The 56,998-nt window shown below is 72.4% G+C and carries 54 protein-coding genes, 2 rRNA genes and 1 pseudogene (1 of these 57 cut by a window edge); 18 read left to right on the top strand and 39 right to left on the bottom strand.

Annotated elements, in window-relative coordinates:
- The 8 genes from gmk to pyrR form a co-directional block, all read right to left on the bottom strand.
- Positions 1-12 carry the start of a guanylate kinase gene (gene gmk / locus K313_RS0103435; protein WP_029210446.1) on the bottom strand. Its footprint begins 579 nt before the window's first position, so the window shows 12 of its 591 coding nt (coding positions 1-12); its start codon is at positions 10-12; its stop codon lies off the left edge, out of view.
- A 5-nt stretch (positions 13-17) separates the two neighbouring features.
- Positions 18-332, bottom strand: coding sequence for an integration host factor, actinobacterial type (mihF, locus tag K313_RS0103430; protein ID WP_019286116.1), 315 nt, complete (start codon positions 330-332; stop codon positions 18-20).
- A gap of 188 nt (positions 333-520) precedes the next feature.
- A complete protein-coding gene (gene pyrF / locus K313_RS0103425; protein ID WP_029210445.1) occupies positions 521-1,381 on the bottom strand; it encodes an orotidine-5'-phosphate decarboxylase in 861 nt (286 codons plus the stop codon).
- Positions 1,382-1,436: 55 nt separating this feature from the next.
- Positions 1,437-4,748, bottom strand: a complete 3,312-nt coding sequence (gene carB / locus K313_RS0103420; RefSeq protein WP_029210444.1) for a carbamoyl-phosphate synthase large subunit — start codon at positions 4,746-4,748, stop codon at positions 1,437-1,439.
- Complete coding sequence (gene carA / locus K313_RS0103415; protein ID WP_029210443.1) at positions 4,748-5,914, bottom strand: glutamine-hydrolyzing carbamoyl-phosphate synthase small subunit; 1,167 nt, start codon at positions 5,912-5,914, stop codon at positions 4,748-4,750. Before carA ends, carB begins: the two co-directional genes overlap by 1 nt.
- Before the next feature lie 31 nt (positions 5,915-5,945).
- On the bottom strand, positions 5,946-7,250 hold the full coding sequence (locus K313_RS0103410; RefSeq protein WP_029210442.1) for a dihydroorotase: 1,305 nt from the start codon (positions 7,248-7,250) through the stop codon (positions 5,946-5,948).
- Positions 7,250-8,185, bottom strand: a complete 936-nt coding sequence (locus K313_RS0103405) for an aspartate carbamoyltransferase catalytic subunit (RefSeq protein ID WP_029210441.1) — start codon at positions 8,183-8,185, stop codon at positions 7,250-7,252. Before K313_RS0103405 ends, K313_RS0103410 begins: the two co-directional genes overlap by 1 nt.
- A complete protein-coding gene (pyrR, locus tag K313_RS0103400; protein ID WP_029210440.1) occupies positions 8,182-8,769 on the bottom strand; it encodes a bifunctional pyr operon transcriptional regulator/uracil phosphoribosyltransferase PyrR in 588 nt (195 codons plus the stop codon). Before pyrR ends, K313_RS0103405 begins: the two co-directional genes overlap by 4 nt.
- A gap of 344 nt (positions 8,770-9,113) precedes the next feature.
- Here pyrR and bldD point away from each other — a divergent pair, with 344 nt between their 5' ends.
- Positions 9,114-9,608 carry a transcriptional regulator BldD gene (gene bldD / locus K313_RS0103395; protein WP_019286124.1) on the top strand — a complete coding sequence of 165 codons (495 nt, stop codon included), beginning with the start codon at positions 9,114-9,116 and terminating at the stop codon, positions 9,606-9,608.
- Positions 9,609-9,731: 123 nt separating this feature from the next.
- On the opposite strand, the gene nusB is transcribed toward bldD, so the two are convergent.
- Together nusB and efp are read right to left on the bottom strand one after the other, a co-directional pair.
- Positions 9,732-10,157: a transcription antitermination factor NusB gene (gene nusB, locus K313_RS0103390; protein ID WP_029210439.1), complete on the bottom strand. Its 426-nt coding sequence runs from the start codon at positions 10,155-10,157 to the stop codon at positions 9,732-9,734.
- A 1-nt stretch (position 10,158) separates the two neighbouring features.
- Positions 10,159-10,719, bottom strand: coding sequence for an elongation factor P (gene efp, locus K313_RS0103385; RefSeq protein ID WP_029210438.1), 561 nt, complete (start codon positions 10,717-10,719; stop codon positions 10,159-10,161).
- A gap of 142 nt (positions 10,720-10,861) precedes the next feature.
- Here efp and K313_RS0103380 point away from each other — a divergent pair, with 142 nt between their 5' ends.
- The 3 genes and pseudogenes from K313_RS0103380 (at position 10,862) to K313_RS0103370 (ending at position 13,761) form a co-directional block, all read left to right on the top strand.
- Positions 10,862-12,430: an FMN-binding glutamate synthase family protein gene (locus K313_RS0103380; protein ID WP_029210437.1), complete on the top strand. Its 1,569-nt coding sequence runs from the start codon at positions 10,862-10,864 to the stop codon at positions 12,428-12,430.
- A gap of 247 nt (positions 12,431-12,677) precedes the next feature.
- A pseudogene (locus K313_RS24385) lies at positions 12,678-13,441 on the top strand (YeeE/YedE family protein).
- Positions 13,442-13,533: 92 nt separating this feature from the next.
- Positions 13,534-13,761 (top strand): sulfurtransferase TusA family protein, encoded by a 228-nt coding sequence (locus K313_RS0103370; RefSeq protein WP_019286129.1) that lies wholly within the window; start codon positions 13,534-13,536, stop codon positions 13,759-13,761.
- 111 nt (positions 13,762-13,872) lie between these two features.
- Here the strand turns inward: K313_RS0103370 and K313_RS0103365 are convergent, their stop codons facing one another.
- Together K313_RS0103365 and K313_RS0103360 are read right to left on the bottom strand one after the other, a co-directional pair.
- Positions 13,873-14,688 carry a hypothetical protein gene (locus K313_RS0103365; protein ID WP_029210436.1) on the bottom strand — a complete coding sequence of 272 codons (816 nt, stop codon included), beginning with the start codon at positions 14,686-14,688 and terminating at the stop codon, positions 13,873-13,875.
- Complete coding sequence (locus tag K313_RS0103360; RefSeq protein WP_205621800.1) at positions 14,685-15,596, bottom strand: ABC transporter ATP-binding protein; 912 nt, start codon at positions 15,594-15,596, stop codon at positions 14,685-14,687. Before K313_RS0103360 ends, K313_RS0103365 begins: the two co-directional genes overlap by 4 nt.
- A 131-nt stretch (positions 15,597-15,727) precedes the next feature.
- Here K313_RS0103360 and K313_RS0103355 point away from each other — a divergent pair, with 131 nt between their 5' ends.
- From K313_RS0103355 to K313_RS0103345, 3 genes are all read left to right on the top strand, one after another.
- The gene (locus K313_RS0103355) at positions 15,728-16,930 is read left to right on the top strand and encodes a sensor histidine kinase (RefSeq protein WP_029210434.1); all 1,203 of its coding nucleotides are present in this window, start codon (positions 15,728-15,730) and stop codon (positions 16,928-16,930) included.
- On the top strand, positions 16,927-17,586 hold the full coding sequence (locus K313_RS0103350) for a response regulator (protein ID WP_029210433.1): 660 nt from the start codon (positions 16,927-16,929) through the stop codon (positions 17,584-17,586). Before K313_RS0103355 ends, K313_RS0103350 begins: the two co-directional genes overlap by 4 nt.
- 293 nt (positions 17,587-17,879) lie before the next feature.
- Positions 17,880-18,599, top strand: coding sequence for a helix-turn-helix transcriptional regulator (locus tag K313_RS0103345; RefSeq protein WP_029210432.1), 720 nt, complete (start codon positions 17,880-17,882; stop codon positions 18,597-18,599).
- Here the strand turns inward: K313_RS0103345 and aroB are convergent.
- The 8 genes from aroB to K313_RS0103305 form a co-directional block, all read right to left on the bottom strand.
- Positions 18,568-19,671 carry a 3-dehydroquinate synthase gene (gene aroB, locus K313_RS0103340; protein ID WP_029210431.1) on the bottom strand — a complete coding sequence of 368 codons (1,104 nt, stop codon included), beginning with the start codon at positions 19,669-19,671 and terminating at the stop codon, positions 18,568-18,570. The genes K313_RS0103345 and aroB overlap by 32 nt on opposite strands.
- Positions 19,668-20,666: a shikimate kinase gene (locus K313_RS22875; RefSeq protein ID WP_029210430.1), complete on the bottom strand. Its 999-nt coding sequence runs from the start codon at positions 20,664-20,666 to the stop codon at positions 19,668-19,670. The genes aroB and K313_RS22875 overlap by 4 nt, the downstream gene beginning before the upstream one ends.
- Positions 20,666-21,886, bottom strand: a complete 1,221-nt coding sequence (gene aroC, locus K313_RS0103330; RefSeq protein ID WP_029210429.1) for a chorismate synthase — start codon at positions 21,884-21,886, stop codon at positions 20,666-20,668. The genes K313_RS22875 and aroC overlap by 1 nt, the downstream gene beginning before the upstream one ends.
- Positions 21,887-21,918: 32 nt before the next feature.
- On the bottom strand, positions 21,919-22,740 hold the full coding sequence (locus K313_RS0103325) for a shikimate dehydrogenase (protein ID WP_240483925.1): 822 nt from the start codon (positions 22,738-22,740) through the stop codon (positions 21,919-21,921).
- On the bottom strand, positions 22,734-23,894 hold the full coding sequence (gene mltG / locus K313_RS0103320) for an endolytic transglycosylase MltG (RefSeq protein ID WP_029210427.1): 1,161 nt from the start codon (positions 23,892-23,894) through the stop codon (positions 22,734-22,736). Before mltG ends, K313_RS0103325 begins: the two co-directional genes overlap by 7 nt.
- A complete protein-coding gene (ruvX, locus tag K313_RS19870) occupies positions 23,891-24,517 on the bottom strand; it encodes a Holliday junction resolvase RuvX (protein ID WP_029210426.1) in 627 nt (208 codons plus the stop codon). Before ruvX ends, mltG begins: the two co-directional genes overlap by 4 nt.
- 3 nt (positions 24,518-24,520) lie before the next feature.
- Positions 24,521-27,223 (bottom strand): alanine--tRNA ligase, encoded by a 2,703-nt coding sequence (gene alaS, locus K313_RS0103310; RefSeq protein ID WP_029210425.1) that lies wholly within the window; start codon positions 27,221-27,223, stop codon positions 24,521-24,523.
- Between the two features lie 284 nt (positions 27,224-27,507).
- Positions 27,508-28,875 carry a replication-associated recombination protein A gene (locus K313_RS0103305; protein ID WP_029210424.1) on the bottom strand — a complete coding sequence of 456 codons (1,368 nt, stop codon included), beginning with the start codon at positions 28,873-28,875 and terminating at the stop codon, positions 27,508-27,510.
- 273 nt (positions 28,876-29,148) lie between these two features.
- On the opposite strand from K313_RS0103305, the gene K313_RS0103300 reads away from it, so the two are divergent.
- From K313_RS0103300 to K313_RS22015, 6 genes are all read left to right on the top strand, one after another.
- On the top strand, positions 29,149-30,786 hold the full coding sequence (locus K313_RS0103300; protein ID WP_029210423.1) for a peptide ABC transporter substrate-binding protein: 1,638 nt from the start codon (positions 29,149-29,151) through the stop codon (positions 30,784-30,786).
- Positions 30,787-31,149: 363 nt separating this feature from the next.
- Positions 31,150-32,076, top strand: coding sequence for an ABC transporter permease (locus K313_RS0103295; RefSeq protein ID WP_029210422.1), 927 nt, complete (start codon positions 31,150-31,152; stop codon positions 32,074-32,076).
- Positions 32,069-33,007 (top strand): ABC transporter permease, encoded by a 939-nt coding sequence (locus K313_RS0103290; protein WP_029210421.1) that lies wholly within the window; start codon positions 32,069-32,071, stop codon positions 33,005-33,007. Before K313_RS0103295 ends, K313_RS0103290 begins: the two co-directional genes overlap by 8 nt.
- Before the next feature lie 15 nt (positions 33,008-33,022).
- On the top strand, positions 33,023-34,072 hold the full coding sequence (locus K313_RS0103285) for an ABC transporter ATP-binding protein (RefSeq protein ID WP_029210420.1): 1,050 nt from the start codon (positions 33,023-33,025) through the stop codon (positions 34,070-34,072).
- Positions 34,065-35,312, top strand: a complete 1,248-nt coding sequence (locus K313_RS19865; protein WP_029210419.1) for an ABC transporter ATP-binding protein — start codon at positions 34,065-34,067, stop codon at positions 35,310-35,312. The genes K313_RS0103285 and K313_RS19865 overlap by 8 nt, the downstream gene beginning before the upstream one ends.
- 144 nt (positions 35,313-35,456) lie before the next feature.
- Positions 35,457-36,266: a GNAT family N-acetyltransferase gene (locus K313_RS22015; protein ID WP_029210418.1), complete on the top strand. Its 810-nt coding sequence runs from the start codon at positions 35,457-35,459 to the stop codon at positions 36,264-36,266.
- A gap of 80 nt (positions 36,267-36,346) precedes the next feature.
- Here K313_RS22015 and K313_RS0103270 read toward each other — a convergent pair whose 3' ends face one another.
- Both K313_RS0103270 and aspS read right to left on the bottom strand, forming a co-directional pair.
- Positions 36,347-36,955, bottom strand: coding sequence for an HAD family hydrolase (locus K313_RS0103270; RefSeq protein ID WP_029210417.1), 609 nt, complete (start codon positions 36,953-36,955; stop codon positions 36,347-36,349).
- A 5-nt stretch (positions 36,956-36,960) separates the two neighbouring features.
- Positions 36,961-38,835, bottom strand: a complete 1,875-nt coding sequence (gene aspS / locus K313_RS0103265; protein ID WP_029210416.1) for an aspartate--tRNA ligase — start codon at positions 38,833-38,835, stop codon at positions 36,961-36,963.
- Between the two features lie 125 nt (positions 38,836-38,960).
- Here aspS and K313_RS0103260 point away from each other — a divergent pair, with 125 nt between their 5' ends.
- Entirely contained in the window at positions 38,961-39,584 is a 624-nt protein-coding gene (locus K313_RS0103260; RefSeq protein ID WP_029210415.1) for a cation efflux transmembrane domain-containing protein, read from the top strand.
- 3 nt (positions 39,585-39,587) lie between these two features.
- Here K313_RS0103260 and K313_RS0103255 read toward each other — a convergent pair whose 3' ends face one another.
- Positions 39,588-40,232, bottom strand: a complete 645-nt coding sequence (locus K313_RS0103255) for a TetR/AcrR family transcriptional regulator (protein ID WP_029210414.1) — start codon at positions 40,230-40,232, stop codon at positions 39,588-39,590.
- Between the two features lie 28 nt (positions 40,233-40,260).
- On the opposite strand from K313_RS0103255, the gene K313_RS0103250 reads away from it, so the two are divergent.
- The 3 genes from K313_RS0103250 (at position 40,261) to K313_RS24110 (ending at position 41,594) form a co-directional block, all read left to right on the top strand.
- Positions 40,261-40,833 (top strand): hypothetical protein, encoded by a 573-nt coding sequence (locus K313_RS0103250; protein WP_029210413.1) that lies wholly within the window; start codon positions 40,261-40,263, stop codon positions 40,831-40,833.
- Positions 40,830-41,162: a hypothetical protein gene (locus K313_RS19855; RefSeq protein ID WP_029210412.1), complete on the top strand. Its 333-nt coding sequence runs from the start codon at positions 40,830-40,832 to the stop codon at positions 41,160-41,162. The genes K313_RS0103250 and K313_RS19855 overlap by 4 nt, the downstream gene beginning before the upstream one ends.
- A 75-nt stretch (positions 41,163-41,237) precedes the next feature.
- Positions 41,238-41,594, top strand: coding sequence for a VOC family protein (locus K313_RS24110; protein WP_338021322.1), 357 nt, complete (start codon positions 41,238-41,240; stop codon positions 41,592-41,594).
- A 28-nt stretch (positions 41,595-41,622) separates the two neighbouring features.
- On the opposite strand, the gene K313_RS0103235 is transcribed toward K313_RS24110, so the two are convergent.
- The 14 genes from K313_RS0103235 to K313_RS0103170 all read right to left on the bottom strand — a co-directional run bounded on the left by K313_RS0103235 (position 41,623) and on the right by K313_RS0103170 (position 56,137).
- The gene (locus K313_RS0103235) at positions 41,623-42,021 is read right to left on the bottom strand and encodes a YchJ family protein (RefSeq protein ID WP_029210411.1); all 399 of its coding nucleotides are present in this window, start codon (positions 42,019-42,021) and stop codon (positions 41,623-41,625) included.
- Entirely contained in the window at positions 42,018-42,686 is a 669-nt protein-coding gene (locus K313_RS0103230; RefSeq protein WP_029210410.1) for an NUDIX domain-containing protein, read from the bottom strand. Before K313_RS0103230 ends, K313_RS0103235 begins: the two co-directional genes overlap by 4 nt.
- A 6-nt stretch (positions 42,687-42,692) precedes the next feature.
- The gene (locus K313_RS0103225; protein ID WP_029210409.1) at positions 42,693-44,405 is read right to left on the bottom strand and encodes a CTP synthase; all 1,713 of its coding nucleotides are present in this window, start codon (positions 44,403-44,405) and stop codon (positions 42,693-42,695) included.
- Positions 44,406-44,472: 67 nt separating this feature from the next.
- Complete coding sequence (locus K313_RS0103220; RefSeq protein ID WP_240483924.1) at positions 44,473-45,543, bottom strand: glycosyltransferase; 1,071 nt, start codon at positions 45,541-45,543, stop codon at positions 44,473-44,475.
- Positions 45,544-45,586: 43 nt separating this feature from the next.
- Entirely contained in the window at positions 45,587-47,254 is a 1,668-nt protein-coding gene (gene murJ / locus K313_RS0103215; RefSeq protein ID WP_051273982.1) for a murein biosynthesis integral membrane protein MurJ, read from the bottom strand.
- On the bottom strand, positions 47,236-48,126 hold the full coding sequence (locus K313_RS0103210) for a hypothetical protein (RefSeq protein WP_029210406.1): 891 nt from the start codon (positions 48,124-48,126) through the stop codon (positions 47,236-47,238). Before K313_RS0103210 ends, murJ begins: the two co-directional genes overlap by 19 nt.
- A gap of 4 nt (positions 48,127-48,130) precedes the next feature.
- Positions 48,131-49,096, bottom strand: coding sequence for a copper transporter (locus K313_RS22010; RefSeq protein WP_029210405.1), 966 nt, complete (start codon positions 49,094-49,096; stop codon positions 48,131-48,133).
- A complete protein-coding gene (gene steA / locus K313_RS0103200; RefSeq protein WP_029210404.1) occupies positions 49,093-50,274 on the bottom strand; it encodes a putative cytokinetic ring protein SteA in 1,182 nt (393 codons plus the stop codon). Before steA ends, K313_RS22010 begins: the two co-directional genes overlap by 4 nt.
- A 37-nt stretch (positions 50,275-50,311) precedes the next feature.
- Positions 50,312-52,069, bottom strand: a complete 1,758-nt coding sequence (gene recN, locus K313_RS0103195) for a DNA repair protein RecN (protein ID WP_029210403.1) — start codon at positions 52,067-52,069, stop codon at positions 50,312-50,314.
- Between the two features lie 3 nt (positions 52,070-52,072).
- Positions 52,073-52,978, bottom strand: a complete 906-nt coding sequence (locus K313_RS0103190) for an NAD kinase (RefSeq protein WP_029210402.1) — start codon at positions 52,976-52,978, stop codon at positions 52,073-52,075.
- Positions 52,975-53,928 carry a TlyA family RNA methyltransferase gene (locus K313_RS19840; RefSeq protein WP_029210401.1) on the bottom strand — a complete coding sequence of 318 codons (954 nt, stop codon included), beginning with the start codon at positions 53,926-53,928 and terminating at the stop codon, positions 52,975-52,977. The genes K313_RS0103190 and K313_RS19840 overlap by 4 nt, the downstream gene beginning before the upstream one ends.
- Before the next feature lie 2 nt (positions 53,929-53,930).
- On the bottom strand, positions 53,931-54,251 hold the full coding sequence (locus K313_RS23365) for a hypothetical protein (RefSeq protein WP_156911124.1): 321 nt from the start codon (positions 54,249-54,251) through the stop codon (positions 53,931-53,933).
- Positions 54,252-54,321: 70 nt separating this feature from the next.
- Positions 54,322-55,428 (bottom strand): HAD-IIA family hydrolase, encoded by a 1,107-nt coding sequence (locus K313_RS0103175; protein ID WP_029210400.1) that lies wholly within the window; start codon positions 55,426-55,428, stop codon positions 54,322-54,324.
- The gene (locus K313_RS0103170) at positions 55,421-56,137 is read right to left on the bottom strand and encodes a tetratricopeptide repeat protein (RefSeq protein WP_029210399.1); all 717 of its coding nucleotides are present in this window, start codon (positions 56,135-56,137) and stop codon (positions 55,421-55,423) included. The genes K313_RS0103175 and K313_RS0103170 overlap by 8 nt, the downstream gene beginning before the upstream one ends.
- A gap of 6 nt (positions 56,138-56,143) precedes the next feature.
- On the opposite strand from K313_RS0103170, the gene K313_RS0103165 reads away from it, so the two are divergent.
- Positions 56,144-56,500 (top strand): hypothetical protein, encoded by a 357-nt coding sequence (locus K313_RS0103165; protein ID WP_029210398.1) that lies wholly within the window; start codon positions 56,144-56,146, stop codon positions 56,498-56,500.
- 216 nt (positions 56,501-56,716) lie between these two features.
- Here K313_RS0103165 and rrf read toward each other — a convergent pair.
- A 5S ribosomal RNA gene (gene rrf, locus K313_RS0103160) occupies positions 56,717-56,833 on the bottom strand.
- Between the two features lie 74 nt (positions 56,834-56,907).
- Positions 56,908-56,998: ribosomal RNA gene (locus K313_RS0103155) — 23S ribosomal RNA — on the bottom strand; the annotation flags it as partial.

Here is a 56,998-nt window from a genome sequence, read left to right as displayed (position 1 = left end):
GGCCTCGGTCATCGCGCTCAGTTCTCGAAGCGGGCGAGCAGCGCCGCGATCTGGTTGGCGCCGAGACCGCGCACGCGACGGGTGCGGGAGATCCCGACCTCCTCCATGATCTGGCGGGCTCGCACCTGACCCACGCCGGGGAGCGACTCGAGCAGCACGTAGACCTTCATCTTGCCGATGACGTCGTTGGACTTGCCCTCGGCGAGGACCGAGCGCAGCGAGCCCTGGCCGTACTTGAGCTGGTTCTTGACCGCAGCGCGCTCGCGTCGAGCGACGGCGGCCTTCTCCAGTGCCTCGGCTCGCTGCTCGGGGGTCAGGGTCGGCAAGGCCACAGGAGTCTCCTCGGTGGGTCTGGACCGGGCTGGCCAGCGCCGGTCGGTGATGCTTGTGGACAACGTACTGGCGGGGCCAGCGCAGCCGCAACGCGGGGCGGGGGCCCGAGCGGCGTGTGACGAGCCTAGCCCCCCGCCGGAGATCGCTGGGAACGAATCCGGACATTTGACGCGCACTTTCGCGTCGTTCAGTCAGACGGGGTCACCAGCGCGCGCATCTGCTGACCCGTCCGGTGGACGGCATCTCGCAGGGACCGCACGTCGGGGCCGGCCGACAGGACCTCGCGCGAGCTGGAGGGAAGCACCTGGGGCAGCGCGCCCCCGAAGACCTGGCGCAGGCTCTCGGCCGTGCCGCCCTGGGCTCCCACGCCCGGTGCGAGCAGCGGTCCGCCCATCGAGCGCAGGTCGAGGTCTCGGGCCGCGTCACCGATCGTCGCGCCCACGACGAGGCCGACGCTCCCGAGGTCGCCGGCCCGGCGCGCAGCGGCGTTGTCCTCGGCCGCCCCGGCCACGACCTCGCCCGCGACCGAGCGCCCGTCGGCGCCCCGCGCGTGCTGCACCGAGGCGCCCTCGGGGTTGGAGGTGAGGGCCAGCACGAAGACGCCGCGCCCCGTCGTCGCCGCCAGGTCGAGAGCCGGTCGCAGCGAGCCGTAGCCGAGATAGGGGCTCACGGTGATGGCGTCGACCGCGTCGGGGTTGTCCTGGCCGAGGAAGGCCTCGGCGTAGGCCGTCATCGTGGAGCCGATGTCGCCGCGCTTGACGTCGAGGATCGTGAGCGTGCCGGCCTCGCGCAGCCCCGCCTGGACGCGCTCGAGGAGGGCGACCCCGCGGGATCCGAAGACCTCGAAGAACGCGGACTGCGGCTTGACGCAGGCCACCTCTCCCCCGAACGCCTCCACGCAGGTCAGGGCGAAGCGTTCCACGCCCTGGAGGGAGTAGGGCAGCCCCCAGGACTCCACGAGCTGCTGGTGCGGGTCGATGCCGACGCACAGCGGCCCGTGGGCGTCCATGGCCGCGCGCAGCCGCACGCCGAAGGGGGTCTGGCTCACGGGGTCTCCTCGGGTCGCTCGGTGCTCACCCGGTCCGTCCGGGCCGGATGCCGTCTCACTCCGCCGCGTGCGCACCGTGCCGGGCGAGCCGCTCGGCGTGCTCCTGCAGCGACATCACCCGCACGACGTGGTCGCCGCGCGCCTCGATGCCCTGCACCGCCGCGGCCAGCTGCTGCACCGTGGTGATGATCGGCTTGTCCATCGACGTGGTCGCGGTCCGGATCGTGTAGCCGTCGGCCCGCGCCTCCTGGCTGGTGGGCGTGTTGACGACCATGTCGACCTCACCGGCCAGGATGAGGTCCACGATCGTGGGCTCCCCGTCCGGCCCGCGGCCCTCGCTGTGCTTGCGCACCGCCTCGGCCCGCACGCCGTTGCGGCGCAGGACGTCGGCCGTGCCCTCGGTCGCGAGGATCCGGAAGCCGAGGTCCGCCAGCCGCTTGCAGGGGAAGATCATGGCGCGCTTGTGCCGGTTGGCGACCGAGATGAAGACCGTGCCCTGCGTGGGCAGGCCGCCGAACGCCGCGAGCTGGCTCTTGGCGAAGGCGGTGCCGAAGTCGTCGGCCAGTCCCATCACCTCGCCGGTGGAGCGCATCTCGGGCCCGAGGATCGTGTCGACGAACTCGCCGTCCTGGGTGACGAAGCGCTTGAACGGCAGGACCGCCTCCTTGACCGCCGTGCCCGCCTCGATGGGCAGCGAGGCGCCGTCCCCCTGGACCGGCAGCAGACCCTCGGTCCGCAGCGAGGCGATGGTGGCGCCCATCATGATCCGCGCGGCGGCCTTGGCGACCTGGACGCCCGTGGCCTTGGCCACGAACGGCACGGTGCGCGAGGCGCGGGGGTTGGCCTCGAGGACGTAGAGGATGTCCTGGGCGAGGGCGAACTGGACGTTCATCAGGCCACGGACACCGATGCCCTGCGCGAGGCGGCGGGTGGACTCGCGGACCCGGTCGATCTCGGCGCGGCCCAGCGTGACGGGGGGCAGCACGCACGAGGAGTCGCCGGAGTGGATGCCGGCCTCCTCGATGTGCTCCATGATCGCGCCGACGTACATCTCCTCGCCGTCGTAGAGCACGTCGACGTCGATCTCGATCGCGTCGTCGAGGAAGCGGTCCACGAGGATCGGGTGCTCGGGGCTGGCCAGCGCCGCGCGCGTGACGTAGTCGGTGAGGGTCTGGTCGTCATACACGATCTGCATGCCGCGCCCGCCGAGGACGTAGGAGGGCCGCACGAGCACCGGGTAGCCGATCTCCCGGGCGACCTCGAGGGCCTCGGCGGCGGAGTAGGCCGTGCCGAACTTGGGTGCGGGCAGCTGGGCCTCGTGCATGACCCGACCGAAGGCGCCCCGGTCCTCGGCGAGGTGGATCGCCTCGGGCGAGGTGCCGACGACCGGCAGCCCCTCGTCCTTGAGCGCCTGGGCCAGCCCGAGCGGCGTCTGGCCGCCGAGCTGGACGATGACGCCCGCGATCGGTCCCGCGGCGCGCTCGGCGTGGTAGACCTCGAGCACGTCCTCGAGCGTCAGGGGCTCGAAGTAGAGCCGGCTGCTCGTGTCGTAGTCCGTCGAGACGGTCTCGGGGTTGCAGTTGATCATGACCGTGTCGTAGCCCTCGTCGCGCAGGGCGAAGCTGGCGTGCACGCAGGAGTAGTCGAACTCGACGCCCTGGCCGATGCGGTTGGGGCCGCTGCCGAGGATGAGGACGGCCGGCCTCTCGCGCGGCAGCACCTCGGTCTCCTCGTCGTACGACGAGTAGTAGTAGGGCGTCTGGGCGGCGAACTCGGCGGCGCACGTGTCGACCGTCTTGAACACCGGGCGCACGCCCAGGGCGTGCCGCACCCCGCGCACCACCGGCTCGGCCATGCCGGTCAGCTGCGAGACCTGCGCGTCGGAGAAGCCGTGGCGCTTGGCCAGCCGAAGCTGCGCGGGCGTGAGGGTCTCGGATCCCTTGATCGTGCGGGCGACCTCGTTGAGCAGCTCGATCTGGTCCAGGAACCACGGGTCGATGCGGGTCGCCTCGTGCACCTCCTCGACCGTCATGCCGGCCCGGAGCGCCTGCTGCACCAGCAGGATCCGGCCGTCCGTCGGGACCTTGGCCTGCTCCAGCCACTGCGCGCCCTGGTCGCGGCCGGGACGCTCGCCGCGCCAGTGGAAGGCCGCGTCCTTCTTCTCCAGCGAGCGCAGGGCCTTCTGCAGCGCCTCCGTGAAGTTGCGGCCGATCGCCATGGCCTCGCCCACGGACTTCATCGTGGTCGTGAGCGTCGGGTCGGCGGCCGGGAACTTCTCGAACGCGAACCGCGGCACCTTGACGACGACGTAGTCCAGGGTCGGCTCGAACGACGCCGGGGTCTCGCGGGTGATGTCGTTGGGCACCTCGTCGAGGGTGTAGCCGATGGCCATCTTGGCCGCGATCTTGGCGATCGGGAACCCCGTGGCCTTGGAGGCCAGGGCCGACGAGCGGGAGACGCGCGGGTTCATCTCGATGACGATGATCCGGCCGTCCTCGGGGTTGACGGCGAACTGGATGTTGCACCCGCCGGTGTCGACGCCGACCTCGCGGATGACGGCGATGCCGATGTCGCGCAGGTCCTGGTACTCCCGGTCCGTGAGCGTCAGGGCCGGCGCCACGGTGATGGAGTCGCCGGTGTGCACGCCCATCGGGTCGAGGTTCTCGATGGAGCAGACGACCACCACGTTGTCGGCGTGGTCGCGCATGACCTCGAGCTCGTACTCCTTCCACCCGAGGATGGACTCCTCGAGCAGCACCTCGGTGGTCGGCGAGGCGAACAGGCCGGCGCCGGCGATGCGGCGCAGGTCGGCCTCGTCGTAGGCGAAGCCCGACCCGAGACCACCCATGGTGAACGACGGCCGGACGACGAGCGGGTAGCCGAGATCGCCTGCTGCGTCGAGGCACTCGTCCATGGAGTGGCAGACGATCGAGCGGGCGGACTCGGCGCCGCAGCGCTCGACGACGCCCTTGAAGCGCTCGCGGTCCTCCCCCAGCTGGATCGCCTCGACGTTGGCGCCGATCAGCGGGCAGTCGTAGCGCTCGAGCACGCCCGCCTCGTGCAGCGCCATGGCGCAGTTGAGGGCGGTCTGGCCGCCGAGGGTGGCCAGGACCGCGTCGGGGCGCTCCTTGGCGATGATCGCCTCGACCACCTCGGGGGTGATGGGCTCGACGTAGGTCGCGTCGGCGAACTCCGGGTCGGTCATGATCGTGGCCGGGTTGGAGTTGACCAGGACGACCCGGATCCCCTCCTCGCGCAGCACGCGGCAGGCCTGGGTGCCGGAGTAGTCAAACTCGCAGGCCTGGCCGATGATGATCGGCCCGGAGCCGATGACCAGGACGCTCTTGATGTCGGGGTTGCGGGGCATCAGCGAGCGTCCTCCTCGGACGGGGCGGAGCCGGAGCGGGCGGACCCGATCAGGTCGACGAATCGGTCGAACAGGTAGGCGGCGTCGTGCGGGCCGGCCGCCGCCTCGGGGTGGTACTGCACGGAGAAGGCCGGGACGTCCAGGCACTCCAGGCCCTCGACGACCTGGTCGTTGAGGCCGACGTGGCTGACCCGGGCCCGCCCGAAGGGCGTGTCGAGGTCCTCGCCGATCGGCGCGTCGACGGCGAAGCCGTGGTTCTGCGCGGTGATCTCGACCTTGCGGGTCGACAGGTCCATGACCGGCTGGTTGATGCCGCGGTGGCCGTACTTGAGCTTGTAGGTGCCGAGCCCCAGGGCGCGCCCGAGGATCTGGTTGCCGAAGCAGATCCCGAAGAACGGGATCCGCGCGCCCAGCACCTCGCGCAGGACGCCCACCTCGTGCTCGGCGGCGGCCGGGTCCCCCGGCCCGTTGGACATGAACACCGCGTCCGGGGAGAGGGCCTGTATGTCGGAGAACGTCGAGGTCGCCGGCAGGACGTGGACCTCGATGCCCCGCTCCGCCAGCCGCTGAGGCGTCATCCCCTTGATGCCGAGGTCCAGCGCCGCCACCCGGTAGCGCGGCGTGCCCTCGGGGCGGACGACGTAGGGCTCGTCGGCGCTGACCTCGGCGGCCAGGGCCGAGCCCTCCATCGCCGGCTGGGAGACGACCCGGTCGATGAGCCGCTCCAGCGGCGTGTCGGCGACGTCGCCGGAGAAGATCCCGACCTTCATCGACCCCCGCTCGCGCAGGTGACGGGTGAGGGCGCGGGTGTCGATCTCGCAGATGCCGACGACGCCCTGGCGCTCGAGCTCGTCCTCCAGGGACCCCGTGCTGCGCCAGCTGCTGGGGCGCAGCGCGGGGTCGCGGACGACGAAGCCGGACACCCAGATGCGGTGCGACTCGTCGTCCTCGCCGTTGACGCCGGTGTTGCCGACGTGCGGCGCCGTCATGACGACGACCTGCCGGTGGTAGGACGGGTCGGTCAGGGTCTCCTGGTAGCCGGTCATGCCGGTGGAGAAGACCGCCTCGCCGACGGTGCTGCCGACGGCTCCGTAGGACCGGCCCGAGAAGGTCCGTCCGTCCTCGAGGATCAGCAGGGCCGGTTGGCGTTCGAGGCGCAGGGTCACGACATGCTCCGCTCAGGTGCGAGGAGGGGGTTCAGGCGAGCTGGCCGTCGCGGGCGGTGATGCGCCCACGCAGCATCGTCGCGCGGACGGCGCCGGTCAGGGTGCGCCCGTGCCACGGATTGTTGCGCGACAGCGACGCGCTCGCAGCGCGGTCCACGGTCAGAGACCGGCTCGGGTCGACGAGCACGAGGTTGGCGGGCTCGCCCTCGGCCAGCGGCCGGCCGTGACCCTCGAGGCGGGCGATCTCGGCGGGGCGCGTGGACATGACCCGGGCCACGTCGGCCCAGGACATCCGCCCGCTCTGCACCATCACGTCGCTGACGACGGCGAGCGCGGTCTCGAGCCCGAGCATGCCGAACGCCGCGTCCGCGAACGCGTGCTCCTTGTCGTGGACGACGTGGGGCGCGTGGTCGGTGGCGACGACGTCGATGGTGCCGTCGGCCAGGGCCGCGCGGAGCTCCTCGGCGTACTCGCTCGGGCGCAGGGGCGGGTTGACCTTGTAGACGGTGTCGTAGTCCTGCAGGAGGTCGGTGGTGAGCACCAGGTGGTGCGGGGTGACCTCCGCGGTGACCTGCACCCCCTTGGACTTCGCCCAGCGGATGACCTCGAGGGAGCCGGGGGTCGAGACGTGGGCGACGTGCACCCGGCCGCCGGTCTGCTTGGCCAGCATGACGTCGCGGGCGACGACGACCTCCTCGGCGGCGTCGGGCCACCCGGGCAGCCCCAGACGGCCGGACAGCTCGCCCTCGTGGCAGCAGGCGGTGCCGTCGGCGAGCTTGGGGTCCTGGGAGTGCTGGGAGATCACGCCGTCGAAGGCCGTGACGTACTCCAGCGCGCGGCGCATGAGCTGGCTGTCGTGCACGCAGCGCCCGTCGTCGGAGAACACCCGCACCCGGGCCCTGGAGCGCGCCATGAGGCCGATCTCGGACAGCTCCTCGCCCGCGAGCCCCTTGGTGACGGAGCCGACGGGCATGACGTCGACCAGACCCGCCTCGCGGCCGCGTCGCCAGATCTCCTCGGCCTTCTCCGGGGTGTCGGTGACGGGCTGGGTGTTGGCCATCGCGAAGACCGCCGAGTAGCCGCCCACCGCGGCGGCCGCGGACCCGGTGCGGATCGTCTCGGCGTCCTCGCGGCCCGGCTCGCGCAGGTGCGTGTGCAGGTCGACGAGGCCGGGCAGGGCGACCAGGCCGTCCGCGTCGATGGTCTCGTCGACCGAGCCCGAGCTCACGGACATGCTTGCGGCGGAGCCGATCTCGCGGACGACGCCGTCGACGACGAGGACGTCGGCGGTGCGCTCCCCGAGCAGGCTGGCGCCGGTGATCAAGGTGGTGGACATCAGGCGGTCTCTCCTTCGCCGGCGAGCAGGTGGTAGAGCACGGACATGCGGACGGCGACGCCGCCGGAGACCTGGTCGAGGATCACCGACCGGGCGCCGTCGGCGGCGTCGGAGGAGATCTCCAGGCCGCGGTTCATCGGGCCGGGGTGGCAGACGAGCGCGTCGTCGCGCATGAGCTCGAGCCTGCGCGGCGTGAGGCCGAAGCCCGCGATGTACTCGCGCGGCGTGGGGAAGAACCCGCCGCTCATCCGCTCCTTCTGCACGCGCAGCATCATGACGACGTCGGCCTTGGGGATCTCGGCGTCGAAGTCGTAGGACCAGGTGAACCCGTCGCGCTCGGCCCAGGTGCGGATGCCGTCCGGCATCAGCGTGGGCGGCGCCACGACGGTGACCGTCGCGCCGAGCTTGGCCAGGCACAGCACGTTGGAGCGGAAGACCCGGCTGTGGCGCAGGTCGCCGCAGATGACCACGTGGCGTCCGTCGAGGTCCCCCAGCTCGCGCCGCATGGTGTAGGCGTCGAGCAGGGCCTGGGTGGGGTGCTCGTGCGTGCCGTCGCCGGCGTTGATGACCACGCCGGAGACCCAGCTCGCGATCTGCTGCTGCGCCCCGGAGGCCATGTGGCGGATGACGAAGCCGTCCACGCCCATGGCCTGGAGGTTCATCACCGTGTCGCGCAGGGACTCGCCCTTGGACAGGGAGGACCCCTTGCCCGCCATGTTGAGCGAGTCGGCGGACAGCCACTTCTCGGCGAGCTCGAAGGACCCGCGCGTGCGGGTCGAGTCCTCGAAGAAGAAGTTGACGACGGTGCGGCCGCGCAGCGTGGGGAGCTTCTTGATGTCGCGGTGCTGCACCTCGTGCATCTGCACGGCGGTGTCGAGGATCTGGGTGATGTCCTCGCGGGTCAGGTCGTTGATGGACAGGAGGTGCTTGTTCACCGGTTCCCTCCGGAGATGCGGACCTCGTCGGTGCCGTCACGCTCGGCGAGCAGCACCGAGACCCGCTCGGTGGACGAGGTGGGGAGATTCTTGCCGACGTGGTCGGCGCGGACGGGCAGCTCGCGGTGGCCGCGGTCCACGAGGACGGCGAGCCGGACGGCCCGGGGGCGGCCCAGGTCGGCCAGCGCGTCGAGCGCGGCGCGGACGGTGCGGCCGGAGTAGAGCACGTCGTCGACGAGGACGACGATCTTGTCGTCGATGCCGACGGAGGGGATGTCGAGCTTCTCCGCGGGGCGGATCGGCTTGCGCCGCAGGTCGTCTCGATACATCGTGATGTCGATCGCGCCCACGGGGACGTCCGTGCCCTCGACCTCGGCCATGGTCGTGGCCAGGCGGCGGGCGAGCGGGACTCCTCGGGTGGGGATGCCGAGGACGACGAGGCCCTCCGCTCCCTTGTTGCGCTCGAGCACCTCGTGGGCCATGCGTCGCAGGGCCCGGGCGATCTCGTTGTCGCTCATGACGATCCGGGCATCGGTGCCGTCGTCGCCGGATGACTGGGGGGTGTGGTCTGGGGCAGGCGTCATCGCGTCTGACCTCCTTCTCGCCTCGCTGGACGTCGTTAAAGGATGTCGATCGGCATGATCCTAGCGGGCCCGGGCGGGTGGTCGTGACCCGCGTCCAGGGCCCCCTCGCCAGCGCCCCAACCGCCCGAACCCTCGCGGACGGTCACAATCGGAACAGGACGGGGCCAATCGGGCGGACACCCACCGACCTCAACCACTACTCAAACCGTCCATTCACTCGCTCAGCGTCAAAGATGTGCCCATACGAATGAATACCGATGGGCTTTCGGCGGTTGCGCTTGCCGCAAGGATCACAGTGAGTAACCATTTCACTGTTACAGACAGTTACGTGATCGGAGTCAGTCATGGCCAGCGACTACGCGAAGGCCCTCGGGTCCCGGCTGCGTTCCATCCGCACCCAGCAGGGCCTTTCCCTGCACGCGGTCGAGGAGCGCTCCCAGGGTCGCTGGAAGGCCGTCGTGGTGGGTTCCTACGAGCGTGGGGACCGCGCCGTGACCGTGCAGCGACTCTCCGAGCTCGCCGACTTCTACGGCGTGCCCGTCTCGGCCCTCATGCCCGACTCGGAGGTGGCGCCCGCCACCGAGGCCCCGGCCAAGCTGATCATCGACCTCGAGGCGCTGTCCCAGGTGTCCGCCGAGCGCGCCGGCCCCCTCGCCCGCTACGCCGCGACCATCCAGTCCCAGCGCGGCGACTACAACGGCAAGGTCCTGTCCATCCGCCAGGAGGACCTGCGCACCCTCGCCGTCATCTACGACACCTCCCCCGGCCAGCTGGCCGACGAGCTCGTCGGCTGGGGCGTCCTGGACCCCGCCGCCCGTCGCGGCATCCCGGAGTCCTGACCCTTCCCGAGTCCTGACCCTGCCGGGTCCGCGCAGGCGTCCCGTCCAGCTCGTATGCCGGAAGGCCCCGGCCCCTCGTGGGGTCGGGGCCTTCCGGCATACGAGCCGTGGTCGGGCCGAGGCTCAGACCAGGGTGGGCTTGACCTGCTGCAGCCGCCCGAGGAGCCCGTTGACGAAGGTCGGGGACTCGTCGGTGGACAGCTCACGGGCCAGGGCGACGGCCTCGGCGATCGCGACGCCCTCGGGCACCTCGTCGCCGTAGACCAGCTCGAACGCGCCGAGGCGCAGGATCGCGCGGTCCACGGCGGGCATCCGGTCGAGGGTCCAGCCCTGCGCGTAGGTCGTCAACGCCTCGTCGATCGACGCCCAGTGCCGGACGACGCCCTGGACCAGGGTCGAGGAGTACTCCGGCACGGGGTGGTCGTCCTGACCGGCCCGGACCGGCGACGCGAGCCGCTCGGCGAGCAGGTCGGAGGCGTTCATCCCCCGAGACTCGGCCTCGAAGAGGATGTCGAGCGCCCGCTTGCGGGCCTTGGATCGAGCCGACACGTCAGTTGACGCGACCGAGGTAGGAGCCGTCGCGGGTGTCGACCTTGACCTTGGTGCCGGTCTCGAGGAAGAGCGGGACGGCGATCTGCGCACCGGTCTCGAGGGTGGCCGGCTTGGTGCCGCCGGTGGAGCGGTCGCCCTGCAGGCCCGGCTCGGTGTAGGTGATCTCGAGGACCACGGAGGCCGGCAGCTCGACGTAGAGCGGGGCGCCCTCGTGGGTGGCGACGATCGCCTCCTGGTTCTCCAGCATGTAGTCCGCGACCGATCCCACGACCGTCTCGCTCACGTGGAGCTGGTCGTAGGTCTTGCCGTCCATGAAGACGAAGTCGGTGCCGTCCTTGTAGAGGTACTGCATCGTGCGCTTGTCGACGTTGGACGTCTCGACCTTGGTGCCGGCGTTGAAGGTCTTGTCCACCGTCTTGCCGGTCATGACCGACTTGAGCTTGGTGCGCACGAAGGCCGGGCCCTTGCCGGGCTTGACGTGCTGGAACTCCACCACGGACCAGAGCTGGCCCTCCAGGTTGAGCACCATGCCGTTCTTGAGGTCGTTGGTCGTTGCCACAGGGCCGTCCATCTCTGTCGTCGGGGGCGCGCTGCAGCGCCTCGGGTCACCAGGGTTTCCGCGCCAGTCTAGCCGGTATGCCGTCCGCGCCGGTTCACGCCGACACCCGGCGCAGGGCCGCGACAGGGCCCACACTCGGGGCATGAAGCTCACCACCGCCGCCCTCGGGGGACTCGCCGCCATCGCCGGCGTCGCCGCGCACGACCTCACCCAGCGTCGGCACTCGCTGCTGCGCACCTTCCCCGTGATCGGCCACGGCCGCTTCCTGGTCGAGGCGATCGGGCCCGAGCTGCGACAGTACGTCGTGGCCGCCAACGACGAGGAGCGCCCGTTCAGCCGGGACCAGCGGCGCTGGGTCTACGCCTCCGCCAAGAAGGAGAACAACTACTTCGGCTTCGGGTCCGACAACGACATGGAGCAGGCCGCCAACTACGCGGTCATCAAGCACCGCACCTTCGCGGACGTCGCCCCACCGTCGCACGACCACGCCGCGGAGCAGGTCGTGCTCCCGTCCGCGAAGGTCCTCGGGGGCCCGCGCGGGCGGCGCCACGCGTTCCGCCCGCAGTCCGTGGTGAACGTGTCGGCGATGAGCTTCGGCTCGCTGTCGCCCAACGCCATCAGCGCCATCAACGCCGGCGTGGGGATCGCCGGGGCCCTGCACAACACCGGCGAGGGCGGGTTGTCTCCCTACCACCGCCAGGGCGGCGACCTCATCTTCCAGATCGGGACGTCCTACTTCGGCTGCCGGGACGAGCAGGGCAGGTTCGACCTGGACCGGCTCGCCGCGCTGGTCGAGTCGGCGCCGGTCCGCGCCATCGAGATCAAGCTCTCCCAGGGCGCGAAGCCCGGGCTCGGCGGGGTGCTGCCTGCGGCCAAGGTCACCGAGGAGATCGCCGAGATCCGCGGCATCCCGGTCGGCCAGGACTGCATCTCCCCCTCGCGGCACGGCGAGTTCGACAGCGTCGACGGTCTGCTGGAGTGGGTCGAGACGATCGCCGAGCGCACGGGGCTGCCCGTGGGCATCAAGTCCGCCGTCGGCAACCTGGCCTTCTGGGAGGAGCTGGCGGAGCTGATGGCCGACCGCACGCGCGGGGTCGACTTCATCACCATCGACGGCGGGGAGGGTGGCACCGGAGCCGCTCCGCTGACCTTCTCCGACTCCGTGTCCCTGCCCTTCCGCCTGGGCTTCCCCCGGGTCTACTCGATCTTCGCCCGTCGCGGCCTGACCGACGACGTCACGTTCGTCGGGGCCGGCAAGCTGGGCCTGCCCGACAACGCGGTCGTGGCCTTCGCGATGGGGTGCGACATGGTCAACGTCGCCCGGGAGGCCATGCTGGCCATCGGATGCATCCAGGCGCAGAAGTGCCACACCGACACGTGCCCCGTGGGCGTGGCCACGCAGAATCCGTGGCTCGCCCGGGGCATCGATCCGGCCCTCAAGTCCGTGCGCCTGGCCAACTACCTCATGACCGTGCGGAGGGACCTGCTGAAGGTGGCCGAGGCCTGCGGCGTGCTCCACCCGGCCCTGATCACCGTGGACGACGTGGAGCTGCTGGACGGCGACGGAGGCGGGGTGTCCCTGCGCGAGCGGTACGCCTACGAGCCGGGCTGGGGCGAGCTCGGGCCCGCGCTCGCCGAGGAGATCTCGGCGATCATGCTCGGCACCGCTCCGCAGGGCGGCGAGGCACCCGAGAGCGCCGACGCCGAGTAGCCCCTGCCCGACCTGTGGGCGGGCTGGACGGGAACACATAAGCAGGGATTATGGTTAGCAACACTTGTTGACTCCCCCCCCCGCCCCCTGCCCCGGTGGTTCACGGCGTTCATGATCGTCGTCGCCGTCCAGAGCATCGGCGTCTTCGCGCTGCAGTCGCTCGGCGTCATCGAGCTGTCCACCAAGCGCCACCGGCACCTACTACCGCGCCGGCGAGGGCCTGGTCGGCTCGTGGATCGCCCTCGGGATGTACGCCCTGTTCTCCGCCGTCATGAAGTACGGCGCACTCAAGGACTTCAACACCGAGATGCGCTCGCACACCGTGCCGGGCACCACGATCCACGACTCCCTGGGCGTGTCGCCCTGGGTGCTGGTGCTCGTGCTCGTCGCCGCGGTCGGCTGGGCCACGGTCCGTCACCTCTCCCGCCAGTCCCTATGGCGAGCCTGCCCGCCCGCCGCTCCGGCCTGGCCCACCTCCTGCTCGAGAAGCCCTGGCACGCGTTCGCCACGGCCCTGGTGATCGGTCTCATCGCGATCGCGGCCTGGCCGCTCAGCTTCGCGGCCGGTCGTCCCGACGGGCTCGGCATCACGACCCCCTCGGCCAACCTCGTCCGCTGGCTCGTGACCGGCAACGGCGCATCCGTCGACTGGGGCGTGTTCCTCGTCCTCGGCCTGCTGGTCGGCTCCTTCGTCGCGGCCAAGGCGTCCGGCGAGTTCCGCGTCCGCGTCCCCGACGCCCGCCAGGCCACCCGCTCGGTCGTGGGCGGGGCGCTCATGGGCGTCGGCGCCTCCCTCGCCGGCGGCTGCACCATCGGCAACGCCATGGTCCAGACCGCGCAGTTCACCTACCAGGGCTGGGTCGCGCTCGTCTTCATGGTGCTCGGCACCGGCATCGGCGTGAAGTTCTTCGTCGGCACCCACCGCCGCGAGGGCGCGCTCACCGGGGCCGACGCGGTGGACGCCGCCGCGGCGCCCGCCGCCCCCACGCTCCGCCTCACGCCCACCCCGTGACCCCGGGCGGATCCAGTCACCCAGGCAACCCAAGGCAACCCGGCCCCTGCGGCCGCACCGTCATCCCACCCCCCCACGCTAGGAGAACGATCGTGAAGTACACGCTGGGGACCGAGGGCCAGGTCTGCCCCTTCCCCCTCGTCGAGGCCAAGCAGGCCATGGAGCAGATCGAGCTCGGTGACGAGCTGATCATCAACTTCGACTGCACCCAGGCCACCGACGCCCTCCCCCGCTGGGCCGCCGAGAACGGCTACCCGGTGACCAGCTTCGACCGCGCCGGTGACGCGGGCTGGACCATCACCGTGCAGAAGTCCGCCTAGCCCCTCCGCCGGCGTCGGCGCCGGGCACCACGACCGGGCCGGGCATCTCCCCCCTCGGAGATGACCGGCCCGGAGCCGTGTGCCGTCGGTGTGCCGTCGGCGACCGTTCGCCTACTTGATCTCTCGACGGGCCAGCAGCGCGCTGCCGACCACGAGCGGGAGCAGCACCCAGAGGCCGTAGGACGTGGCGAGGTGCTGCCAGTCCGTGCCGGTCATCTCGCCGCTCAGCAGCGGGGCGGTCGACCGGCTGGTGTCGATCCAGGGCGCCGCGTCGCGGAACCACGCGACGCTGGCGGTGAGGATCGTCAGCACCGTCGGCAGGATGAAGAACGCGGCGATGGCAGCCCCCGGCACCACGATGAGCAGCCCGAAGGCCACGCCCTGCAGCACGCTGAGGATCATCGCCAGCAGCACCCCGCCGATGGGAGCCCACTCGGTCGGCCAGGTGCCCGGCGCGTCCTTGATCGCCATGGCGAGGCCGTTGGCCGCGGCGGCGAGCGCGACCGCGAGCGCCACGGCGAGGACCGCGACGAGGCAGGCGGCGACCGCCTTGGCCGCCACCACCCGCAGCCGGCGCGGCTCCTGGGTGAAGCTGACCAGCCCGGTCCGCTGGGAGAACTCCGACGTGGCGGTGAGGATGCCCAGCACGGGCAGCAGCAGCATGAGCGGCGTCGACGTGGCCCCCAGGAAGGTCATGAAGGTCAGGCTCTCGCGCTCGGCGAACACGAGGACCAGCCCGATCGCGGCGGCCGTCACCAGGCCGATCGTGATGAGCAGCCACCGCCCGGACGCGGTGTCGACGAGCTTGCGCAGCTCGACGTGGAGCAGCCGCCCGAAGGGGATGCCGGGGCGACCGCCGGTGGTGGCCACGGTGCCGTGGCCGGCCCCACCGCCGTCGGTGCGTGCGTGGGTCGTCGCGGTGCTCATGCCGCGGCCTCCTGCCCGTTGGTGCCGCGCGCGTCGCCCGCGGTCAGCTCGAGGAACATCTGCTCCAGCCCGGCCCCCTGCGCCGGACGGAGTGCGGTGAGGACCACCTGGGCCTCGAGAGCGACGCGGCCCACGGTCTCGGCGTCGGCGTCGACGGTCAGCTCGCCGCCGGCTGCACCGGTGACGGCGTGACCGTCCCGGCGCAGCGCCTCGGCCAGCCGGGCCCCGTCGAGCGAGGCCACGACCGTGCCCTGGCCGGCCAGCAGCTCGCGGGTGGAGCCCTGGGCCACGATGCGCCCGCGGCCGATCATGATGATCTCGTCGGCCGTCTGCTCCACCTCGTGCAGCAGGTGCGAGGACAGCAGGACCGTGCGGCCCTGGTCGGCGAACCCGCGCAGCAGCCCGCGCATCCAGTGGATGCCCTGCGGGTCCAGGCCGTTGGCGGGCTCGTCGAGGATGAGGACCTGCGGGTCGCCGAGCAGCGCGCCGGCGATGCCGAGGCGCTGGCGCATCCCGAGGGAGTAGTTGCGCAGCCGGCGACGTGACTCGTCGGGCGTGAGACCGACGAGCGAGAGCATCTCGTCGACGCGGGAGCGGGGAGCGCCGATGGCAATCGCCGCGAGGGTCAGGGCCTCGCGCCCCGTGCGGCCCACGTGCTGGGCCGAGGCGTCGAGCAGGGTGCCGACCTGCGAGGCGGGGTTGGTCAGGTCGCGGTAGCGCGCCCCGAGGATCCGGGCCTCCCCCGAGGAGGCCGGCGTCAGGCCGCACATGACGCGCATGGCGGTGGACTTGCCCGCGCCGTTCGGCCCGAGGAAGCCGGTCACCACGCCCGGTCGGGCGGTGAAGGACACGTCGTCCACGGCGGTGAAGGCGCCGTACCTCTTGGTCAGGTGGTCGATCTCGATCATGGTGACCAGCCTGGCCCGTGTCCTGCGCCCCGCGCATCGGGCCTTCCGCCATACCGCCGTCGACCATCGGCCACGGTCGCGCCGACCTTGGGATGACGCGCCCACGCCCGTCCGGCTCCTAGGCTGCTGCCATGAGCAGCAGCCGTGCCCCAGATCGGTGGGAGCCGATCTCGGTCTGGGGGCACGTGTGGCGAGAGGTCGTGGCGCTCGCGCTCGGGCTCACGCTGTACGGGTTGATGCTCGACCCGCTGCTGGCCAACCCGGTGGCCGGCTGGGTGCGCACCGTCGACGTGTGCCTCGGCGTGGTCGCGCTGGCCCTGCTGCCCCTGCACCGCCGCTGGCCCCTGGCCGTCCCCCTCGCGCTGCAGCTCCTGTCGGCGTTCTCCGTGCTGGGGGCCGGCGCCGCCGGCATCGGGCTGATCTCCGTGGCGACCCGCCGGCGCTGGCAGCCGATCGCCCTGACGAGCGCCGCCACGGTGCTCGCGGCCGTCGTCAACGGTCGTATCTATCCCGCGGTCGACCCCCTGCCCCTCATGGTGGACGCCGGGATCGTGGTCGTCCTGATCGCCGCCCACGTCGCCTGGGGGCTCTACATCGGGGCCCGACGCGACCTGTTCGCGACCTGGCGATGGCGCGCCGAGACCGCGGAGCGCGAGCAGGCACAACGGGTCTCGTCCGCGCGCGAGGGCGAGCGCACCCGCATCGCGCGCGAGATGCACGACGTGCTGGCGCACCGGATCTCGTTGGTGTCCATGCACGCCGGCGCCCTCGCCTACCGGGAGGACCTGTCCCGCGAGCAGATCCGCGAGGAGGCCGCCATCATCCAGGGCACCTCCATGCAGGCCCTCGCCGAGCTCCGCCAGATCCTCGGCGTGCTGCGCAGCACCCCGGTCGGCGGCACGGAAGAGTCCGTCGAGGCGCCGCAGCCCACCTTCGCCGACATCGGCGCCCTCGTCGAGGAGGCTGGTGCCGCAGGGCTTCCCACGCACCTGACGATCGACGTCCCGGCCGGGGAGCAACCCCCGGTCGCCGTCGGACGCCACGCCTACCGCATGGTCCAGGAGGCCCTGACCAACGTCTGCAAGCACGCACCGGGCGCCGACACCCGGGTGCTCGTGCGTGGTGCGCCGGGGGCCGGCCTGCACCTCGAGGTGGTCAACGAGCCCATGCCCGTATGGCGCCCGCCGTCCGCCTCGATCGGGGGCGCCGGGCTCGGGCTGGTGGGGCTCGCGGAGCGCGCGACCATCGTCGGCGGCACGCTCACGCACGGGCCGGCCCCCGAGGGCGGCTATCGTGTCAGCGCGGACCTGCCCTGGCCCCCGGAGGACTCATGACCGACCCCGTGCGCGTGCTGCTCGTGGACGACGACGCGCTGGTGCGAGCCGGCCTGCGGCTCATCCTCGGTGGTGACGCCTCCATCGAGATCGTCGGCGAGGCCGGGGACGGCCTCGAGGCCGAGCGCCTGGTCACCGAGCTGCGTCCGGCGGTGGTGCTCATGGACATCCGCATGCCCCGCCAGGACGGGCTCACGACCACCGAGCACCTGGTGGCGCGCGCCGGTCACCCGGAGGTCATCGTGCTGACGACCTTCGACGCCGACGACCTCGTGCTGCGGGCCCTGCGCGCCGGCGCGAGCGGGTTCCTCCTCAAGGACACTCCCCCGGCGCACATCGTGGAGGCGATCCATCGCGTGCGTGCCGGCGAGCCCATGCTGTCGCCGACCGTGACCCAGCAGCTCATCCACGCCGTGTCCACCCGCACCAGCGACACGCGCGAGCGCCGCGCCGCCACCCTCGTCTCGGGCCTGACGGACCGCGAGCGGCAGATCGCGCTGGCCATCGGCGAGGGCCGCACCAACGCCGACATCGCGGCCTTGCTCTACCTCTCCGTGGCCACCGTCAAGTCCCACGTCACGCACCTGCTGACCAAGCTCGAGGCGGACAACCGCGTGCAGATCGCCATCCGCATGCACGACGCCGGCCTGCTCTGACCCACCCTGTCCCGGGGGCCGCGCCGGGGGTCGGGGTGGTGCGATCTCTGCGCTTGCCACATATGACACGTGCTGTCTCATGACACCCGCACCGTCATCTGTGGCAAGTCCGCCTGTCGACCACCACCCAGCCCCGCGGACCGCCCACCCTTGTCCTCCCCCGCTCCCTCAGTCCACCGCGCCCGTAGTCCACCGTGCGGGTTGTCCACAGGTCTGCGGCCGTCCCATCGCGACCCAGACCGGGCTGTGGAGGACCATCCTCTGCTCCGACCGCGAGATCGCACACTCGACGGGTGACCACCGACGACACGCCCGACCGGATCACCCGGATCGTTCGCCTGCTCTCGATGCTCCAGCGCGGGCCGGGGCGGCCGAGCGCCGGGCTGGCCGAGCAGCTCGGCACCAGCCGCAGGACGATCCTGCGCGAGGTCGAGGCCTTGCGCGGCGCGGGGGTGGGCCTCACCACCTCGCAGGACCGGTGGGGGAGCATCCTGCTGGAGGGCCCCTCCCCCGCGGCGGACACGCTGCTGGCGCTGGACGAGGACGAGGCCCTGTCGGTGGCCATGGGGTCGGCGCTGATCATGACCGACGCCCCTGACCTGGGTGGCGGCACCGCCGCTGAGTGTTTCGTCCGGACGGCACGGCTGCTCGGCCCCGGTGGCAGGGCACGCCTACGCACCAGGCTGGTGGAGGGCGGCCTGCTCCCGGACGTCCTGGCCGGTGTGCGGGACCCACGGAGCGACCGGGTGCTGCACGAGTCGCTGCTGACCAAGGTCTGGGCCATCGCCGGCGCCCGTCAGGACGGCCAGCGGGTGACCTTCCGCGAGACGGTGGGTGGCCCGTGGCGGACCTGCGACCCGCAGACGCTGATCGTCACCGATCGGGCCTGGCACCTCGGGTGGACGGGACCGTGGGGTGAGGACCTCACGGCCCGGGTGCACCACCTGCACGACGTCCACCGCGTCCGGTGGACCCACGCGGTCACGGGCGCGTGGCACCACGACCTCGGCTGACGGCGTCGTACGCCGCCTCGAGCCACTCCTCGCGCGGTGCCTCAAGACGCGTGGGCGACCCGACGTCCGTCAGGGCGACGAAGCGCAGGGTGGCCCCGCGTGACTTCTTGTCCCGGGCCATGGCGGTGAGCAGGTCGGTCCAGCGGCCGTCGGCATACGAGGTCGGCAGGCCCACGGCGGCAAGGACGCGACGGTGCCGGTCGACCACCGATCGGTCGAGCAGCCCTGCGGCGCAAGCGAGCTCGGCGGCAAAGACGAGGCCGACCGCGACCGCGTCACCGTGCCGCCAGCGATAGGACTCGACCTGCTCGACGGCGTGGCCGAAGGTGTGGCCGTAGTTGAGGATCTCGCGCAGCGAGGACTCGCGCAGGTCCGCCGCGACGACGGACGCCTTGACCCGGATCTTGCGCTCGACGAGCTCGCGGAGCACCGGCCCGTGGACGTCGAGGGCGGCCTCGGGCGAGGCCTCGACGAGCTCGAGGATGCGGGGGTCGGCGATGAAGCCGCCCTTGATCACCTCGGCCAGGCCGGCGGCGAGGTCGGCGCGCGGGAGGGTCGCCAGGGTGGTGAGGTCGCACACGACGCCGCGCGGCTCGTGGAAGGCGCCGACGAGGTTCTTGCCCTCGGGGGTGTTGATGCCGGTCTTGCCGCCGACGGCCGCGTCGACCATGGCGAGCAGCGTCGTGGGCACGTGCACGACGTCGACGCCCCGCAGCCAGGTGGCGGCGACGAAGCCGCCGAGGTCGGTGACCGTCCCTCCGCCCACGCACACGACCGCGTCGGACCGGGTGAAGCCCGCCTGGCCGAGCTGCGACCACAGCCTCACCAGCACGTCGGCCGACTTGGCGCTCTCGGCGTCGGGCACCTCGGCCCGGTGGACCTGCAAGCCGTGTGCCGACAGGGCCCCGGCGACCCGCGAGGCGCAGGTCTCGACGGCGGGAGAGGACACGACGAGCACCCGCAGCACGCCGTCCCGCAGCAGGCCGGGGACGCGGTCGAGCACATCGTGCCCCACCACGACGTCGTAGGCGTCGCCGACCGGGATCGTCGTGCCTGCGACGGCGTTGCTCATGCGCTGCCGCCCTGGAGGAGCTCGACGACCTGGTCCGCGACGTCCTGGACGCTGCGGCCGGCGGTGTCGACCGTCCAGGTGGCGACCTCGGCGTAGAGCGGCCGCCGGGTCTCCATGTGCCTGATCCAGGAGCGTCGGGGCAGCAGGGCCACCATCGACGAGCTCTGGTCGAAGCCGATGCGCCTGGCCGCGTCGGCGATGCCGACGTCGAGGAAGACGACGGTGTGGTCGCGCAGGGCCTCGCGCACGGTGGGGTCGGTGATGGCGCCCCCACCGATCTCGACGACGCCGTCGCGGGTCAGCACCTGCATCGTCGCCTCGCGCTCGAGCTCGCGGAAGCGCGGCTCCCCCAGGTCGACGAAGACCTCGGACACCGGTGTGCCCGCGAGGCGCTCGACCTCGCGGTCGGTCTCGGTGCAGCCCGCCCCCAGCAGCTCGGCCAGGGCGTGGCCGACGGCGGACTTGCCCGAGCCGGGTGGCCCGACCAGCACGACCTGCGGCCGCGAGCGCCGCGGGAGGGCATGGATGATCGACTCGGTGACCTCACCGGCGTCTCGGCCGGTGGTGTCGACCGCGACGTCCGCGGCGTTCTCGTAGACGGGGCGCCGCGACGCGTACAGCTGCGGCACGTCGTGGCGGCGCAGCATCGGTCGCCCCGCCGGGTCACCGGCTCGCGTCAGGGCCTCGTCGAGGTCGACGTCGAGGTGCACGACCTGATGCGACGCGAGGGCCGCCACGACCTCCGCGGACCCGAGAGCCCCTCCGCCGAGGGCGAGCACGCACGGCTCCTGCGTGGCCAGCAGGTCGAGGACGGTGCGGCGCTCGGCGTCACGGAAGGCCGTCTCGCCGTGCTCGGTGAAGTAGTCCGGGATGGGCATCCCGAGGCGCTCGACCAGCGCGGCGTCGCTGTCGACGAAGGGCAGGCCGGTGCGCGCCGCCAGCTGGCGCCCGACGGTGGACTTGCCGGCGCCCATGAAGCCGACGAGGACGATCATCAGCGCATCGCCTCGGGGATGGCGTCGAGGTAGGCGCGGTGGTTGCGCGCCGTCTCGGCGACGCTGTCGCCCCCGAACTTCTCCAGGCAGGCCTCGGCGAGGACCAGGGCCACCATCGCCTCCGCCACGACCCCGGCCGCCGGGACGGCGCAGACGTCGGAGCGCTGGTGGATCGCGGTGGCCTCGGCATCCGGGTCGAGGACGTCGACGGTGTCCAGCGCCCGGGGGACGGTGGAGATGGGCTTCATGGCGGCGCGGACGCGCAGGGTGTCGCCGTTGGACATGCCGCCCTCCGTGCCGCCGGCGCGGTTGCTGCGCCGCACGATCCGGCCCTCGCCGTCACGCTCGAGCTCGTCGTGCGCGGCGCTCCCCCGCCGCCGGGCGGTGCGGAAGCCGTCGCCGACCTCCACGCCCTTGATGGCCTGGATGCCCATGAGGGCCGCCGCGAGACGCGCGTCGAGGCGTCGGTCCCAGTGGACGTGCGAGCCGAGGCCTGGCGGCAGACCGACGGCCACGACCTCGACGACGCCCCCGAGGGTGTCACCGTCCTTGTGGGCCGCGTCGATCTCGGCGACCATCGCGGCGCTCCCCGCCGGGTCGAACGCCCGCACCGGGTCTGCGTCGAGGGCGGCGACGTCGTCGGGACCGGGCACCGCCGCGTCGTCGGACACGCCAGCCTCCCCGATGGCGACGGTGTGCGACACCAGCCGTATGCCGTAGGCCTGCTCGAGCAGGGCCGCCGCGATCGCGCCCAGCGCCACGCGGGCCGCCGTCTCGCGGGCGCTCGCCCGCTCGAGCACGGGGCGGGCGTCCGCGAACGCGTACTTCTGCATGCCGACCAGGTCGGCGTGGCCGGGGCGCGGGCGCGTGAGGGGCTTGTTGCGCGCGATCTCCTTCGGCGCGTTGACGTCGTCGCTGGCGGCATACGCGGCGTCCTCGACGGGGTCGGGGCTCATCACGGTCTGCCACTTGGGCCACTCGGAGTTGCCGATCCGCAGGGCGACCGGGCTGCCGAGGGTGAGGCCGTGCCGCAGGCCGCCGAGGACCTCGATGGCGTCCCGCTCGAACTTCTGCCGGGCACCGCGGCCGTAGCCGAGGCGGCGCCGGGCGAGGGCTCCGGCGATGTCGTCGCTCGTCACGCGGATCCCGGCCGGCAGGCCCTCGATCGTGGCGGCCAGGGCGGGGCCGTGCGACTCACCGGCAGTCAACCAACGCAGCATGTCCTCGATCCTCCCACGCCGCGTGGGGTGGGCTAGCGCCCCGTCCACGCTCCAGACGCGGCGTCGAGCAGCACGGACGCGGGCACGGGGCGCCCCGTCATGAGCTCGACCTGCAGGGCACCCTGGTGGGCCAGCATCTCCAGCCCGGAGACGACCGGGGCCCCCGTCGCGGCGAAGGTCCGCGCGAGCGTGGTCGGCCAGTCCTCGTAGATCGCCTCGAACAGCGCCGGCAGCCGGGGCACGTCGGCGAGCTGCGCCGCGACGGCGTCCGCCCCCCGGCCCGGGAGGGTGTCGATCACGAGGTCGGCGTCGCGGACGAGGGCGTTCACCTCGTCGAGCGGGTGCGCCGACCAGGCGACGCCCAGCTCGTCGAGCAGGTCCCCGGTCTCGGGCCGGACCTCGGACCGTATGCCGAACGCCACCGTCCGGGCGCCCAGCTCGCGCACGGCGGCGAGGGCCGACCGGGCGGTCGCCCCCGACCCGAGCACGAGCACGTGCCGGGCCGACGTGACGCGGTGGTCCGCCAGCGCCTGGCGGACGCCGTGCACGTCGGTGTTGTAGGCGTCCCAGCCGAGGTCGGGCCGCCGCACCAGGGTGTTGGCGCCGCCGACGCTCTCGGCGACGGGGTCCACCGTGGTGGCCAGCGCCAGGGCGGCCTCCTTGAGGGGCATGGTCAGCGACAGGCCGCGCCAGCTCTCGTCCAGGCCCGCCACGAGCGCGGGCAGCTCGGCGGCCTCGCACTCGCGCCGGTCATAGGTCCAGTCCGACAGCCCCAGGTGCGCGTAGGCGGCGCGGTGCATGACCGGCGACAGCGAGTGCGCGATCGGCGACCCGAGGACGCCCGCCCTCAGCACTGGCCCTTGTGCGCCTGGCACCACGCCTGGAACTGCAGGACCGCCTTGTCGTGGTCCTCCTTGTTCTCGGTGAACACGGTCTCGCCGGTCGCCGGGTCGATCGTCACGAAGAACAGCCAGGGCCCCTGCGCGGGGTTGACGGCCGCCTTGATGGAGGCCTCGCCGGGGTTGCCGATCGGCCCGACGGGCAGGCCGTCGCGGGTGTAGGTGTTGTAGCCGTTGACCTGCGCGCGCTCCTCGTCGGTGGTCGTGATGACCCGCTTGCCGGTGGCATAGGCGACGGTGGAGTCGAGCTGCAGGCGCATCGGCACGGCGAGGCGGTTCTCAAGGACCCGGGCGACCTTGCCGCGGTCCGCGTCGAGGCGCGACTCGGACTCGACGATGCTGGCGATGATGATCGCGCGCTCGGCCTTGCCGTCGCTCACCCCGAGCTCGGCGAGGACGTCCTTGGTCTTGGCGACCATGGCGGCGAGCTGCTCGGCGGCCGTGCTCTTGGCGTTGAACTCGTAGGACGAGGGGAACAGGTAGCCCTCGACGTTGCCCTTGGCCGAGCTCGGGAGGTTGAGCGCCGCGGTGTTCTTGGCGGCCTTCTCGTAGTCCGCGACCGGGATGCCGGACGCCTTGGACAGGACCTTGTAGACCTCGCTGGCCCGCATGCCCTCGGGCACGGTCACGCGCTTGACGACGCGGTTCTTGGGGTCGGCGAGGTAGGCGAGGGCGGCCTTGGCCGGCTGGTGCTCGGCCATGAGGTAGTCGCCCGGCTGGATCGACTGCGCACGGGTGTCCTCGCGCGCGGCGTCGACGAAGGCACCGGCGGACTTGACGACGCCGGCCTTCTCCAGGGTGTCCCCGATGGCCCGGCCGTTGGCGTTGGCGGCGATCGTCACCGGCACCTTCTTGCCCGTGGCGTCGCTCGCGGCGTAGTCACCGCCGCCGAGGAAGCCGGCGACGACGGGCTTGAGCACGAGCCCGGCGACCAGCACGGCAGCGGCCAGGGCGACCAGGAGCAGGAGGATCAGCAGCGGGCCGCGCCGGCGCCGGTGCGGCGGACGGCCGGTCGGTGACGCCCCCATCGTGCCGCCTCGCCCGTGGTCACCGGGGCCGGACCCGTCCCGACCGCCGAAGATCGAGTCGCTCAGGTGCTGGTCGGTCACGGGCTGGGGTCCTTGTCGTCGGGCTCGACCGGCGCCTCGGGCCGGGCGTCGGCTCCCCGTCCCCGGTGCCGCGCCTTGCGGGGGCGGGCGGGGATCGAGGCGGTGGCGCGACTGGCGTCCACCGCGGGTCCGGGCTCCGCCTCGGTCGAGGAGCCGGCCCTCCTCCCGGTGGATCGCTCGTGGTCGAGGGCCACCTGGAGGATCAGCACCGCGGCGGCCTGGTCGATGACCTGGCGCTGGGCCCGGGCCCGGCGCCCGCTGTCGCGGAGCTGTCGTGCGGCGTCCACCGTGGTCAGTCGCTCGTCGACGAGGCGGACCTCGACGCTCGGGCCACCGGTGGCGGACGGGGTCGAGCCTAGGAGACCGGCGGCGAACTCGCGCGCCCGACGCGCCGACTCGCCCTCTCCCCCGGCGAGGGTGCGGGGCAGCCCGACATAGACGACGGACGCCCCGACCTCGGCCGCGAGGGCGGCGACGGCCGCGACGTCCGTGTGCCGTCCGGGCACGTGCGCCACGGTCGCCTCGGGCGTCGCGATCAGGCCGTCCGGGTCGCTGCGGGCGACCCCGACACGCACGGTGCCCACGTCCACGCCGAGGCGCACGCCGCGGGGCAGGTCAGCCACGGGTCACCGCTGGGTGGCGCGGGCCCCGACGGTCCACTCGACCTGGGTCAGCGCATCGCCGATCTTGGCGGCATCCTGCCCGCCACCCTGGGCCAGGTCGTCCTTGCCGCCACCGCCCCCGCCGAGCGTCTGCGCGGCGACGCGGACGAGCTCGCCGGCCTTGATGCCCCACTCGCGGGCCCGCTCGTTGGTGGCCACGATGACGACGGGGCGACCCTTGGACTCGGTCGCCGCGGCGACGACAGCCGGGCGGTCGTTGCCGAGACGTCCGCGCAGGTCCAGGACGAGCGCGCGCAGGTCGTCGCCGCTCACGCCCTGGGCCTGGTGGCCCACGAAGCTGACGCCGTAGACATCCTTGGCCTCGCTCGCGAGCCGGCCCGACGCGGCGAGCGCCTGCTGCTGGCGCATGGTGGTGATCTCGCGCTCGGCGTCCTTGAGCTTGCCGAGGATCGAGGAGATGCGCTCGGGCAGCTCCTCGCTGCGGACCTTGAGGTCGGCGGTGAGCTGGCCGACGATCGCGGCCTCGCGCGCCAGGAAGTCGTAGGCGTCCGAGCCGACGAGGGCCTCGACCCGGCGCACGCCGGAGCCGATGGACGCCTCGCCGAGGAGCTTGACGACACCGAGCTGGCCCGACCGCTGCGCGTGGGTGCCGCCGCAGAGCTCACGGGCCCACTCGCCGACGGAGATGACGCGGACCTCGTTGCCGTACTTCTCGCCGAACAACGCCATCGCGCCGGTGGCGACGGCCTCCTCCTGGGTCATCACGTCGGCGCGGACCTCGAGGTCCTCCAGCAGCATCGTGTTGACCTTGGACTCGACCTCGTTCAGCACCGAGACCGGCACGGCGGAGGTGGCGTTGAAGTCGAACCGGAAGCGCCCGGGGGCGTTCTCGGACCCTGCCTGCGTCGCGGTGTCGCCGAGGGCCTCGCGGATCGCCTTGTGCACCATGTGGGTCGCGGTGTGGGCGCGGCTGATCGCGCGGCGGCGCTGCAGGTCGACCAGGGCGTGCGCGGCCAGGCCGGGCACGACCTCGCCGGACACGACGGTGGCCTTGTGGACGATGAGGCCGTTGATGGGCTTCTGGACGTCGCGCACCTCGATGACGGCGCCGTTGTCGAGCTCGATCCGTCCGCCGTCGGCGAGCTGGCCGCCACCCTCGGCGTAGAAGGGGGTGCGGTCGAGGACGACCTCGACGTCCTGCCCCGCGGCCGCGACCTGCGTGGACTCGCCGTCGACGACCAGGCCCGAGACGCGGGCCTCGGACCGGACCTCGTCGTAGCCCGTGAACTCGACCGCGTGGCCGAGGGCGTCCGCCAGCTCGCGGTAGGCGTGGGCGTCGCCGTGCCCCTGCTTCTTGGCCCTGGCGTCCGCCTTGGCCCGGGCCCGCTGCTCGCCCATGAGGCGGCGGAAGCCCTCCTCGTCGACGGACACGCCCTGCTCGGCCGCCATCTCGAGGGTCAGGTCGATCGGGAAGCCATAGGTGTCGTGGAGCTGGAAGGCCTTGTCGCCGCCCAGCACGCCGGCGCCGGAGGTCTTGACCGCCGAGACCGCGCTGTCCAGGATCGTGGTCCCGCTCGTGAGGGTGCGGCGGAAGGCCTCCTCCTCGGCATACGCGATCTGGCTGATGCGCGAGAAGTCGCGCTTCAGCTCGGGATAGGACCGGCTCATCTGCTCCATCGACACGGGCAGCAGCTCCGGCAGGGCGGGCGTGGTCACGCCGAGCAGGCGCATCGAGCGCACCGCGCGGCGCAGCAGCCGCCGCAGCACGTAGCCGCGACCCTCGTTGCCCGGGGTCACGCCGTCACCGATGAGCATGAGGGACGAGCGGACGTGGTCGGCGACCACGCGGAAGCGGACGTCGTCGTCGTCGTTCGCGCCATACGTCCGGCCGGAGATCGCCTCGGCCCGCTCGATGACGGGATAGACCTCGTCGATCTCGTAGAGGTTGTCCACGCCCTGGAGCAGGAAGGCGACGCGCTCCAGGCCCATGCCGGTGTCGATGTTCTTGGCGGGGAGCGGACCGACCACGCGGAAGTCGTCCTTGGCCTTGACGTCGGTGATCTCCTCGGTCTGGAAGACGAGGTTCCAGATCTCGAGGAAGCGGTCCTCGTCGGCCTCGGGGCCACCGTCCGGGCCGTACTCCGCGCCGCGGTCGATGTAGATCTCGGAGCAGGGGCCGCCCGGGCCCTCGACACCCATGTGCCAGTAGTTGTCCTTGAGGCTGCGACCCTGGATCCGCTCCGGCGGGACGCCCACCGCGACCCAGTGGTCGTAGGCCTCCTTGTCGCCCTCGGGGTAGTCCGGGTGGTAACCGGGGCCGAGCACCGTGACCCAGACCTTGTCCGGGTCGAAGCCGAGGAAGCCGTCCTCCTGGCGCCCGGTGACGAGCTCCCAGGCGAAGCGGATCGCCTTCTTCTTGAAGTAGTCGCCGAAGGAGAAGTTGCCGTTCATCTGGAAGAACGTGCCGTGGCGGGTGGTCTTGCCGACCTCCTCGATGTCGCCGGTGCGCACACACTTCTGCACGCTCGTGGCACGGAGGTAGGGGGCGGTCTCCTGCCCCAGGAAGTACGGCTTGAACGGCACCATGCCGGCGTTGACGAACAACAGGTTGGGGTCGTCGTAGAGGAGCGGGGCGCTGGGGACGACGGTGTGTCCCTTGCCCTCGAAGTACGCGAGCCAGCGACGGCGGATCTCGGCGGTTTCCATGACGGGTCAGTCCTTCTCTCGCAACAGGTTCGGGGTGCAGGCGCGGGCATCGGCCGGGGCCTGGCAGAGCAGTCGTATGACGGGGAGGGGTCGCCTGCGCGCACGCAGGCCGGAGCGGGGGCGGCCGCCCCTAGATAGCTCGGGCTCGGCCCACCGCGTGGCTCGCGGCGGCCGCTGCACGTGCTGCGGTCGCTGCGATCACTGCGCGACGGGTGCCGGGGACCACGGCGCTCACCTCCGAGGGGTCGTGGCGTCTGCGGCCAGCCTACCCCGAGCGTCCTGGCTCACCGCCGGTCGTGCAGGGCGGTCCGCAGCCACGCCCACCGGCTCGCCAGGCGCTCCTCGAAGCCGCGCGTGGTGGGCCGGTAGTAGTCGACGGTGCGGTCCAGGTCGTCCGGGAGGTACTGCTGGGCCGCCACACCCTCGTCGAGGGCGTGCGGGTAGACGTAGCCGTCGCCGTGGCCGAGCCGCGACGCGCCGGCGTAGCCCGACCCGCGCAGGTGGGCGGGGACCGCACCCCCGCGGCCGGCGCGCACGTCGGCGATCGCCTCGTTGATGCCGGTGTAGGCCGCGTTGGACTTGGGCGCGAGCGCGTTGTGGACGACGGCCTGCGCGAGGATGAGCCGCGCCTCCGGCATGCCGATCTGGGCCACCGCGTGCATCGCGGCCACCGCGGTCTGCAGTGCGGTGGGGTCCGCCATACCGACGTCCTCGGAGGCCGCGATGACCACCCGGCGGGCGATGAACCGCGGGTCCTCCCCGGCCTCGAGCATCCGCGCGAGGTAGTGCAGCGAGGCGTCCACGTCGGACCCCCGCATCGACTTGATGAGTGCCGAGGCGACGTCGTAGTGCTGGTCGCCGGTCTTGTCGTAGCGCACGACGGCCTTCTCCACCGCCTGCTCGACGTGGGCGGACGTGATGACGACCGGTTCCCGGTCACCGTCCCCGACCGGGAGGTCGCCGAGGGCCACCCCGGCCGCGCCCTCGAGGGCCGTGAGCGCGCGGCGGGCGTCTCCCCCGCTGATGCGCACGACGTGCTCGCGCGCCGCCTCCTCGAGCGTGAACTCCCCCGCCAGTCCTCGCTCCTCGACGAGGGCGGCGTCCAGCACCTCCCCCAGGTCGGCGTCCGTCAGCGACCCCAGCGTCACGAGCACCGAGCGGGACAGCAGCGGCGCGATGATGCTGAACGACGGGTTCTCCGTGGTCGCCGCCACCAGCACGACGAGGCGGTTCTCGACCGCCGGGAGGAGCGCGTCCTGCTGGGCCTTGGTGAACCGGTGGATCTCGTCGAGGAAGAGCACGGTGGTCCGGCCGTAGAGGTCGCGCTCGCGCACGGCCTCGTCGATCACCCGGCGCACGTCCTTGACCCCGGCCGTGATGGCCGACAGCTCGACGAAGCGGCGGCCGGCGGCGGTCGCGACGAGGTGGGCGAGGGTGGTCTTGCCGGTGCCCGGGGGACCCCAGAGGATCGCCGAGAGGGGTCCGACCGCACCCGAGTGACCCTCGATCAGCCGCCGCAACGGGCTGCCCGGACGCAGCGCCGCGGACTGGCCGCGCACCTCCTCCAGGGAGCGGGGACGCATGCGCACCGCGAGGGGCGGCAGGGGTGCGTCGGAGCTGCCGGGGGCGGCGAACAGGTCCGGGAGATCCACCGGCCCAGTCTCGCAGACGTGCCCCTCGGGGTGGTCGGTCCAACTGCTGCCGGGCTCGCCCGTCCGGCGGCACGTCTGGTCACGAATCGGTATCGACGCCGCCCCGGGGTCTGGACCCGGCCCCGGGCCGACCTAGAGTGTGGCCACGGTTCCCCGCTCGCACGAGGGCAAAGGCGCGCTCGCTCGGCTGGGATCACACCCTGGCCGCCATCCGTCAGGGTGATCACCACAGGTCCGTCCCATCAACGGACCCGTTCGAGGAGGTCTATCCCTATGCGAGCCACCACTCGCCTCACCCTCACCGCGACCGTCTCGGCGTCGGCAATGCTGCTGGCCGCCTGTGGCGGCGGTTCCGGCAGCTCCGGCTCCACCGGCAGCGGCGACTCCGCCGGCAAGCAGGGCGGGTCCATCTCCGTCCGTGGCTGCAACCCGGAGAACCCCCTGATCCCCGGCGCCACCACCGAGACCTGTGGTGGTGACGTCATCGACGCCGTCACCGCGCGTCTCGTCCACTACAACGTCGACACGGCCAAGCCCGAGAACGACATCGCCGAGTCCATCGAGACCAAGGACAACCAGAACTTCACGGTCAAGCTCAAGAAGGGCTACAAGTTCTCGGACGGCACCGAGGTCAAGGCCAAGAACTTCGTCGACGCGTGGAACTACACCGCCCTGTCGACCAACGCCCAGGGCGCGTCCTACTTCATGGAGCCCATCGAGGGCTTCGCCGACCTGCAGGCCGAGGAGGGTCAGACGCCCAAGGCCAAGACCATGTCGGGCCTGAAGGTCGTCGACGACACCACCTTCACCATCAAGACCACGGACAAGGTCTCGAACCTCCCTGAGCGCCTCGGCTACTCGGCCTTCGCGCCGCTGCCCGACTCGTTCGCCAAGGACCCGAAGGCGTTCGGCGACAAGCCGATCGGTGCCGGCCCCTACACGGTCGAGTCGTGGACCAAGAACCAGGCGATCGTCCTCAAGAAGAACCCGAACTACTCCGGCGCCAACAAGGGCTCCCTGGACCAGATCACGTTCAAGATCTACCAGGACTCCTCGGCCGCCTACAACGACGTGATGGCCGGCAACCTGGACGTCACCGACGAGATCCCCTCCTCGGCGATCACCGCCGACAAGTACAAGACGGACCTGCCCGACCGCAACGCCCAGAAGGAGTACGGCGGCATCTCCACGATGACCTTCGCCTCCGCCAAGGCCGACCCGGCGGTCCAGAACCCCAAGGTGCGTCAGGCCATCTCCATGGCGGTCGACCGCGAGGCCGTCATCAAGTCGCAGTTCAACGGCACCCGCACCCCGGCCACCGGCTGGGTCGCCACGACGGTCAACGGCTACAAGGCCGGCGCCTGCGGCGAGTTCTGCACCTACGACGCCGCCAAGGCCAAGGCGCTGCTCCAGGAGGCCGGCGGCTTCAAGGGCAAGCTCACCCTCTCCTACAACGCCGACGCGTCGCACAAGGACTGGACCGAGGCCACCTGCCAGTCCATCAAGGAGGCGCTCGCGATCGACTGCGTCGCCACCCCGGTCGTCGACTTCAAGACCTTCCGCACGCAGGTCAAGAAGCGCGAGATGAAGGGCCTCTTCCGCACCGGCTGGCAGATGGACTACCCGTCGATCGAGAACTTCCTCACCCCGATCTTCGCCACGGGTGCGTCCTCCAACGACGGCGACTACTCCAACAAGGCCTTCGACGCCAAGCTCAAGGAGGCCGCCGCGGCAACCGACTCGGCCAAGGCCAACGAGCTGTACCAGGAGGCCGAGGGCATGCTCAAGGAGCAGATGCCGGCCATCCCGCTGTGGTACCCGAAGTCGACCATCGGCTGGTCGCCCAAGGTCACCAACGTCAAGATCTCGGCGTTCGGCAAGCCGGACTACGTGGGCATCAAGCTCAAGTGACCCAGCGGTCGTCCGCTGACAGGTGACACCTGATCCGTGGGTGCCCGGCACGTGCCGGGCACCCACGGCTGTGACGGCAGCCGGTGCACAACGGGATTCGCCGTCCGCGGACCTGCAGCACCCGGGTATCACCCCGGCGACCGGCCCCCAGCCAGGGACCGGTTACCCTGTAGCCGCTCGTTCTTCCCATCCACCCCTACCGGGGTACAGACCCAGCCATCACGTGAGCAAGGGCGCCGCGTGAGCCGCTCGTCCGACGACCATCCCCACGGCGGACGAGGGCGCCGGAGCTCCACGCTTGGAGCACGACTTCGAGCCGTCTGCGGCCCAGCCGCCGCAGGCACGACCACCTGAGGAGGTGTCGTGACCAAATACATCATTCGCCGGATCCTGCAGATGATCCCGGTGATCATCGGGGCCACGTTCTTGATCTTTGCCATGGTGTTCGCCCTGCCGGGCGATCCGACCGAGGGCAAGTGCGGCGAGCGCCCCTGCTCCCCCGCCTACATCGAGAAGTTCCGCGCCGAGCACAACCTCAACGACCCGCTGGTCGTCCAGTACGGCAAGTACATGGGCAAGCTCGTCCAGGGCGACCTCGGCACCAACTTCTACAACATCCCCGTCGCCGAGGACCTGTCCTCCCGCTACGTCATCACGGCCAAGCTCGCCGCGATCGCCATCGCCTTCGAGATCGTGATCGGCCTCGTGGCGGGTGTGCTCGCCGGCATCCGCAAGGGCAAGTTCATCGACAACCTGGTGATGGTCTCGACCCTCGTGGCGATCTCCATCCCCTCGTTCGTCATCGGTTCGACCCTGCAGTACCTCCTCGGCGTGCGTCTGCGGTGGTTCCCCGTGACCGCGGCCAACGACCCGACCCTCTACGACCTGGTGCTCCCCGGTTTCGTCCTCGGGTCGCTGTCGATCGCCTACGTCGCCCGGCTCATGCGCACCAACCTCGTCGAGAACCTCCGCGCCGACTACGTCCGCACGGCGATCTCCAAGGGGCTGACCCGCCAGCGCGCCGTCGGGCTGCACGCCATGCGCAACTCGATGATCCCGGTGGTCACCTTCCTGGGCGCCGACTTCGGCGGCCTGCTCGGCGGCGCGATCATCACGGAGCGCATCTTCAACATCAACGGCGTCGGTGGCTACATCTTCACCGGCATCCGCAACCGCGACGGCATCGCCGTCGTCTCGGCCGTGACGATGCTGGTGTTCGTGTTCCTGCTCGTCAACCTGCTCATCGACCTGCTCTACGGCCTGCTCGACCCGAGGATCAGCCATGACTGACGCCAACACCGCCACCGTCGCCGCCACCGAGGTCGCCCCGGCACCCGCTCAGGGCGGCGGCGAGGAGGCCCGATCCCTGTGGTCCGACGCCTGGCGTCAGCTCCGCAGGAACCCGCTCTTCTGGATCTCGGCCGCGCTCATCCTCATCTTCCTGCTCATGGCGTTCATCCCCCAGCTGTTCACCCGCATCGACCCGACCTCCGGCTCCCTGCGCCACGTGCGCGAGTCCATGAGCGGCGAGCACTGGTTCGGCACCGACAAGCAGGGGCGGGACATCTACGCCCGCACCATCTACGGCGCGCGGGCGTCGATCATCGTCGGCGTGCTCACGACGCTGAGCACCACGATCGTCGGCGGTGCCCTCGGCATCTTCGCCGGCTACCTCGGCGGGTGGCTCGACGCGCTGCTCATGCGCGTGACGGACATCTTCTTCGCCATCCCCATGCTGCTCGGCGGCATCCTGTTCATGGCCTCGTTCCCGTCCAACGCCAACACGTCCTACTGGGTCGTCGTGGGCAAGGTCGTGCTGGTCATGACGGTGTTCGGCTGGCCGGGCATCGCGCGGCTCATGCGTTCCGCCGTGCTGCAGGTCAAGTCCCTCGAGTACGTCCAGGCGGCGCGGGCGCTCGGCGCCGGGCCGGGCCGGATCATCCTCGGCCACGTCCTGCCCAACGCCGTCGCCCCGGTCATCGTGGTGGCGACGATCAACCTGGGTGCCTACATCGCCACCGAGGCGTCGCTGTCCTTCCTCGGCATCGGCCTGGTCCCGCCCACCATCTCGTGGGGTGTCGCCATCTCGGACGCCCTCGACACGGTGCGCACCTCGCCGCACATCCTGCTGTTCCCCAGCCTGTTCCTGAGCCTCGCGGTCCTGGCCTTCATCCTCCTGGGTGACGCCATCCGCGACGCGCTGGACCCCAAGTCTCGATGAGGGGCTGACACACACATGTCTACGACCCACACCGCCCGCCACGCGCGGGCACCGCAGGAGGCCGGCTCGGCCTACCAGCCGACCGACGGCCGGCTCCTGGACGTGGAGGACCTCCACGTCGAGTTCCACACGGCCGACGGGATCGCGCGGGCCATCAACGGCGTCAACTTCACGCTCAACGCCGGAGAGACGCTCGCGATCCTCGGCGAGTCCGGCTCCGGCAAGTCGGTGACCGCCCAGGCCATCATGGGCATCCTCGACATGCCCCCGGCCAAGATCCCTCAGGGCTCGGTCCGCTACTGCGGGCAGGAGCTGCTGACCATGCCCGAGGACCAGCGGCGGCACGTCCGCGGCCCGGAGATCTCGATGATCTTCCAGGACGCCCTGAGCTCGCTCAACCCGGTGTTCCCGGTCGGCTGGCAGATCGCCGAGATGTTCCGCCAGCACCGCGGGATGAACCGCACCGACGCGCTCGAGCAGGCCGTGCGCCTGATGGAGCGCGTGGCGATCCCCGGGGCCAAGTCGCGCGTCAAGGCCTTCCCGCACCAGTTCTCGGGCGGCATGCGCCAGCGCATCATGATCGCGATGGCCATCGCCCTCGACCCGGCGGTCCTCATCGCCGACGAGCCGACGACCGCGCTCGACGTGACGGTGCAGGCGCAGATCATGGGTCTGCTGGCCGAGCTCCAGCAGGAGCGTCAGATGGGCCTGATCCTGATCACCCACGACCTCGGGGTCGTGGCCGACGTCGCCGACCGCATCGCGGTGATGTACGCCGGCCGCATCGTCGAGCAGGCGGACGTCTACGAGCTCTACCGCAAGCCAGCCCACCCCTACACCAAGGGGCTGCTGGACTCCATCCCGCGGCTGGACCAGAAGGGCGAGACGCTGTCGGCGATCGGCGGCCTGCCGCCCAACCTGATGCGGATCCCCCCGGGCTGCGCCTTCAACCCGCGCTGCCGCTACGCCCAGGACATCTGTCGCGTGGACCGTCCGGAGCTGCTCGAGGTGGCCCCCGGCCGCCTGTCCGCGTGCCACTTCTCCCAGGAGGTGCTCCATGGCTGAGCCGATCCTCGTCGCCAAGGACCTCGTCAAGCACTACCCCATCAAGGGCGGCATCCTCCGCACCACGACGGGTCAGGTCAAGGCCGTCGATGGCGTCTCCTTCGAGCTGCTCAAGGGCGAGACCCTCGGCATCGTAGGCGAGTCCGGCTGCGGCAAGTCGACCCTCGGGCGTCTGCTCATGCGCCTGGAGGAGCCGACGTCGGGCACGCTCGACTTCGACGGCATCGACATGTACGCCCAGAAGGGCGCGGCCATGCGCAAGCTGCGCCGCGACATCCAGATCGTGTTCCAGGACCCCTACACCTCGCTCAACCCTCGCAAGACGGTCGGCGACATCGTGGGCGAGCCCTTCGACATCCACCCGGACGTCGTGCCCAGGTCGGGTCGTCGCAAGGCCGTCCAGGACCTGCTGGACCTGGTCGGGCTCAACCCGGAGCACATCAACCGCTATCCCCACCAGTTCTCCGGTGGTCAGCGGCAGCGCATCGGCATCGCTCGCGGGATCGCTCTCAACCCCAAGGTCCTGATCTGCGACGAGCCCGTCTCGGCGCTGGACGTGTCGGTGCAGGCGCAGGTCGTCAACCTGATGGAGAAGCTCCAGACGGAGCTCGGCCTGTCCTACATCTTCATCGCCCACGACCTGTCCGTCGTGCGTCACATCTCCGACCGCGTCGGCGTGATGTACCTCGGCAAGATGGTCGAGCTGGGCACCGAGGACGAGATCTACGAGAGGACGACGCACCCGTACACCCAGGCGCTGATGTCGGCCGTCCCCGTGCCGGACCCGACGCTGCGCGGCAAGCGCGAGCAGATCGTCCTGCAGGGTGACGTGCCGTCCCCGGCCAACCCGCCCGCCGGCTGCCGCTTCCACACGCGGTGCTGGAAGATGCAGGAGATCTGCAAGACCGAGGTGCCCGAGTTCGTCGACCGGCCGGACGGTTTCGACGGTCACCGCAGCGCCTGCCACTTCCCGGAGGTCCTAGTGGCCACGGGCGCCGAGGTCGACTCGGACCTGCCCGGCGGCACGAGCAGCGGTGACGGCGCCACCCGGTCGTCCGAGGGACCCGGTGGGCTGGGCGGCCTGTTGCACAAGGTCGCCGACAAGGTGGGCCTGGGCAACGACGCGGACGACCCCAACCACCAGTCGGCGCGCACGTTCAAGCCGCGCACGGGTGACAGCGACAGCGTCTCCGACGCGCGGGCGGCCGCGGACAACGCCAACAAGCAGCAGGGCTGGTAGCAGCACTGGCACCATGAGCCCGGCTCGCCATGATCGTGAGGGTCTGGTCTAAGAATCTTGGACCAGACCCTCACGATCTTTGGGGTCGGGGGGGGTCGGGGGGTCGGGGGTCGGGGGTCGGGAGTCGGGGATCAAGGTCGGGTCATGGACGGGATCAGGGAGGAAGCCGTGCGCACCATCTCGACGCGAGCGGAGCTGTGCGCCATCGCGGAGCCGGACGACCTCTTCGCCCGGTATGCCGTCCCCGCCCACCTCGACGGTGGGTGGGTGCTCGGTGGCGCGGTGGCGTTCGTGCGGCGCAGCCACTCCGGTCGCCGCAACCTCGCGACGTGGGGCCCTCGCGAGGACCTCGGGCGGCTCCTGGACCGGCTGATCGCCGAGGGCGTGCTGGCGGTGACCCTGGATCACGTGTCCGTGGAGCAGCAGCACGCGGACGTGCTCACCCAGAGGATCGGCACGGCCGACGGCTCGGCCTGGGACTGGATGGCCACGGTCGTCCCTCCCCCACCGACCCCCGCCGAGGCCCGCGTCATACCCCTCGACGACCTCGCTGACGCCGCCGAGCTGCAGGACCTCGCCGATCGGGAGAACCCGCTGTCCGAGGGCTGCCCGGGCACGGGGCGCAGCGAGCGCTGGGTCGGCGTGCGCGACGACCGGGGGCGGATCGTGGCGTGCGCGGCGGTCCACCGGCTCTCGTCCGGGGCCGCCCACCTGTCGGGCATCATCGTCGCCTCCAGCCACCGTGGGCAGGGCCTCGGCCGGGCCACGACGGCGGTCCTGACGCGCGACCTCCTGCGCACGGAACCGGTCGTGACCCTGGGCATGTATGCCGACAACGTGGTCGCCCGCGGGCTGTACCACTCCATGGGCTATGTCACCGACAAGGCCTGGTGGAGCTGCAGCGTGCTCGCGCCCGACGGATCCGGCGCGGGCCGCGAGTCCGCCTGCACCTGACCCGCCCCCGGTAAAGGCATCGACCGGCCGTCGTTCGCCAGGCTGATGCCTTTACCGGCGGCGGGTCTGCGAGTCCGAGGTCAGAGGACGCCGTGCCAGCGCAGCACGCGCTCCAGGCCGGCCACGCCCGCGGCATACGGCTTGTGCACCGCCCGGATCCCGGCGGCCCGGGCCCCGACGACGTTGGGCCACGTGTCGTCGACGAACAGCACGCGGTCCCGCTGCACGCGCAGGTCGCGGACGATGTGGTCGAAGTACGCCGGGTCCGGCTTCTTGACCCCGAGCTCGTAGGAGTAGTAGCCGCCGTCGAGCTCGTCGTAGAGCCGCCCGCCGCGCATGATCTCCGCGCGCATCCACTGCTGGTTGGTCGCGAGGTAGCACCGCACGCCGCGCGCCTGCACCTGCCGGACGAGCTCGAGCGCCGACTCCTCGGCGGAGATCTCGGACCACGCCGCGAAGAACTGGTCGGGGGTGATGGCCGACCCGTCCTCGCGGAGCATCTGGGCGACCGCCTCGGGGAAGCCCTCGCGGCGGCGGCCGTCCAGGAACGGCGCCTCGACCTCGAGCAGGCGCTCGATCCCGGGCCAGGTGGGATCGCCGAGGATGGCGGAGGCCCACCTCCTCGGCATGTACTGCAGCACGCCGTCGGCGTCGAGCAGCAGGACCTCGATGGGGTTGCCCTGCGGCATACGGCTCAGGACTCCTTGGGCGCGACGGCGGACGTGTCGAGCGAGGCCTTGTCGGACGAGGCCTTGTCGGACGAGGCCTTGTCGTACGCAGCCTTGTCGGACGCGGGCTTCTTGACGGCGTCGATCCCGGCCTCCTTGCGCTGCTCCGGCGTGATGGGGGCGGGGGCGTCGGTCAGCGGGTCGTAGCCGCCACCCGACTTGGGGAAGGCGATGACGTCGCGGATCGAGTCGTAGCCGCCGAGCAGCATGACGATCCGGTCCCAGCCGAAGGCGATGCCGCCGTGCGGCGGTGCGCCGTAGGCGAAGGCGTCGAGCAGGAAGCCGAACTTCTCCTGCGCCTCCTCCTGGGACAGGCCCATGACCTTGAAGACCCGCTCCTGCACGTCGCGACGGTGGATACGGATGGACCCTCCGCCGAGCTCGTTGCCGTTGCAGACCATGTCGTAGGCGTAGGCGAGCGCCGGGCCGGGGTCGGTGTCGAAGGTGTCGAGGAACTCGGCCTTGGGCGAGGTGAACGCGTGGTGCACGGCGGTCCAGGCTCCCCCGCCGACGGCGACGTCACCGGCGGCCTCGGCGTCCGCGGTCGGCTCGAACAGCGGCGCGTCGTTGACCCACAGGAAGCTCCAGGCCGACTCGTCGATCAGGTCGCAGCGCCGCCCGATCTCGAGGCGCGCGGCCCCGAGCAGGGCGCGGGAGGACTTGGTCGCCCCCGCGGCGAAGAAGATGCAGTCGCCGGGCTGGGCGCCGACGTGCGCGGCCAGGCCCGCCCGCTCGGTGTCGGTGAGGTTCTTGGCGACCGGTCCGCCCAGCTCGCCGTCGGCGCCGACGAGGACGTAGGCGAGCCCGCGCGCGCCGCGCTGCTTGGCCCACTCCTGCCAGGCGTCGAGCTGCTTGCGGGGCTGCGAGGCGCCACCGGGCATGACGACGGCGCCGACATACTCCGCCTGGAACACCCGGAAGGTGGTGTCGGAGAAGAACTCCGTGCACTCGACCAGCTCGTTGCCGAAGCGCATGTCGGGCTTGTCCGAGCCGAACCGGCGCATCGCCTCGGCGTAGGTCATGCGGGGGAAGGGCGTGGGTAGGTCGACGCCGATCAACGCCCAGATCTCCTTGGCGAGCGCCTCGCCGAGCTCGAGGACGTCCTCCTCCTGCACGAAGCTCATCTCGATGTCCAGCTGGGTGAACTCCGGCTGGCGGTCGGCGCGGAAGTCCTCGTCGCGGTAGCAGCGGGCGATCTGGTAGTAGCGCTCCATGCCGGCGACCATGAGCAGCTGCTTGAACAGCTGCGGCGACTGGGGCAGGGCGTACCAGCTGCCGGGGGCGAGGCGGGCGGGCACGAGGAAGTCGCGGGCGCCCTCGGGGGTCGAGCGCGTCAGCGTCGGCGTCTCGATCTCGACGAAGTCGCGCTCGTCGAGGACGCGGCGGGCCGCGGCCGACACCTTGGAGCGCAGGCGCAGCGCGGCACCGGCGGACCTCCCGGGGCGACGCAGGTCGAGGTAGCGGTGCTTGAGGCGCGCCTCCTCGCCGACGGTCACGCGCTCGTCGATCTGGAACGGCAGCGGCGCAGAGGGGTTGAGCACCTCGATCTCGCTGGCCACGACCTCGATCTCGCCGGTGGGCAGGTCGGTGTTGGCGTTGCCCTCGGGCCGCTCGCGCACCTCGCCGACGATCTTGACGACGTACTCGTTGCGCAGCTCGTGCGCGTCCCCGGCCGCCAGGACCTCGTCACGGACGACGACCTGGGCGACGCCGCTCGCGTCGCGCAGATCCAGGAACGCCACTCCACCGTGATCGCGCCGACGGGCGACCCAGCCCGTGAGCGTGACGGTCTGTCCGGAGTGGCTGGCACGCAGGGTGCCGGCCTCGTGGCTACGAAGCACGATCATTCCTTTGTCTCGTGGAGAGGTGGTCTCGTGGGTGGTGGTCCCGGTGGTGCGCCGCGGCTGGCGACGCACCCGGCCATCCTACGGACTCACGTGCTCCCGGCTAAACGACAATGGGCCGTATGCCGTCCGCGCCCACCGCCATCACCCCCGCCGTCCTGCGCCGGACGGTGCTCGTCGTGGCCGCCCTCAACCTCGCGTACTTCGTCGTCGAGGCGGGGGTCGCGCTCACCATCGGGTCGGTGTCGCTGTTCGCCGACTCGGTGGACTTCCTGGAGGACACCGCGGTCAACCTGCTGATCGCCCTCGCGCTCGGCTGGTCGCTGCACGCCCGGTCGCTCGCGGGCCGGGCCATGGCGGCGATCATCTGCGTGCCGGCCCTCGCCGCCGCGTGGCAGGCGTTCACGAAGGTGTCGGACCCGCAGGCGCCTGACGTCCGCGCCCTGGTGCTCACGGCGGGCGGCGCGATCGTCGTCAACGGCCTGTGCACGTGGGTCCTGGCTCGGATCCGCCACCACGGCGGGTCGATGACGACGGCGGCCTTCCTGGCGGCGCGCAACGACGTCGTCGTCAACGCCGCGATCATCGTCATGGGCCTCGTGACCTGGTGGACGGGCTCGGGCTGGCCGGACATCGTGCTCGGCCTGGTCATCGTGGTGGTCAACGCGACCGCGGCCCGCGAGGTGTGGGAGCTCGCGGAGGAGGAGCGGCTGGCGGCGAAGGCCCTTGCCGGAGAGATCGACTGAGGCTCAGGGCTTCTCGGGCTTCTCGGGCTTCTCGGGCTTCTCGGGCTTCTCGGGCTTCTCGGGCTTCTCGAGGTCGAGGATGGCGGCGGCGGCCGCGACGCAGGCGTCGTCGATCCACGGGGGCAGCGGCATACCGCTCCCGATGAACGGCCGGACCAGGCCGTAGGGACACTGGCGGACGGCCAGGGCCATGACCTGCTCGAGGTGGTCGTCGCGCCTGCCGTAGAACGCCACGGTCTGCTCCCGGCCCAGCGCCCGCACCTCGTCGTTGAGCGTGCGCACCTCGTCCTCGAGGCCCGCGGGCGGCGCGGCGAGCAGCTGCCGCTGGCGGTAGAGCGTCATCGCGAGCGCCACGTCGGGATGGTCGCGGCACCAGCGCGGGATGTGGATCGCCTGCGCGAGCAAGGCTTCTCGCGGATCGTCGATCTCGCGCGTGGCCAGCAGCCCGACGTGCAAGGCCCGGATCGACCGCAGCCACAGCGCGACGAACAGGTGCTCGCGCGACGCGTAGCGGTGGTAGATCGACCCCATCGGGGCCCCGACCTCCTGGGCCACCTGCGCCAGGGTCGCCGAGGTGCCATGGGCCGCAACGGCTCTCAGGGCGCCGTCGAGCAGGTCCTCGGTCGTGAACTTCGCGGGTCTTGCCATGGCTGCATCCTAGGCCTGGTTTTAGATCATGTTCACTAGAACCGGAGTTCTAGAAAACTCCTCGCCCCTGGCCACCGCGCTGCCCGACGCGGAGTTCGTCGAGCACCACGACATCATCGTCGCCGCCACCCCCGACCGCGTCTGGGACGCCCTCCTCGCCACCCGCTGGGCCGACCTCCTGATCGCCCGGCCGCTCATCGCCGTGCGCAGCGGCGGGCGGCTCGACGTCGGCGACGACCTCCTCACCGACCCGCGCGGCCCCGGCCGACCGACCCACCTCGAGCCACCGAGCTACTACTCCAGCGGGATGGTCGGACGCCCCTGGGAGCCCCGCGCGGACGCACAGCGCCCCATCGAGTCCCTCGACGAGCTGCGGGAGTTCGCCGAGCCGGGGTGGCTCCGCTATGGCATGGACTTCCGCCTGACCCCGTTGCCCGGCGGTCGCACCCACCTCGAGACGACCACCCGCTCCGACGCGACGGACGACGTCGCCCGGCGACGCTTCCGGTCCTACTGGACCGTCATCGCGCCGTTCTCGGGGCTGCTCCGGCGCGACATCCTGCGGGCCGTCGCCCGCCGCGCGGAGCGCCCGAGCCCGTGAGCACGCGGCACCCGCCGCAGCGCTGGGCCGTGGTCGTCGCCTGGGCGGCCTTCCTGTCCACCCTCCCCTCGGCCGTATGGCGCCTGCTGATGCTCCACGGGGCCCTGCCAGGCACGGCGGACCTGCAGCGCCTGCACGCCGGCGAGGAGGGCTACGTCTGGGGACTGAGCATCGTCCAGGTCCTCGCCGGGGTGCTCGCCCTCGGTCTCGTCCAGGGCTGGGGCGAGCGGGTGGGCGCCGTCCGCATCGCGTGCTACCTGCCGATCCTGCTCTGGGGTCCGTTGCTGCTGGCCGCGGTGGCGGGATACCGGCAGCGTCGGCGAGGCTAGGGCCATGGAGCCCCGCATCTCACTGGTCACGCTCGGCGTCAGCGACCTGGCCCGCTCGACCGCGTTCTACTCGACCTGGCTCGGCGTCGCCCCGGCCAGCGACCACGACGACGTCACCTTCTTCGCGACCGCGGCACGCGGCTGTCGCTCTACGGCTACGAGGCGCTGGCGGACGACGTGGGCCCGGGGTTCGCCGACCAGCAGCGCTCGCGCTTCCCCGGGATCACGCTGGCGCACAACTGTCGTGAGCGCCACGAGGTGGACGAGGTGGTCGCCGCGGCGGAGACGGCGGGCGGCACCGTCGTCAAGGCGCCGGCCGAGGCCTTCTGGGGCGGCTACTCCGGCTTCGTCGCCGACCCGGACGGCTACCTGTGGGAGATCGCCTGGGGTGCCTTCCCGATCGCCGACGACGGCCAGCTGACGCTCGGCTGACCGCGAGACCGACGCCGGGCGTGCGCCGTCAGTCGCGGAACTCCCCGTCGACGTAGACCCAGCGCCCGAGCACCCGCCGGAACCGGCTGATCTCGTGCAGGACGTGCCTGCGTCCGCCCACGACGCAGTGCGCGCGGTACTCCACGGTGTCGCCCTCGGCGCGGACGACGTCCAACCCCGCCCACTCGCGGTCGGTGTCGAGCCGAAGGTCGCCCGGACGGGTCGCCGGGTCCCAGGTCTGCAGGAGGTGCTCCGCGTCGCCCACCACGAACGCGCTGTAGCGCGACCGCATCAGCTCCTCGGGGGTGCTCGCCTGGCGGCGGCCGACGTGCAGCGGGCGGCAGCAGTCGGCATACGGCCGGCCCGATCCGCAGGGGCACTCCTGCGGGGAGGGGCGGGACGGTATGCCGAAGGCCCCGCCGCTCATCGGTGGGCCGGGTGCTCGGGCCAGGGGCTGTCGACCGGGCGCAGCGAGGACCAGCCGCCCGCACGCGAGGCGTGGGCCGCGAGGATCCCGAGGCACGCGGACGGGTTGTGCAGTCGTCCGGCCAGCACCGCGGCGTGCGCCTCGTCGAGCGAGACCCAGGCGGTCGGCATGCCGAGCTCCTCGCCCTCGCGGTCGTGGCGCTCGTCCTCGGGCACGTCGGACAGGTCGCGCGCGAGATAGATGCGGATCGCCTCGTCGTTGCCGCCAGGGGTGGTCCAGTAGTCGATGAGCACGTCCCACCGCTCGGCGCGCAGGTCGGCCTCCTCGAGCAGCTCGCGGGACGCGGCCACGGCGGGGTCCTCCCCCTCGACGTCGAGCAGCCCGGCCGGGATCTCCCAGTCCAGGGCCCGCACGGGGTGTCGGTACTGCTGGATCAGCACGACGCGGTCCTCGGCGTCCAGCGCGACGATCGCGACGGCGCCGGGGTGGCGCAGGAACTCCCGGCGCACCTCCCCCGCCTCACCGAGGTCCGCGGTCTCCGACACGAGGTCGAAGACATAGCCCTCGTGCAGGACGTGCGACTCGAGGACGGGGCGCGGCTCGATACGGTCGGCGATGTCCTCGCCGCCGAGGACCGGGGTCCCGCGGAAACCGTTGTCCGTCATACGTCCTCAGCCCCTGTCGGAGGCGCGGCGGCGCGGCGCTGACGGTGCGGCGGACGCTGACGGCCCCGACGGCGCGGACGTCTCGACGCCCTGCTGCTCCAGGGCCGCCTCGACCAGACCGGCGAAGAGCGGGTGCGCGCGGTGCGGGCGGGACTTGAACTCCGGGTGCGCCTGCGTGGAGACGTAGTAGGGGTGGACCTCGCGGGGCAGCTCGACGAACTCCACGAGGGTGCCGTCGGGCGAGGTGCCGGAGAAGACGAGCCCGGCCTCCTCGAGCTGCGCGCGGTAGGCGTTGTTGACCTCGTAGCGGTGCCGGTGGCGCTCGCTGGCCTTGGTCGTGGCGTACGCCCCGGCCACCACGGAGCCCTTGGCGAGCTTGGCCGGGTAGGCGCCCAGGCGCATCGTGCCGCCGAGGTCGCCAGCGCCCTCGACGAAGGCCTTCTGCTCGGCCATCGTGGCGATGACGGGGGCCGGGGTCTCGGGGTCGAACTCGGAGGAGGAGGCGCCCTCGATGCCGGCGACGTTGCGCGCGTGCTCGATCACCATGCACTGCAGCCCGAGGCAGATGCCCAGCGTCGGGACCTTGTGCTCGCGGGCCCAGCGCAGCGCGCCGAGCTTGCCCTCGATCCCGCGCACGCCGAAGCCGCCGGGCACGAGCACCGCGTCGACCCCGCCGAGCGCCGCCTCGGCACCCTCGGGGGTCTCGCAGGTGTCGGAGGCCACCCAGCGGATCGCGACGCGGGCGTCGTGGTGGAAGCCGCCGGCGCGCAGCGCCTCGGTCACCGACAGGTAGGCGTCCGGCAGGTCGATGTACTTGCCGACGAGGGCGATCTCGACCTGGTGGGCGGGCTGATGGACCCGCTGCAGCAGCTGGTCCCAGTCCTTCCAGTTGACGTCGCGGAACTTCAGCCCGAGTCGCCGGATGACATAGGCGTCGAGCTGCTCGCGGTGGACGACCTTGGGGATGTCGTAGATCGAGGGGGCGTCGACGCAGGCGCACACGCCCTCGGCGTCGACGTCGCACATGAGCGAGATCTTCTTCTTGATGCCCTCGGGGATCTCCCGGTCGGCGCGCAGCACGAGCCCGTCGGGCTGGATGCCGACCTGGCGCAGCGCGGCGACGGAGTGCTGCGTCGGCTTGGTCTTGAGCTCACCGCTCGGCGCGAGATAGGGCACGAGCGAGACGTGCAGGAAGAAGCTGTTGTCGCGGCCGATCTCGTGCCGCACCTGCCGGGCCGCCTCGAGGAAGGGCAGCGACTCGATGTCGCCGACGGTGCCGCCGATCTCGGTGATGATGATGTCCGGAGCGTCCTTGCCCAAGGTGGCGGGCTCGCGCATCCGGTCCTTGATCTCGTTGGTGATGTGCGGGATCACCTGGACCGTGTCGCCGAGGTACTCCCCGCGACGCTCCTTGGCCAGCACGTTGTTGTAGACCTGGCCGGTCGTGACGTTGGCGCGGCCGACGAGGTTGACGTCGAGGAAGCGCTCGTAGTGGCCGATGTCCAGGTCGGTCTCGGCTCCGTCCTCGGTGACGAAGACCTCGCCGTGCTGGAAGGGGTTCATCGTGCCGGGGTCGACGTTGATGTAGGGGTCGAGCTTCTGCATCGTCACGCGCAGACCACGAGCGCGGAGCAGATGTCCGAGGCTGGAGGCCGTGAGCCCCTTGCCGAGCGAAGAGGCAACGCCTCCGGTCACGAAGATGTGCTTGGTGTCCACCACGGAGTTCGATGGTACGTCATCATTCCGTGACCTCGGGACGACAGGCCGTATGACGACCGCCCGCGTCTCAGCGGCGGGTGTCCTCGACGCACAGGGAGTACTGCGACAGGGCGGCGTCGATCGCGTCGTCCTGCGTGGGCAGCGCCTCGGCCCGGGCCAGGGCACGCGCCCGCAGGTCCTCGCGCTCGGCGGGGTCCTGCGCCACGCGCGCCACCGCGTCCGCGAGCGCCTCGGCGTCGCCGACGGGGACCAGCACGCCGGCCGACCCGACCACGGCCGCGGTGCCGCCCGCGTCGGTCGCGACGATCGCGGCGCCGGCCTCCAGCGCCTCCTGCAGGGCGAGCGGCTGCCCCTCCCAGTTGGCGGAGCTGACGACGAGGTCGGCGGCGGCGAGCAGGTCGGGGACGTCGCGGCGGTCACCTAGCAGCCGCACGGGCAGGTCGCGCTCGGCGATGTCGGTCTCGAGGTCGTGCCGCATGGGGCCCTCGCCGGCGATGACGAAGCGGATCCCGCTTCCCTTGAGCCGGGCGGCCGCGTCGAGCAGGACGGGCAGGCCCTTCTGCGTGGTGAGGCGGGCCACGACGACGGCCAGGGTGGTGCCGTCGTCGACGCCCAGCTGCTGCCGCACGGTGGCCCGGTCGGTGCGCGCCCCGGAGAACGCGGGCGCCGGGATGACGGCGTGCTCGACGCGGCGGGCGCCGAGCTCGCGCTGGCGCTCCTCGAGGTCACGGCTGACCGTGAGGACCAGGTCGGCCTTGCTGGCGACGAGCCGGTCGAGGGTGTTGTAGACCCCGCCGAGCCAGGAGCTGTCGGGCGTGGCGTTGTGCAGGGTCACGATCAGCGGGGCCAGGTGGCCGGTGCGGGCCAGGGAGCACAGGGCCCCGGCGCGGAGCCCGTGCGCGTGGACGACGTCCGCGCCGTCGATGAGGGCCCGCAGCGTCTGGTGGGCGCGCAGGTCGTTGGCGGGGTGCGGCCGGTCCGAGATGGGCAGGTGGACGACGCGGGCGCCGGTGGAGCTGTAGTCGAACAGCTCGTCGGCCGACTGCGGGCACCCGACCATCACGTCGTGCCCACGGGCGACGAGACCCTGGACGAGTCCGTGGACGTGCCGCCCCATGCCGCCGGAGCTCGTACCCATGACCAGGAGGATGCGCATGGCAGTAGTTCACCACGAACGGGGATCAACCGCCCCGACGAACCGCCCCCCGGACAGCGCCGACGAGCGACCGCACGCCCGCGCGATCGGTGACGGCGGCGACACCCACCCAGACGGCGAGCGCGACCGCCCCGCTCGCGAGACCGAGGGCGACGTGCCCGGCGATGTGCCCGGCGCCCGAGGCGCTCGAGTCGGGCCACCAGCCGGCGACGAGCCGCCCGGCGACGCCGGCCAGCGGTATGGCGAGGACGGCTCCGGCCACCCCCCTGGACAGCCCGGCGGTGGCCCCGGTCCCCCAGGCCTGACGCACGGCCACGAGCAGCCCCAGCCCCGCCAGCGTCATCCCGATGCTGCTCGCCACCCCGAGGGCGGTGATCGTGGACGCCGCGGTCGCGTCCCCGGCGGTGAGGGCGAACGGCACGAGAGCCGCCACGGCCCACCCGGCCGCCGCCCAGCCGGCGGCGACGGACGGGCGCCCACGGACGTAGAGCGCGCGGGTCAGGAGCGCGACCAGGCCGTAGCCGAGCAGCCCCGGCGCGAACGCGGTCAGGCCGAGGTCGACGGTGGTCACGAGGTCGGGCCCCTGGCCGTGGTGCCGGCCGGCGTCGATGGCGGCGAAGAACCGCCCGACCGCGGGTGCGGCCGCCACGAGGACGGCGGCCCCGAGCGAGCCCGACAGCGCCACCACGCGCACCGAGCGCGACAGGCGGGCGGAGACCTCGGGAGCGACCGGCGCGCGCTCTCCCCCACCCTGCGTCAGCGAGGGGAACACCGCCGTCGCCACCGGCACGGCGAGCACGGCGTAGGGCAGGACGTAGACCGCCTGGACGTACTGGTAGACGTTGAGCACGCCCGTCCCGCCGCGGTGGTCGGCGATCCACACGGTCGCCAGCACGGCGGCCTGCTGGGCGAGCAGGGCGACGATCCCGGCGGCGGCGAGCCGGCGCACCCGGCGCCCCGCACCGTCGGGCAGCCGCAGGGTCGGGCGCAGCCGAGCACCGCTGCGCCACAAGGGGATCAGCAGCGGCAGGCTCAGCGTCACCACCCCGAGCGTCGTGCCGCCCGCGAGCGCCACCAGGGCCCCGTCCGGCAGCGTCGCGCCCGTGGCGCCGGGGGGCGCCATACGGCCGTAGGCGACGTAGGCGCCGATGACGACGAGGCTGGACAGCAGGGGGACGAGGGCGGGCCAGGCGAACCGCCGGCGGGCCTGCAGGGCTCCCGCCGCGACGACGCCGATGCCGTAGAGCGGGATCTGCGGGGCGAACCACGACAGCATCCGCGTGGCCAGCTCCCGCTGCGACGCGCACGCCTCGTCCGGCAGCAGGAAGCCCGCGACGGGATCCGCCACGAGGGCCAGGACGACGGCGAGGGGCACCAGGATCACGCAGGCCCAGCCCAGCAGGGCCGAGACGACCTGGTCGGCGCGCTCGTGGTCGTCGTCCGCGAGGTAGCCGGCCACGACGGGCACCGCGACCGCCGCCAGGGCTCCCCCGGCGGCGACCTCGTAGAGGACGTTGGGCACGGTGTTGGCGGCGGAGTAGGCCGTGCCGACGCACCCCGCCCCGACCTGGCCGGAGAAGGTCAGCCACCGGCCGAACCCCACGATCCGCGCCAGCAGGGTCAGGACGGCGATCAGTCCGCTGGCCGCCGCGATCCCCCGGACCGCGCGGGCGCTCACGTGGCGCGGCCCCACGCGTCGACGGTGCGCAGCACCGGGCTCGACTCGATCACGGCGGTGAAGCTCACCCGCTCGCTGGCCAGCACCAGACCGGTCAGTATGGCGAGCGCCACGGCCCGCCCGGGGAGCCGGCACCCGGCGACCACCGCCGTGCCGAGCAGCGCCCCGGCGGCGTTGGCCCCCGTGTCGCCCAGCATCGAGCGCCCGGCGAGGTCGTCCGGGAGCAGACCGAGGGAGGCGCCGACGGCCGCGCTCGCGAGGGTCGCGGCGTCGCGGGTGCGAGTGGGAGGGCCGACCTGGTCACGGCTGTGGGTGAGCGTCGCGGTGAGCGGCGCGGTCAGCAGGACGACCTTGAGGGCTCGCCCGGGCCGCAGGTCGAAGAGGTTGACGAGGTTGGCGGCACCCGCGACGACCGCTCCGCCGACGAGGAGCCCGAGCAGCTCGGCGGCTCCCGGACGAGCGCTCCCCCACCGGGGCCGGTCGATGAGGGCGGTGGCGAGGACACCGGTGGCGGCCAGGCCGACGATCTTGACCACGCCGGTGGTCGGCTCGCCACGACGCAGCGCGGCGAGGTGGCCACGCAGACCCTTGACCGCGGTGCTGCCGACGTGGTCGTCGAGGGCGCCCAGCGACGCTGCGGCCGTGGTGGCGAGCAGCCCTGCGCGGGCGGCCGGCGATCGGTGGATCGCCAGCGGGACGACCGCGCCCAGGGCCCAGGCGGGTCCCTCGAGGAGGGTGACCGTCCGGCCGGCGTGGTTGGTGCGGTCCCACACCGCGCGGCCCAGCGGCGGGCGGCGGGCGCCGAGCCGCGCGGCCGCCCGGGCCGCGACGGCGGCCGTGAGGGCGGCCGCGAGGGCGGCCGCGACGCCCGAGGTGACGACGCTCATCGACTCACCGGCCGAGGTCGGGGATGACGGACTCGGCGTCGGAGCCGATGCCGTAACGACCGGCACCACCCTGCTGCTGGGCCGCCAGGGCGACGGCGGTGGCGACCTGACCCATGGCGCGGTCGGCGTCGTCGACCGTGGAGACGGCGGCCGCCGTGGCTCGGTCCGCGCGGACGCCGCTCACCACGGCAGCGGGGCTGAGGTTGTCCGCGTCGTCGGTCGGGCGGGTCGGCGAGACGAGCACGGAGCCGTTGGAGACGGCGTCGGCGCCCCGGACGAGCCGGGCATAGGCCTGCACCTGGGGCCCGGTGCCCGCGGCGGGGTTGGCCACCATGGGGGCGGCCACCGTCACGAGGAGGGTGGCCCCGGTCGGGTCCTCGCCGCGCACGCTGAGCAGACCCTTGCCGCGCAGCACCTCGAAGGCCTGACGGGCCCGGGACGCGTCGACCTGGCCCCGGTCCTGGACCGGCCCGGTGAGGGCGGCCCGACCCAGCACGGTGCCTGGCAGCAGTCCGTCGCCGACGGCGCGCGTGTCGATCTGCAGGGCCTCGGCGGCCTGGCGGACCGAGGCCGTGAGCTCGCCGGCCGAGGCCGGACGCGTCCACTCGTCGCTCAGCCGGACGACGGACGCCACGGTGGCGCCGGACTCGCTCAGGGCGGTCTGCACGCCGCTCACGACCTGCTCGTCCGCGCCGGCGGCGGCCACGACGACGACCCGCCGGTCGGCGAGGCGGCCGGCCAGGACCACCGGGCGGCTGGCAGCGGCATAGCTCTCGCCCGCCGCCACGGATCGGCGGGCGGTGGTCAGCTCACCGTTGAGCGCGGCCTTGTCCTCGCGCAGCTTGGTGATCTCGGAGGTCAACGTCGTGCCGATGTCCTCCTTGAGGGGACCCGCGCCCAGCACGATCCCCACGGCCAGGGCCATGAAGATCGCGATGACGGAGACAAGGTGGTAGCGGAAGTCGATCACGTGAGGAGCCCCCCGAGCCAGGAGATGAGGTCGTCCAACCGGGCCATGACCGCCTGCAGCATGGCCTGGCCACCCGGGGTCACCGACAGGGCGACGCCGAGGGCGAGCAGCCCGGCGAGGACGAGGAGGACGAGCGAGGCGCTCGAGATGCGGGTGCGATAGAGCCGGGACACGCCCTTGGCGTCCACGAGCTTGCCGCCCACCCGCAGGCGGGTGAGGAAGGTGCTGGCCATCCCCTCGCGTCCCTTGTCGAGGAACTCGACGAGCGTCGCGTGCGTGCCGACCGCCACGATCAGCGTCGCCCCGGCGTCGTCGGCGAGGAGCATCGCGATGTCCTCGCTCGTGCCGGTCGCGGGGAACACGACGGGGGTCAGCCCGAGGGCCCGCACGCGGTCGAGGCCGGGGGCCCGGCCGTCGCGGTAGGCGTGGACGACGATCTCCGCCCCGCTCGTGAGGGCGTGGTCGCTGACGGAGTCCATGTCGCCGACGATCAGGTCGGGCCGGTGACCCAGCTCGAGCAGGGCGTCGGCCCCGCCGTCGACCGCGATCAGGACGGGGCGGTACTCCTTGATGTAGTGCTGGAGGGCCCGCAGGTCCTCCTTGTAGTGGTAGCCGCGGACGACCACGAGCACGTGCCGGCCGTCGATGGCCGTGGCGATGTCGGGGATCCCGACCCCGTCGAGGAGCAGCGCGCGCTCCTTCTTGAGGTACTCCATCGTGTTGGCCGCGAAGGCCTCGAGCTGGTTGGACAGGCCGATGCGGGCAAGGGTCTGGGCCGCCTCGATGCTCTCGGCGCTCTGCAGGTGACCGGTCGCGACGCTGCGGCCGTCGACCACGAGGCTGGCGTCGACGAGCTCGCCGACGGCGCCCTCCTTGACCTGCATGACCTCGGGACCGAGGGCGTCGACGTGCGGGATCCCGGCGTCGAGCAGGATCTGCGGGCCGAGGTTGGGATAGCGCCCGGTGGTCGAGCGGGCGGCGTTGAGCACCGCCGCCGGACGGCAGGCGACGAGGGCCTCCGCGCTCACCCGGTCGATGTCGGCGTGGTCGATGACCGCGATGTCCCCGGGCCGCAGGCGCTTGGTGAGGTCCTTGGTACGACGGTCGACACGGACCGCGTGCGTGCCGGCCGTCGGCTCCTCGGGGAGGGATCGACGGAAGCGGGGAAGCTGGGACATCGCCACCCATCGTGCCACGGCGTGCGGGGACCCGCGGTCAGGCGCTCTCGGGCGACTCGCCGACGCGGCCCCGAGCGCTGGCGAGCAGCTGCTGGGCGTGCTCGACAGCGGCGTCGCTCTCGTCGCCGCTCATCATCCGCGCCAGCTCCCGCACCCGCTCGTCCCCCGCGACCTCGACGACCCCGCTCGCCGCGACCTGACCGTCGTCGGCCTTGCGGACGACGAGGTGCCGGTCGGCGTAGGCCGCGACCTGGGCCAAGTGGGTCACGACGATCACCTGGGCCTCGCGAGCCAGCTCGGCCAGGCGGGCACCGACCTCGACCCCGGCCTTGCCCCCGATCCCGGCGTCGACCTCGTCGAAGACGAAGGTGGGGACCGTGGAGGAACCCCCGCCGTGCGTCACCACCTCGATGGCCAGCATCACGCGGGACAGCTCACCCCCGGAGGCGGCCCGCGTCACGGTGCGCGGCGGCGCTCCGGCGTTGGCCGCGAGCGCGATGTCGACCTCGTCGATCCCGTTGCGGGAGTAGCGCACCCGGTCGCCAGAGGGCAGCTCCAGGCCGCGCTCGTGGGGCTGGGTGGTGACCCCGACGACGAGGCGGGCGCGGGGCATCGACAACCGACCCAGCTCGGCGGTGACGGCGGCACCGAGCCGCTCCGCGGCGGTGGACCGGGCGTCGTGCAGGGCCGCACCGGCCGCGCCGAGCCGAGGCGTGAGCTTGGCCAGGCGCGCCTCGATCTCCTCGATGCGCGCGTCGTCCCCCTCGAGCGTGAGCAGCGTGCGGCTGGCGTCCTGGGCCCAGGCGAGGACCTCGTCGACCGTCTCGCCGTACTTGCGCTGGAGCCGGGTGAGCTCGGCGCGGCGCTCCTGCACCCAGGACAGCCGGGCGGGGTCGACCTCGACGTCGGTGAGGTAGCCCGCGACGTCGGTCGTGAGGTCGGAGGCGACATAGCTCAGCTCGGCGAGCCGGCGGTGCAGGTCGGCCAGCGCCGGGTCGTGCCCCGTCCACGGCTCGAGGGCCGACACCGCCTCGCCGAGGGACGCCAGCGCCCCGCCCGAGGCACCGTCCCAGGCGCTGTCGTCCCCGGCCAGCAGCACGTGAGCGCGGGACGCCCCGTCCCGCAGGGCGTCCGCGTGGGACAGGCGGTCGTCCTCGGCCCGCAGCTCCTCGTCCTCGCCCGGCTGCGGGTCCACGGCCTCGATCTCCTCGAGGGCCACGCGCAGGCCGTCGGCCTCGCGGGCGCGCTCGCGAGCCGCCGACCGCAGCCGGTCGGCCTCCGCCACGAGCGCGTGGTGCTCGTCATACAGGCGCTGGAAGTCCTCGACGAGTCGCGCCACGTCGGGGTCGAACCCGTCGAGGACCACCCGATGCTCCTCGGCGCTGCGCAGGCGCCACTGGTCGGCCTGCCCGTGCACCGCGACGAGTCGCTCCCCCACCTCGGACAGCGTGCTGATCGGCACCGACCGGCCGCCGAGGTAGGCGCGCGACCGCCCCTGGGCCGCGACGTTGCGCGCGAGGATGAGCCCCTCGGTGACATCGGCCCCGGCCTCCGCGGCGCGCACGAGCGCCGGGTGGTCGGCGCCGAGGTCGGCGAAGCCCTCGACGCTGGTGCGGTCGGCACCGGTGCGCACGAGGTCGCTGTCGGCCCGGCCGCCGAGCAGCAGCCCGAGGCCGGTCACGACCATGGTCTTGCCCGCGCCCGTCTCGCCGGTGACGACGTTGAGGCCGGGAGCCAGGTCCAGGACCGCCTCGTCGATCACGCCGAGACCGCGGATCGTGATGTCACGCAGCATGGGTCACTGCTCCCTCACGCGGCCCTGGCCGCGCCAGCCCACGATGGACAGGTCGAACTTGCGCACCAGCCGGTCGGTGAACGGTGCGGTCGCCAGGCGGGCCAGGCGCACAGGCGTCTGCCCTCGGCACACCTCGACCCGGGCGCCCCGCGGCAGGTCCACGGTGCGGCGCCCGTCGCACCACAGGACCCCGGTGGCCTCCTGGTCGGGCAGGAGCTCGACGGCGACCTTGGCGGACGGGCTCAGGACGAGGGGCCGCGCAAAGAGGGCGTGGGCCGACAGCGGGACGACGAGGATGGCCTCGACGGTGGGCCACACCACGGGGCCGCCCGCCGAGAAGGCATAGGCGGTCGATCCGGTGGGCGTCGCCATGACCACCCCGTCGCAGCCCCACGTGGACAGGGGGCGACCGTCAATCTCCATGGCCAGCTCGAGCATCCGCTGGCGAGAGGCCTTCTCGACGGTGGCCTCGTTGAGCGCCCAGGTGCGCTGGACCTCGTCATCGCCCTGCCGCACGACGACGTCCAGCGTGAGGCGCTCCTCCACGACGTAGTCGCGGTGGACGATGCGCTCGACCACGTCGGGGAAGTGCTCCCGCTCCGCCTCCGCGAGGAAGCCGACGTGGCCGAGGTTGACCCCGAGCACCGGGGTGCCGTGCGCACGCGCCAGCTCGGCGCCGCGCAGGATGGTGCCGTCGCCACCGAGCACGCAGACGAGCTCGCAACCGGCCGCCTCGTCCTCGCCGGCGGGCTCGACGACGTCGTCCAGCCGCTGCGCGAAGCCTCGGAGGTCGGCAGCGTTGATCACGGACGTGACGCCGGCCTCGCGCAGCCGCTCGGCCAGCGAGCGCGCCAGGTCGAGGGCGTCGGGACGACGGTGGTGGACGACCAGCAGGACGCGGCGGCTCACGGGTGCTCTCCTCGATCGGTCTGCTGGGTCTCGGTCTGCGTTGCGTGGTCCGACTGCGCCGGATCGTCCGGCTGCGCGAGATGGTCCGGCTGTGCGAGATCCGACTGCGCCGGATCGTCCGCCTGGGTCAGACGGTCGTGCGGCACGGTCGACACCGAGGCGCGCCCCGAGGTCAGCTCCTCGGCCCGGGCACGCCACGGCGCCAGGGAGGGCGCCGTGGACGACCTCACGCACCACAGAAGGTACTCGTCGTTGCCGTCCGTGCCGCGCAAGGGGCTCGGCGCCAGGCCTCGCGGCGCCAGGCCGGCGGCGGACAACGACTCCAGCACCGCCACCACCGCGTCGCGGCGGTGGCCGGCGTCGCGGACGACCCCGCCCTTGCCGAGGCGCGTGCGACCCACCTCGAACTGGGGCTTGACCAGGGCCACGATGTCACCGCCCGGCTGGACGAGGTCGGCGAGGCGCTCGGCCACCAGGGTCAGCGAGATGAAGCTCAGGTCCGTCACCAGCAGCGCGAACGGTCCCCCGACGTCCTGCGGACCCACGTCACGCACCGAGGTGCCGCTGCGCTCGTCCACGCGTGGGTCACCGGCGAGGGACGGGTCCAGCTGGCCGTGGCCCACGTCGAGCGCGCACACGGACGCCGCACCGCGCTGGAGCAGCACCTGGGTGAAGCCGCCCGTGCTGGCACCGACGTCGATGCAGCGACGTCCGCGCACCTCCACCTCGGGAAAGGCCTCGAGGGCACCCAGCAGTTTGTGCGCAGCCCGGCTGACCCAGGGGTCGATCTCGCCCGCGACCTGCACGCTGTCCTGCTGCGCGACGGGATGGGCGGCCTTGCGGACCTCGCGGCCGGCCACGCTGACCCGCCCCGCGTCCACGAGCTCTCGCGCCTGGCCGCGCGACCGCGCGAGACCACGGCGCACCAGCTCCGCGTCCAACCGGGTCACGCTCACGCCCCGCTGACCCCGGACAGGCGGCCCTGCAGGACGTCATGGACGTGCTGCGCCGCCTCGATCTGGGCCCGCGGGTCGTCGCCGCCGGCCGCCTCGTCCAGGACGCGCAGGGCCGCGTCGATCGCCGGGTCGCGCCCGTCGGGCCCCGCGCCCATCGCGGCCGGGCTCGGCGCAGCAGGGCTCGGCGCAGCGGGACTCGGCGCAGCGGGACTCGGCGCCGCCGGGCTGGGTGCAACCGGGCTCGGTGCTGTCGCCGCCGCCTCCGGGGGCGCGGAGCTCGCGGCCGACGGTGCGGAGGTCCCCGGGGACTCGGTCATGGCGCTCCTTCGCTGGTCGTCCTGCTCACCCTAGCCGTGGGGTCCGACAGCCTCCGGGAGGCGTCCGTCGTCACCGGGGGTCGAGCGCGTCCAAGGCCTCGAGCATCGGGGCAGGCAGCGGTATGCCGATCCGCCCGTCATCGCGAGCCGCCCACGTCGCGGCGACGGCGGCACGCGCGCGTTCGACGACGGCGCCCCCGTCGACGACCAGCGTCGCGTCGTCCCCGCGACCGGACACCGTGGCGCGAGCGTCTCCGCACACCGCGACGACATCATCGCCGTCCACGCTGTCCCGGCCGTCCACGCTGTCCTTGCCGGCTCGGCCCGAGACGGCGACCTCGACGCCGGCATACGGCTCCCGCAGCGCGCGCAGGTCGAGGCCGAGATAGGTGGGCCGGAGCTGCTCGTCCGCACTCGCAAGGGCCACCAGGCCGTCGACGCCGGTGAGCACGTGCAGGCTCTGCATGCCGGCGGCGTTGGCGCCCTCGATGTCGGTGTCGAGGCGGTCGCCGATGGCGAGCATGCTCGTGACCTCCCCACCGGCGCGCTCCGCGCACATGAGGTACAGCGGTGGGTGCGGCTTGCCCGCGACCTGCGGCTCGCGCTGCACGGCGTTGCCGACCGCCTGGACCGCCGAGCCGTTGCCCGGGGCGATCCCCCGCTCCGTGGGGATGGTGAGATCAACGTTGGTGGCCATCCACGTCGCGCCCGCAGCAACGGCGTAGGCCGCCTCCTTGAGGTCGGACCAGCTGAGCTCCGTGCCGTAGCCCTGCAGGACGGCCACGACCCGGCCGGCCACGGCGGGATCGTCGATGCGGTCCTGGGGGCTGACCGGGTCGAGCCCGGCCTGACGCAACGCGATCGCCACGCCCGGGCCCCCGATGGCGAGGACGGTGGAGCCCGGATCCAGCTGCTCGGCCAGCAGCGCGGCACCGGCCTGGGCGCTGGTCACGACGTGGTCGGCGTTGGTGTGCACGCCGAGCTCGGCCAGGTGCTCGACCACGGCGTCGGCGGGCCGGCCGGCGTTGTTGGTGGCGTACATGACCTGCAGGCCGTCGGCCACGGCGGCGTCGAGCGCGTCAGCGGCATGGGCGACGGGGTCGGGACCGCGGTAGACCACGCCGTCGAGGTCGACGACCAGGCCACGGAAGCCGTCGACGAGGGGGCGGTCAGGCACGGGAGCCCTCCCCTGCGGTGTCGCCGCCCTCGGCCTCGTCGTCCTCGCCCTCGAGCAGGTCGGTGAGGGTGTAGCCCTCGAGCTCGGCGAGCCGCTCGTCGGCATCGGTCTCGGCCTCGTGGTCGGCGGAGGCGGACCGCTGGAACCACTCGATGGCCCCGGCCTCGTCACCGAGGGCCAGCAGCGCGTCGGCGTAGGCGTAGGCAAGACGGGTGTACCACGGCTTGTTCATCCCCTGCCGCAGCGCGGGGACCTCCAGCTCCACCTTGGCGGCGTCCAGCTGGCCGAGGTCGCGCCGGATCCCGGAGACCACGATGAGCAGCTCGATCCGGTCCTCCTGCGGCAGGGCACCGGCCTCAGGGCTCTGAGCGAGCTGCAGCGCCTTCTCCGGGCGGCCGAGGGCACGCTCGCAGTCCACCATGAACGGCAGGAGGTGGTGGGAGCCGGACAGGCGTCGCGCCGTGCGGAACTCGTTGAGCGCCTTGGCCCAGTCCTCCCGCCGGTAGTGCACCAGGCCGAGCGCCTCACGGGCCGCCGGCACGCGTCCGGCCCGGCGCACGGCCGTCTCCGCGTGAGCGAGTGCGCCGTCCTCGTCGATGTCCAGGAGACGCGCAGCCATCACCAGGTGCTGGCCGACGCCCTCGGCGTTCTCCTTGCTGAGGGTGCGCAGCTGGTTCTTGACGGCTCGGTCCAGCTCGAAGCCCGTCACGTCCTCGTGGATCGCCGGCTCGGGCAGCCGCCCCTGGGTGGGGACGAGACGCGAGCCTCCGCGCTGCTCGGGCGCTGCCGCCTGTCCCTCACGACGGCTGTCACGCGAGCCCTGACCACCGCGCTGGGCGTGGCCCCGCCGCTCTCCACCCTCACGGTTCGGCCGACCGCCACCACCATCACGCTGGTACGGGCGTCGCTCGCCACCACCGGAGCGGTCCGGCCGACGCTCACCATCACGCTGGTACGGGCGCCGCTCACCGTCTCGCTGCTGGTAGGGCCGACGCTCGCCCCCCTCACGGCTCGGTCGCCCGCCACCGCCATCACGCTGGTACGGCCGGCGGTCTCCGCCGCGGGGACCTGACTCTCGACGGGGCTGATCCCGGTCGCTCTCATGGGCGTTGTCGGTCACGGTCCTTCTCCTCCACGTCGCCGGCGGGTGCCGGGCAGGTCACTATGCAGCTGGTTCACGATCCAGTATGCCGCAGCCGCACACCTCGACGAGGCTGTGCGCGGGGATACCGGTCCCGGACGCAGAAAAGCCCCGGACCTGGTGGTCCGGGGCTTCCCCACAATGTTTGTCCGGCGGCGTCCTACTCTCCCACACCGTCACCAGTGCAGTACCATCGGCGCTGTAAGGCTTAGCTTCCGGGTTCGGAATGGGACCGGGCGTTTCCCTCACGCTATGACCGCCGTAACTCTATCGACTTGTCAAACCACGCACCTGGTGGTTTGTGTGTCGGGAACTACACAGTGGACGCGAGCAATCTTCGGGTCAAGTCATCGGCTTATTAGTACCGGTCAGCTCCACACATTGCTGTGCTTCCACATCCGGCCTATCAACCCAGTAGTCTAGCTGGGA

Origin of the sequence: Arsenicicoccus bolidensis DSM 15745 (assembly GCF_000426385.1) — a bacterium.
GTDB classification, from domain to species: Bacteria; Actinomycetota; Actinomycetes; order Actinomycetales; family Dermatophilaceae; genus Arsenicicoccus; species Arsenicicoccus bolidensis.
The sequence above is the reverse complement of the archived record's forward strand: the minus strand, read 5'-3'. Positions and strand labels throughout refer to the sequence as shown.

Excerpts from the sequence above, each read along its gene's own strand:
- K313_RS0103360 (WP_205621800.1), bottom strand. The coding sequence starts at position 15,596 with ATGATCGAGATCGACCACCTGACCAAGAGGTACGGCGCCTTCACCGCC.
- aroC (WP_029210429.1), bottom strand. The coding sequence starts at position 21,886 with ATGCTGCGTTGGTTGACTGCCGGTGAGTCGCACGGCCCCGCCCTGGCC.
- steA (WP_029210404.1), bottom strand. The coding sequence starts at position 50,274 with ATGTCCCAGCTTCCCCGCTTCCGTCGATCCCTCCCCGAGGAGCCGACG.
- K313_RS0103365 (WP_029210436.1), bottom strand. The coding sequence starts at position 14,688 with ATGAGCACCGCGACGACCCACGCACGCACCGACGGCGGTGGGGCCGGC.
- K313_RS0103355 (WP_029210434.1), top strand. The coding sequence starts at position 15,728 with ATGAGCAGCAGCCGTGCCCCAGATCGGTGGGAGCCGATCTCGGTCTGG.
- K313_RS0103255 (WP_029210414.1), bottom strand. The coding sequence starts at position 40,232 with ATGGCAAGACCCGCGAAGTTCACGACCGAGGACCTGCTCGACGGCGCC.
- K313_RS0103235 (WP_029210411.1), bottom strand. The coding sequence starts at position 42,021 with ATGAGCGGCGGGGCCTTCGGCATACCGTCCCGCCCCTCCCCGCAGGAG.
- K313_RS0103350 (WP_029210433.1), top strand. The coding sequence starts at position 16,927 with ATGACCGACCCCGTGCGCGTGCTGCTCGTGGACGACGACGCGCTGGTG.
- K313_RS0103250 (WP_029210413.1), top strand. The coding sequence starts at position 40,261 with ATGTTCACTAGAACCGGAGTTCTAGAAAACTCCTCGCCCCTGGCCACC.
- K313_RS0103380 (WP_029210437.1), top strand. The coding sequence starts at position 10,862 with ATGAAGCTCACCACCGCCGCCCTCGGGGGACTCGCCGCCATCGCCGGC.
- K313_RS0103300 (WP_029210423.1), top strand. The coding sequence starts at position 29,149 with ATGCGAGCCACCACTCGCCTCACCCTCACCGCGACCGTCTCGGCGTCG.
- K313_RS0103285 (WP_029210420.1), top strand. The coding sequence starts at position 33,023 with ATGTCTACGACCCACACCGCCCGCCACGCGCGGGCACCGCAGGAGGCC.
- K313_RS0103260 (WP_029210415.1), top strand. The coding sequence starts at position 38,961 with ATGCCGTCCGCGCCCACCGCCATCACCCCCGCCGTCCTGCGCCGGACG.
- recN (WP_029210403.1), bottom strand. The coding sequence starts at position 52,069 with ATGCTGCGTGACATCACGATCCGCGGTCTCGGCGTGATCGACGAGGCG.
- K313_RS0103210 (WP_029210406.1), bottom strand. The coding sequence starts at position 48,126 with ATGAGCGTCGTCACCTCGGGCGTCGCGGCCGCCCTCGCGGCCGCCCTC.
- K313_RS19865 (WP_029210419.1), top strand. The coding sequence starts at position 34,065 with ATGGCTGAGCCGATCCTCGTCGCCAAGGACCTCGTCAAGCACTACCCC.
- pyrR (WP_029210440.1), bottom strand. The coding sequence starts at position 8,769 with ATGACGCCTGCCCCAGACCACACCCCCCAGTCATCCGGCGACGACGGC.
- K313_RS0103290 (WP_029210421.1), top strand. The coding sequence starts at position 32,069 with ATGACTGACGCCAACACCGCCACCGTCGCCGCCACCGAGGTCGCCCCG.
- K313_RS23365 (WP_156911124.1), bottom strand. The coding sequence starts at position 54,251 with ATGACCGAGTCCCCGGGGACCTCCGCACCGTCGGCCGCGAGCTCCGCG.
- carB (WP_029210444.1), bottom strand. The coding sequence starts at position 4,748 with ATGCCCCGCAACCCCGACATCAAGAGCGTCCTGGTCATCGGCTCCGGG.
- K313_RS22875 (WP_029210430.1), bottom strand. The coding sequence starts at position 20,666 with ATGATCGTCCTCGTCGGCTTCATGGGCGCCGGCAAGTCCACCGTCGGG.
- bldD (WP_019286124.1), top strand. The coding sequence starts at position 9,114 with ATGGCCAGCGACTACGCGAAGGCCCTCGGGTCCCGGCTGCGTTCCATC.
- K313_RS0103410 (WP_029210442.1), bottom strand. The coding sequence starts at position 7,250 with ATGTCCACCACCTTGATCACCGGCGCCAGCCTGCTCGGGGAGCGCACC.
- alaS (WP_029210425.1), bottom strand. The coding sequence starts at position 27,223 with ATGGAAACCGCCGAGATCCGCCGTCGCTGGCTCGCGTACTTCGAGGGC.
- aroB (WP_029210431.1), bottom strand. The coding sequence starts at position 19,671 with ATGAGCAACGCCGTCGCAGGCACGACGATCCCGGTCGGCGACGCCTAC.
- K313_RS0103230 (WP_029210410.1), bottom strand. The coding sequence starts at position 42,686 with ATGACGGACAACGGTTTCCGCGGGACCCCGGTCCTCGGCGGCGAGGAC.
- K313_RS0103220 (WP_240483924.1), bottom strand. The coding sequence starts at position 45,543 with ATGGGTACGAGCTCCGGCGGCATGGGGCGGCACGTCCACGGACTCGTC.
- K313_RS22015 (WP_029210418.1), top strand. The coding sequence starts at position 35,457 with ATGGACGGGATCAGGGAGGAAGCCGTGCGCACCATCTCGACGCGAGCG.
- K313_RS0103270 (WP_029210417.1), bottom strand. The coding sequence starts at position 36,955 with ATGCCGCAGGGCAACCCCATCGAGGTCCTGCTGCTCGACGCCGACGGC.